The organism is Streptomyces sp. NPDC050548 (assembly GCF_044457385.1).
Classification (GTDB): domain Bacteria; phylum Actinomycetota; class Actinomycetes; order Streptomycetales; family Streptomycetaceae; genus Streptomyces.
Genome location: NZ_JBITGV010000005.1, coordinates 482,613 through 523,203, shown reverse-complemented (window position 1 = coordinate 523,203; position 40,591 = coordinate 482,613). Strand labels below are relative to the sequence as shown.

Annotated in this window: 36 protein-coding genes and 1 pseudogene (1 of these 37 running past the window's edge); 10 read left to right on the top strand and 27 right to left on the bottom strand. The window is 70.6% G+C overall.

Annotated features, from left to right (window positions below; all coding sequences use genetic code 11):
- The 15 genes and pseudogenes from ACIBJH_RS17985 to ACIBJH_RS17915 all read right to left on the bottom strand — a co-directional run.
- Positions 1 to 146: pseudogene (locus ACIBJH_RS17985) on the bottom strand (sulfate adenylyltransferase small subunit); the annotation flags it as partial.
- Positions 143 to 679 carry an adenylyl-sulfate kinase gene (gene cysC, locus ACIBJH_RS17980; protein WP_043685608.1) on the bottom strand — a complete coding sequence of 179 codons (537 nt, stop codon included), beginning with the start codon at positions 677 to 679 and terminating at the stop codon, positions 143 to 145. The pseudogene ACIBJH_RS17985 and the gene cysC, both read right to left, overlap by 4 nt.
- Before the next feature lie 23 nt (positions 680 to 702).
- A complete protein-coding gene (locus ACIBJH_RS17975; protein WP_399117808.1) occupies positions 703 to 1,413 on the bottom strand; it encodes a phosphoadenylyl-sulfate reductase in 711 nt (236 codons plus the stop codon).
- Entirely contained in the window at positions 1,410 to 1,589 is a 180-nt protein-coding gene (locus tag ACIBJH_RS17970; protein ID WP_399117807.1) for a hypothetical protein, read from the bottom strand. Before ACIBJH_RS17970 ends, ACIBJH_RS17975 begins: the two co-directional genes overlap by 4 nt.
- Positions 1,586 to 3,283, bottom strand: a complete 1,698-nt coding sequence (locus ACIBJH_RS17965; protein WP_399117806.1) for a nitrite/sulfite reductase — start codon at positions 3,281 to 3,283, stop codon at positions 1,586 to 1,588. The genes ACIBJH_RS17970 and ACIBJH_RS17965 overlap by 4 nt, the downstream gene beginning before the upstream one ends.
- A gap of 127 nt (positions 3,284 to 3,410) precedes the next feature.
- A complete protein-coding gene (locus ACIBJH_RS17960) occupies positions 3,411 to 3,494 on the bottom strand; it encodes a putative leader peptide (RefSeq protein WP_309500612.1) in 84 nt (27 codons plus the stop codon).
- Positions 3,495 to 3,621: 127 nt separating this feature from the next.
- Positions 3,622 to 4,194 (bottom strand): GNAT family N-acetyltransferase, encoded by a 573-nt coding sequence (locus ACIBJH_RS17955; RefSeq protein ID WP_399117805.1) that lies wholly within the window; start codon positions 4,192 to 4,194, stop codon positions 3,622 to 3,624.
- Between the two features lie 45 nt (positions 4,195 to 4,239).
- Positions 4,240 to 5,499: a hypothetical protein gene (locus ACIBJH_RS17950; protein WP_399117804.1), complete on the bottom strand. Its 1,260-nt coding sequence runs from the start codon at positions 5,497 to 5,499 to the stop codon at positions 4,240 to 4,242.
- Between the two features lie 169 nt (positions 5,500 to 5,668).
- The gene (locus ACIBJH_RS17945; protein ID WP_399117803.1) at positions 5,669 to 6,958 is read right to left on the bottom strand and encodes a GAF domain-containing protein; all 1,290 of its coding nucleotides are present in this window, start codon (positions 6,956 to 6,958) and stop codon (positions 5,669 to 5,671) included.
- Positions 6,959 to 7,154: 196 nt separating this feature from the next.
- Complete coding sequence (locus ACIBJH_RS17940) at positions 7,155 to 8,789, bottom strand: acyl-CoA dehydrogenase family protein (protein ID WP_399117802.1); 1,635 nt, start codon at positions 8,787 to 8,789, stop codon at positions 7,155 to 7,157.
- 69 nt (positions 8,790 to 8,858) lie between these two features.
- A complete protein-coding gene (gene sbnA / locus ACIBJH_RS17935; RefSeq protein WP_399117801.1) occupies positions 8,859 to 9,845 on the bottom strand; it encodes a 2,3-diaminopropionate biosynthesis protein SbnA in 987 nt (328 codons plus the stop codon).
- A gap of 34 nt (positions 9,846 to 9,879) precedes the next feature.
- On the bottom strand, positions 9,880 to 10,923 hold the full coding sequence (gene sbnB / locus ACIBJH_RS17930; RefSeq protein WP_399117800.1) for a 2,3-diaminopropionate biosynthesis protein SbnB: 1,044 nt from the start codon (positions 10,921 to 10,923) through the stop codon (positions 9,880 to 9,882).
- A complete protein-coding gene (locus ACIBJH_RS17925) occupies positions 10,920 to 11,924 on the bottom strand; it encodes a TauD/TfdA family dioxygenase (protein WP_399117799.1) in 1,005 nt (334 codons plus the stop codon). The genes sbnB and ACIBJH_RS17925 overlap by 4 nt, the downstream gene beginning before the upstream one ends.
- A gap of 55 nt (positions 11,925 to 11,979) precedes the next feature.
- Complete coding sequence (locus tag ACIBJH_RS17920) at positions 11,980 to 14,067, bottom strand: amino acid adenylation domain-containing protein (RefSeq protein WP_399117798.1); 2,088 nt, start codon at positions 14,065 to 14,067, stop codon at positions 11,980 to 11,982.
- A 42-nt stretch (positions 14,068 to 14,109) separates the two neighbouring features.
- Positions 14,110 to 16,560 (bottom strand): Pls/PosA family non-ribosomal peptide synthetase, encoded by a 2,451-nt coding sequence (locus ACIBJH_RS17915; RefSeq protein ID WP_399117797.1) that lies wholly within the window; start codon positions 16,558 to 16,560, stop codon positions 14,110 to 14,112.
- A gap of 463 nt (positions 16,561 to 17,023) precedes the next feature.
- Between ACIBJH_RS17915 and ACIBJH_RS17910 the strand changes: the two genes are divergently transcribed.
- Entirely contained in the window at positions 17,024 to 18,196 is a 1,173-nt protein-coding gene (locus ACIBJH_RS17910; protein WP_399117796.1) for a YihY/virulence factor BrkB family protein, read from the top strand.
- A gap of 28 nt (positions 18,197 to 18,224) precedes the next feature.
- On the opposite strand, the gene ACIBJH_RS17905 is transcribed toward ACIBJH_RS17910, so the two are convergent.
- Positions 18,225 to 19,061: an NAD(P)H-binding protein gene (locus tag ACIBJH_RS17905; RefSeq protein WP_399117795.1), complete on the bottom strand. Its 837-nt coding sequence runs from the start codon at positions 19,059 to 19,061 to the stop codon at positions 18,225 to 18,227.
- Between the two features lie 81 nt (positions 19,062 to 19,142).
- Here ACIBJH_RS17905 and ACIBJH_RS17900 point away from each other — a divergent pair, with 81 nt between their 5' ends.
- Together ACIBJH_RS17900 and ACIBJH_RS17895 are read left to right on the top strand one after the other, a co-directional pair.
- Complete coding sequence (locus ACIBJH_RS17900) at positions 19,143 to 20,078, top strand: AraC family transcriptional regulator (RefSeq protein ID WP_399117794.1); 936 nt, start codon at positions 19,143 to 19,145, stop codon at positions 20,076 to 20,078.
- Positions 20,079 to 20,088: 10 nt separating this feature from the next.
- Positions 20,089 to 20,787 (top strand): helix-turn-helix domain-containing protein, encoded by a 699-nt coding sequence (locus ACIBJH_RS17895; protein WP_399117793.1) that lies wholly within the window; start codon positions 20,089 to 20,091, stop codon positions 20,785 to 20,787.
- Here the strand turns inward: ACIBJH_RS17895 and ACIBJH_RS17890 are convergent.
- Together ACIBJH_RS17890 and ACIBJH_RS17885 are read right to left on the bottom strand one after the other, a co-directional pair.
- Entirely contained in the window at positions 20,784 to 21,185 is a 402-nt protein-coding gene (locus ACIBJH_RS17890) for a VOC family protein (RefSeq protein ID WP_399117792.1), read from the bottom strand. The two genes, ACIBJH_RS17895 and ACIBJH_RS17890, sit on opposite strands and share 4 nt — an antisense overlap.
- Positions 21,186 to 21,244: 59 nt before the next feature.
- Positions 21,245 to 21,877, bottom strand: coding sequence for a VOC family protein (locus ACIBJH_RS17885; protein WP_399117791.1), 633 nt, complete (start codon positions 21,875 to 21,877; stop codon positions 21,245 to 21,247).
- Positions 21,878 to 21,915: 38 nt separating this feature from the next.
- On the opposite strand from ACIBJH_RS17885, the gene ACIBJH_RS17880 reads away from it, so the two are divergent.
- Positions 21,916 to 22,524 carry a hypothetical protein gene (locus ACIBJH_RS17880; RefSeq protein WP_399117790.1) on the top strand — a complete coding sequence of 203 codons (609 nt, stop codon included), beginning with the start codon at positions 21,916 to 21,918 and terminating at the stop codon, positions 22,522 to 22,524.
- 28 nt (positions 22,525 to 22,552) lie between these two features.
- Positions 22,553 to 23,209 (top strand): ThuA domain-containing protein, encoded by a 657-nt coding sequence (locus tag ACIBJH_RS17875; protein WP_399117789.1) that lies wholly within the window; start codon positions 22,553 to 22,555, stop codon positions 23,207 to 23,209.
- Between the two features lie 27 nt (positions 23,210 to 23,236).
- On the opposite strand, the gene ACIBJH_RS17870 is transcribed toward ACIBJH_RS17875, so the two are convergent.
- The 7 genes from ACIBJH_RS17870 to ACIBJH_RS17840 all read right to left on the bottom strand — a co-directional run bounded on the left by ACIBJH_RS17870 (position 23,237) and on the right by ACIBJH_RS17840 (position 31,613).
- Positions 23,237 to 24,289 (bottom strand): LacI family DNA-binding transcriptional regulator, encoded by a 1,053-nt coding sequence (locus tag ACIBJH_RS17870; RefSeq protein ID WP_399117788.1) that lies wholly within the window; start codon positions 24,287 to 24,289, stop codon positions 23,237 to 23,239.
- Positions 24,290 to 24,467: 178 nt separating this feature from the next.
- Entirely contained in the window at positions 24,468 to 26,069 is a 1,602-nt protein-coding gene (locus ACIBJH_RS17865) for a family 43 glycosylhydrolase (RefSeq protein ID WP_399117787.1), read from the bottom strand.
- Positions 26,066 to 26,971, bottom strand: coding sequence for a carbohydrate ABC transporter permease (locus ACIBJH_RS17860; protein ID WP_399117786.1), 906 nt, complete (start codon positions 26,969 to 26,971; stop codon positions 26,066 to 26,068). Before ACIBJH_RS17860 ends, ACIBJH_RS17865 begins: the two co-directional genes overlap by 4 nt.
- A complete protein-coding gene (locus tag ACIBJH_RS17855; protein WP_399117785.1) occupies positions 26,971 to 27,855 on the bottom strand; it encodes a carbohydrate ABC transporter permease in 885 nt (294 codons plus the stop codon). Before ACIBJH_RS17855 ends, ACIBJH_RS17860 begins: the two co-directional genes overlap by 1 nt.
- Before the next feature lie 10 nt (positions 27,856 to 27,865).
- Positions 27,866 to 29,197, bottom strand: a complete 1,332-nt coding sequence (locus tag ACIBJH_RS17850; RefSeq protein WP_399117784.1) for an ABC transporter substrate-binding protein — start codon at positions 29,195 to 29,197, stop codon at positions 27,866 to 27,868.
- Between the two features lie 190 nt (positions 29,198 to 29,387).
- Entirely contained in the window at positions 29,388 to 30,479 is a 1,092-nt protein-coding gene (locus tag ACIBJH_RS17845) for a LacI family DNA-binding transcriptional regulator (RefSeq protein ID WP_399117783.1), read from the bottom strand.
- Between the two features lie 120 nt (positions 30,480 to 30,599).
- Complete coding sequence (locus tag ACIBJH_RS17840) at positions 30,600 to 31,613, bottom strand: hydroxyacid dehydrogenase (RefSeq protein WP_399117782.1); 1,014 nt, start codon at positions 31,611 to 31,613, stop codon at positions 30,600 to 30,602.
- Positions 31,614 to 31,821: 208 nt separating this feature from the next.
- Between ACIBJH_RS17840 and ACIBJH_RS17835 the strand changes: the two genes are divergently transcribed.
- Together ACIBJH_RS17835 and ACIBJH_RS17830 are read left to right on the top strand one after the other, a co-directional pair.
- On the top strand, positions 31,822 to 33,399 hold the full coding sequence (locus ACIBJH_RS17835; protein WP_399117781.1) for a carboxylesterase/lipase family protein: 1,578 nt from the start codon (positions 31,822 to 31,824) through the stop codon (positions 33,397 to 33,399).
- 177 nt (positions 33,400 to 33,576) lie between these two features.
- On the top strand, positions 33,577 to 34,626 hold the full coding sequence (locus ACIBJH_RS17830) for a LacI family DNA-binding transcriptional regulator (protein ID WP_399117780.1): 1,050 nt from the start codon (positions 33,577 to 33,579) through the stop codon (positions 34,624 to 34,626).
- Here the strand turns inward: ACIBJH_RS17830 and mmuM are convergent.
- Positions 34,613 to 35,539 (bottom strand): homocysteine S-methyltransferase, encoded by a 927-nt coding sequence (mmuM, locus tag ACIBJH_RS17825; protein WP_399117779.1) that lies wholly within the window; start codon positions 35,537 to 35,539, stop codon positions 34,613 to 34,615. The two genes, ACIBJH_RS17830 and mmuM, sit on opposite strands and share 14 nt — an antisense overlap.
- A gap of 154 nt (positions 35,540 to 35,693) precedes the next feature.
- Between mmuM and ACIBJH_RS17820 the strand changes: the two genes are divergently transcribed.
- Positions 35,694 to 36,101 (top strand): hypothetical protein, encoded by a 408-nt coding sequence (locus ACIBJH_RS17820; protein WP_399117778.1) that lies wholly within the window; start codon positions 35,694 to 35,696, stop codon positions 36,099 to 36,101.
- The gene (locus tag ACIBJH_RS17815) at positions 36,098 to 37,231 is read left to right on the top strand and encodes an aminoglycoside phosphotransferase (protein ID WP_399117777.1); all 1,134 of its coding nucleotides are present in this window, start codon (positions 36,098 to 36,100) and stop codon (positions 37,229 to 37,231) included. Before ACIBJH_RS17820 ends, ACIBJH_RS17815 begins: the two co-directional genes overlap by 4 nt.
- Before the next feature lie 12 nt (positions 37,232 to 37,243).
- Here ACIBJH_RS17815 and ACIBJH_RS17810 read toward each other — a convergent pair whose 3' ends face one another.
- Positions 37,244 to 39,352, bottom strand: coding sequence for an autotransporter (locus tag ACIBJH_RS17810; protein WP_399117824.1), 2,109 nt, complete (start codon positions 39,350 to 39,352; stop codon positions 37,244 to 37,246).
- A gap of 196 nt (positions 39,353 to 39,548) precedes the next feature.
- Between ACIBJH_RS17810 and ACIBJH_RS17805 the strand changes: the two genes are divergently transcribed.
- Positions 39,549 to 40,591: the 5' portion of a family 43 glycosylhydrolase gene (locus ACIBJH_RS17805; RefSeq protein WP_399117776.1), read on the top strand. It continues 28 nt past the right edge of the window; 1,043 of the gene's 1,071 nt are visible here — the first part of the coding sequence; the start codon lies at positions 39,549 to 39,551; its stop codon lies beyond the right edge, outside the window.

The window sequence follows — 40,591 nt, the reverse complement described above, 5'->3', positions numbered from 1 at the left end:
CCGCCGGAGAAGAGGATCACCGGCCGCTCGAACTCACCCGCCACCTCACGGAAGATGTGCACCGCCTCGGACTCCAGAGCGTCCAGATGCGAGAGGGCGTACGGCGTGTCCGTACCCTCGTCGGTCTTGGCGACGGTCGCCGTCATGCCAGTCCCCTCTCGGTGAGCAGCGCGTGGAGTGCCGCTGCCGACTCCTGCACGGTCTGGTGCTGCGACTCGATCCGCAGGTCCGGCGACTCGGGCTCCTCGTACGGGTCGTCGACCCCGGTGAGCCCGGTCAGTTCACCGGCGGCCTGCTTGGCGTAGAGACCCTTCACATCGCGTACGGAGCACACGTCGACCGGGGTCGCCACATGCACCTCGATATAGGCGGCGCCGCTCTCCTGGTGCCGCTTGCGGACGGCCTCGCGGCTGTCCGTGTACGGCGCGATGACCGGGACGAGCGCCTTGACGCCGTTGCGGGCGAGCAGTTCGGCGAGGAAGCCGATGCGCTGCACGTTCGTGTGCCGGTCCTCGCGGCTGAAGCCGAGGCCCGCCGAGATGAACTCGCGGATCTCGTCGCCGTCGAGCACCTCGACGAGGTGGCCCTCCTCGCGCAGTCGGCCGGCCAGCTCGTACGCGATGGTGGTCTTGCCGGCACTCGGCAGACCCGTGAGCCAGACGGTGGCTCCGGTCGTCACGTGCAACTCCTTCTCGGTGATGGTCATTCGTGCAGCCCGCACTCGGTCTTCCCGCGTCCCGCCCAGCGGCCGGCGCGCGCGTCCTCGCCCGCGAGGACCCGGCGGGTGCAGGGCGCGCAGCCGACGGACGCGTAGCCGTCCATCAGCAACGGGTTGGTGAGGACGCCGTGTTCGGCCACATAGGCGTCCACGTCGTCCTGGGTCCAGCGGGCGATGGGCGAGATCTTGACCTTCTGGCGCTTCTCGTCCCAGCCCACGACCGGGGTGTTGGCCCGGGTCGGGGACTCGTCGCGGCGCAGCCCGGTCGCCCAGGCCGCGTACTTGGTCAGGCCCTGCTCCAGCGGCTGGACCTTGCGCAGCTTGCAGCACAGGTCGGGGTCGCGGTCGTGCAACTTCGGGCCGTACTCGGCGTCCTGCTCGGCGACCGTCTGGCGCGGGGTGAGGGTGATGACGTTGACGTCCATCACGGCCTCGACCGCGTCACGGGTGCCGATGGTCTCGGGGAAGTGGTAGCCGGTGTCGAGGAACACCACGTCGACACCGGGCATCGCGCGGGAGGCGAGGTGGGCGACCACCGCGTCCTCCATCGAGGAGGTCACACAGAACTGCTTACCGAAGGTCTTCACCGCCCACTGGAGGATCTCAAGGGCGGAGGCGTCCTCAAGATCCTTCCCCGCCTGCTCGGCGAGGGCTTTCAAGTCGTCGGTGGGGCGCGCTTTCTGAGTCGTCGTCATATCTTTTCTCCCCCTGCGTCGGTCTGCTGGAGACCCCGGGCGAGGAGCCCGAGGAACTTCAGCTGAAAGGCCCGATTGCATGCCGCGCATTCCCATGCGCCATGGCCCTGCTCGCTCGGACGCAGGTCCTCGTCACCGCAGTAGGGGCAGTAGAAGGGGGCGGCGCGCTCGCTCACGACAGTGACTCCTCGCTGGCGCGCGTGGCCCACGTGGCGAAGCGCTCGCCGTCCTCGCGCTCCTGCTGGAACCGGGTGAGGACCCGCTCGACGTAGTCGGGCAGTTCCTCCGAAGTGACCTTCAGGCCACGGACCTTGCGGCCGAAGCCGGCCTCCAGACCGAGGGCGCCGCCGAGGTGCACCTGGAAGCCCTCGACCTGCTCGCCCTGGTCGTTGAGGACCAACTGGCCCTTGAGGCCGATGTCCGCGACCTGGATACGGGCGCAGGCGTTCGGGCAGCCGTTGATGTTGATGGTGATCGGCTCGTCGAACTCCGGGATGCGGCGCTCCAGTTCGTCGATGAGCGTGATGCCGCGCTGCTTGGTCTCGACGATCGCGAGCTTGCAGTACTCGATGCCGGTGCAGGCCATGGTGCCGCGCCGGAAGGGCGAGGGCTTCGCGGTGAGACCCAGCGCCTCCAGGCCCTCCACCAGCGAGTCGATCCGGCTCTCCTCGACGTCGAGCACGATCATCTTCTGCTCGACGGTGGTGCGCAGCCGGCCCGAGCCGTGCGCCTGCGCCAGCTCGGCGATCTTCGTGAGAGTGGTGCCGTCGACACGGCCGACGCGCGGCGCGAAACCGACGTAGAAGAGGCCGTCCTGCTGGCGGTGGACGCCGACGTGGTCGCGCCAGCGCTGGACCGGCTGCGCGGGGGCGGGGCCGTCGACGAGCTTGCGCTTGAGGTACTCGTCCTCCAGGACCTGGCGGAACTTCTCCTGGCCCCAGTCGGCGACGAGGAACTTCAGGCGGGCGCGGGTGCGCAGCCGCCGGTAGCCGTAGTCGCGGAAGATGCCGATCACGCCGGCCCAGACGTCCGGGACCTCGTCCAGCGGGACCCAGGCGCCGAGCCGGACGCCGATCTTCGGGTTGGTGGACAGGCCGCCGCCGACCCACAGGTCGAAACCGGGGCCGTGCTCGGGGTGGTCGACGCCGACGAACGCGATGTCGTTGATCTCGTGCGCGACGTCCAGGAGCGGGGATCCGGAGATCGCCGTTTTGAACTTGCGCGGGAGGTTGGAGAATTCCTTGTTGCCGATGTACAGGCGGTGGATCTCGTCGATGGCCGAGGTGCCGTCGATGATCTCGTCCTCGGCGATGCCCGCGACCGGGGAGCCGAGGATGGTGCGGGGCGTGTCGCCGCAGGCCTCGGTGGTGGAGAGACCGACCGCTTCCAGGCGGTTCCAGATCTCGGGCACGTCCTCGATGCGGATCCAGTGGTACTGCACGTTCTGCCGGTCGGTGAGGTCGGCCGTGCCGCGCGCGAACTCCTGCGAGATCTCGCCGATCACCCGGAGCTGGTCCGTGGTCAGCCGGCCGCCGTCGATGCGGACGCGCAGCATGAAGTACTTGTCGTCCAGCTCCTCCGGCTCCAGGATCGCGGTCTTGCCGCCGTCGATCCCGGGCTTGCGCTGGGTGTACAGCCCCCACCAGCGCATACGGCCGCGCAGGTCGTTCGGGTCGATGGAGTCGAAGCCGCGCTTGGAGTAGATCGTCTCAATGCGTGTCCGCACGTTGAGACCGTCGTCGTCCTTCTTGAACTGCTCGTTGCCGTTGAGCGGAGTGAAGTGTCCGGCGGCCCACTGCCCCTCACCGCGGTGACGGCTCACCTTGCGGCGGGGCGCTGCGGATGCAGGGTTCTCGGGAGTGGCGGCCATGGTTCTACGTCCTCCGGGACAGGCGGGTGATCGGCTCTGACCTGCGCGTACGGGCGCATGCGGGCATACGTGCGCGTCTTTGCGCAGGGTGGGGCAGATACGGGAATTCCGGGGGGTTGCGGCTCGGCTAGCCCGCCGGACAGATGGCGCTGGACATGCGGCCGAGGTCGACGTGCCGCCGACTCACCAAGGCAATCCCAGTTCCAGACATGACGGAAGCGTGTCACGGCGATCTGGACAGAGTCCAGCTTCGTCCGTCATGCGGACACCCTGGTCCCGCTATGTGAGACGAGGGTGTCATCAGTCACATGACGTGCGCGTGGTCTTGTCGGCGCAGGTCAGACCGGGTAGGCCCCCGACCAGGGGCCCGGCGTGGGCACCAGCGCCACCTCTTCGACCTGCGTGTCGAAGAGCTTGAAGCCCCGGCGCTGGTAGTTGTCCATCGCGTGCACCCCGTCCAGGCTGCAGGTATGCACCCAGACCCGGCGGGTCGGGGCCCGTCCCGGCCAGCGGTCCGCGAGGTCCCAGGCACGGGCGGTGCCGTAGGAGAGGAGGTGCCCGCCGAGGCGTCGGCCGCGGAAGGCGGGGATCAGTCCGAAGTAGGCGATCTCGACGACGCCGTCGTCCTGCGCGGCCAGTTCTATGTACCCGGCGGGCGTGCCCCGGTCGTACACGACCCAGGTCTCCGTGCCCGGCCGGTCCAGGTGCTCCTGCCACTGCGCGAACGTCCAGCCGAGCCGGTCGATCCAGAGGATGTCCCCGCCCACGGACGCGTACAGAAAGCGGCTGAACTCGGGGGAGGGCACCTCGGCGCGGACGATCCGCACGTCTCCGTCCGGCGCGATGGCCGGGAGGAGGTCGCGCGGATCGGTCTGCTCCAGGGACCAGGTGGTCACGGGGGTGTTCGTCATGCCCGTCAGGGAATCATCCGGCCGGGCGGTCTGTCGATCAGTGGATCAATCGAGAGCGCGGTCGATCGAGGTCAGCGGCAGCGCGAACAGCATCCGGCCGGACACCGACCAGACCTCGCCCGTTTCCTGCCAGTAGGAGAGCGAGCCGGTCCCCGCGCTCCAGCACTGGTGCGTCTCGTCGGCCCCGCACTCGGTGGCCCGCGCGTCCTTCGCGTCCTGCCGCCACAGCGAGCCGTGTGCGCTCTGGTCCCCGGCCGCGCCGCCCAGATACCAGGCGGGCCCGTACGCGAGCACGCCCCCGACGCCGGTGACCTTCGTCGCGTACGCCTCCTCGGGCACCGCGTGCCTCGCCGAGTCGGTGGCGAGCAGCCCCGGCCGCGCCGGATCCAGGCTGAACGGATAGCGCCACAGCCGCTTCCCGGCACTGGCTACCAGACTGTCCGGCACCGTGCTGCGGTCCAGCGAGAGACCGACGGGGCCGGTGGCGGAGCTGTCACCGGTCAGCCGGTACGCCCCGACGGCGGGCAGCACATACCGGTACCCGGCGGCCGACCAGCCCTCGCGCACCCGGCCGACCGCGGAGGCCGTCACCGTGGCGCGCTGGATGCGGTTCATGTCGTACACGTACAGGGCGTCGCGGGTCCCGCTGCTGGTGGTGACCAGCAGCTTGTCCTGGTACCAGACCATGCCGGAGACCTTGGAGACGAGCCCGCGGTAGTCGCGCCCGCCGTCGGTCGGTACGGCGAGGAGGGCCCAGGTGTAGGTGAGCCGGCCGGGGTCGTCGGCGTTCACGAAGGCGACCTTGGCCAGGCCGCCGCTGTTCGCGCTCCAGCCGGAGAGGATCACCCGGTTCGAGCCCCACCAGCCGTCCTCGTCGGCGTCGCCCGAGGTCGTCACCGAGCGCGGGGTCCACGCCGGGTCGGCCGCGTCGCCGCTGTCCCAGCAGTACGCGCGGGTGGCCGCCGGTTCGACGGGCAGCGCCGCCTTCTCGTCGCTCGTGCAGTCGGCGGCGTCGCGGAGTGTGTGGTCGGCGCTCTTCAGCACGGTGTCGACGCCCACCGGACGCCCCATCTCCGAGGCCAGCCGGTCCAGCGACCGCTGCGGCTCCAGCGTCTCCCGCAGCTCCAACTTCCCCAGTTCGGAAGCCGAGGTGAGCGGCTTCAGCGCCCCGGGATCGGAACTCACCGTCGCCTGCGAGGCACTGATCATCGTCGCGGCGGCGGTCAGGCCGAGTGCGGCCCCGGCCAGCGCCGCCCGCAGCGCCCTGCCCCGCTTGCGCCGGCGATGTCGCCCACGTGCACCCATAAGTGTCCTCCCGGAGCGAGCCAACTGCGCCTGGTGATCCGTGCGTTGACCAGGGAGCAGGTGGGGTGGCCCGTAGAGGGATGCTACGGCAGTCGGAGCCGCCCCATGGGCAAGACCCTGCAATTATGCGGAAGATGCCGCCCGACGTGTCTTTTGCGCCACCTGTCCGCTACGAGGTCGGGACCGGCCTCCGCCCCTTCGCGACCGCCGGTGCCGTCGAGTACGGCAGCAACTCCCGCGGGTCGTCCGGCAGCACCACCTCGACCTCCGCGTCCTCGCAGAAGCGGTACGGCCGGTGTTCAAGGAACGCCCCGAGATAGCGCCGTACCCGGGACATCTCGGCGCGCACGGTCACCGTGCGGCCCGGGTCGCCGAACATGTCCTCGGCCAGGCCCGCCGCGCTGCGGCCGGTGCGGTGCAGGGCCAGGAGATAGAGCAACTCGGCGTGCCGGGGGCTGAGTTCATGGGTCCAGGAGCCGGCGCAGCCGGACACCGTCACCGACCAGCGGCGCGGCAGCGCGAGATCGAGGACGATCCGGGTGGCGGCACGCGGCCCCGGTTCGTCGGCGGCCCGGACCAACCAGCCCCCGGCCAGCGGCTCCAGCGAGCACAGCCCGAGCGAGGGCAGCCAACGACGGCCCGCCGAGGGCGACTTGGGCAACGCGATCCGCTTCACATACGGCATTCCGGTGACCGCGGCGGTCCAGCCGTCCCGGTCCACCACCAGGGCCTGGCCGCCGAGCCGGGGCAGGATCGGGGCCGCCACCGCGCGCAGCCGCTCCAGCGAGGTCATGTGCAGTTCGCGCAGCCGGGCCTCGGCGAGTTTCGCCACCGAGTCGACCCAGGCGAGGGTGGCCGGATGCATGGTCTCCAGCGGACCGCTGACATCGACGACACCGATCAGCCGGCCGTCCCTGGGGTCGGTGATCGGGGCGCCCGCACAGGTGAACGCGGTCAGCGCGCGCGAGAGATGCTCGGCGGCGAAGACCTGCACAGGCCGCCGGACGACCGCCGGGGTGCCCACGCCGTTCGGGCCGATGACGTCCTCACGCCAGTCCGTGCCGACCTCGATGCCGACCTCGTCGGCCTTGCGCAGCACGGCCGCGCTGCCCTCGCGCCACAGCGCCCGGCCCTCGTCGTCCGCGATCACCACGATGTGGTGGGCGGCGTCCGCGACCGACACCAGGCCCTCCCGCAGCACCGGCAGGACGTGCCGCAACGGGCTTGTGCCGCGCCGCCGTTCGACCTCCTCGCGGGAGAGCAGTCCGGTGCGCAGATCGTGGTCGGGGTGGGTCCCGCCGCGTAACGCGCGCTCCCAGGACTCCTCGATCACCGGGCGCGGAGGGGTGCGGGCGCGCTGCCCGTTGAGCGTGGTGTGCCGGGCGTCGCCGAGCATCCGTGCCGTCCGGGCCGCGTCGACGGTGGCGTGCTGCGTCGGGGCGGCCGGCGGATTCACCATGGGTCCTTCTCTCCGGTCCCGTATCGACTGTTGTTCTCATAGTGCCGCCCCGCGGTGACGGAGGGAGACACTCCGGACACAGTGGCCACCAAGTTGCAACCCTCTGCAACCCTGGTGAACGGCCGTACGGTGTCTGAAACTTGTCCCACGCTGCGAGGGTGGTGCCGTGTCGGCGCAGCACCACCCTCGCGTTGCGTCAGGCCGTCGGCCGTGCGCGTTCCACGATCGACGCCAGGTCCAGGCTCGGCGGCAGGGTGCCGAAGCTGGCGCCCCAGTCGCCGCCCAGCCGGGAGGCGCAGAACGCGTCGGCGACCTCCGGCGGCGCGTGCTGCACGAGCAGCGCCCCCTGGAGTACGAGGGCCATCCGCTCGACCAGGCGCCGGGCGCGGCCCTCGACGCCCTCCAGGTCGGCGAGTTCGACGAGCAGGTTCTTCATCGCGCCGTCCAGCCGGTGGTCGGCGCCGCGCACCCGGCCGACCTCGACCAGGAACGCGTTCAGCGCCTGCGGTTCACGCCGCAACGCCCGCAGTACGTCCAGGGCCTGGATGTTCCCGGCGCCCTCCCAGACCGAGTTGAGCGGTGACTCCCGTACCAGACGCGGCAGTCCGGACTCCTCCACGTATCCGTTGCCGCCCAGGCACTCGGCCGCCTCGACCGCGACCGTCGAACAGCGCTTGGTCACCCAGTACTTGGCGGCCGGCACCGCCAACCGCAGGAACGCCAGCTCCTGTTCACCGCCGTCGTCGTAGGCGGCGGCGAGTCGGAGCCCGAGCGTGGTGGCGGCCTCCGACTCCAGGGCGAGGTCGGCCAGCACGTTGCGCATCAGCGGCTTGTCGAGCAGCCTGCCGCCGAACGCCTCGCGGTGGGCGGTGTGGTGGACGGCCTGGGCGACGGCCTGCCGCATCAGACCGGCCGAGCCGAGCACACAGTCGAGCCGGGTCGCCGCGACCATCCCGATGATGGTCCGCACCCCGTCCCCCTCGTCCCCGACCCGGCGCGCCCAGGTCCCGTCGAACTCGACCTCGGCGGAGGCGTTCGACCGGTTGCCCAGCTTGTCCTTGAGGCGCTGGAGCAGGAACACGTTGCGGGTGCCGTCCGCCAGCACCCGGGGCACCAGGAAGCAGGTGAGTCCGCCGGGCGCCTGCGCCAGCACCAGGAAACCGTCGGACATGGGCGCCGAGCAGAACCACTTGTGGCCGGTCAGCTCGTACGTCCCGTCCTCCGCGAGCGGTCGCGCCGCCGTGGTGTTGGCACGGACGTCGCTGCCGCCCTGCTTCTCCGTCATGCCCATCCCGAAGACCGCCCCGGCCTTGAGGTGGGCCGGCCGCAGCTCACGGTCGTAGACCATGGACGTCAGCCGGGGCTCCCACTCGGCGGCGAGCGCGGGGTCGGCGCGCAGGGCGGGCACCGCCGCGTGGGTCATCGACAGCGGGCAGCCGTTGCCGGCCTCGACCTGCGTCCAGACCAGGAAGCCGGCGGCCCGCCGCACATGTCCGGCGGGGCGGTTCCAGGCGGCGGTCAGTCCCGCCGCCACGCCCTTGCCGAGCAGCCGGTGCCAGGCCGGATGGAACTCGACCTCGTCGATCCGGTTGCCGAAACGGTCGTGGGTGCGCAGGCCCGGGGGGTTGGCGTTGGCCTGCGCACCCCACTCCTGCACCTGGGCCGAGCCGGCGGCGCGGCCCAGGGCGGAGAGGTCGTCCCGTACCTCGGTGAGGAGTTCGGGCGGCGTGTGCCGCTCGACCGCCGAGGTCAGGACGCGGTCGGCGCCGAAGACGTCGTACCCGACCAGTGGGGGAGGCTGGTTCGTCACGGTGTGGGTGCTGCGTGCCATGGCTGGAACCTACCCGTGCGGACGGCGGTGGTCCGGATCTCCGCGGTGAAACGGCCACCGCCGCCGCCGTCAGGCCGACTGGGACATGGCCGCCAGTATCTCCGTCCCGGCCGCCTCCTCCTCCAGCCAGCCCGTGCGGTACACGGTGTCCAGATAGCGTTCGCCCAGGTCAGGGGCGATCGCCACCGCTGTCGGGCCGTGCCGTCGGTCCGGCCAGCCGTTCCGGGCGAGCCACTGTCCCGCCCCGCTGACGACCGTGCCGGTGGACCCGCCGAACAGGAAGCCGCGCGCGGCCAGTCGGCGGCAGGTCTGCACGGTGTCCGTCTCCTCGACGTGGATGACGTCGTCGACGTACGACTCGTCGAGGAAGGGCGAGCCCACGCTGGTGCCGAGCCCCGGGATCATCCGGGGTCGCGACTCCCCGCCGAAGGTGACCGAGCCGACCGCGTCCACGGCGACGATCCGCACCCGGCGCCGCCACTGCCAGAACCAGCGCGCGCAGCCCATCAGGGTCCCGGTGGTGCCGGCCCCCACGAACAACACGTCCAGCTGCGGGAACCGGCGGGCGATGGCGGGTGCCGTGGTGCGGTAGTGCGCCCGCCAATTCCCTTGGTTGGTGTACTGGTTGAGCCACACATACCGCTCGTCCGAGGCGCACAGCGCGCGCACGTACGCGATCCGGGCGCCCAGGAAACCGCCGTGCCCGTCCGGCTGGTCGATGATGTGCACCCGGCTGCCCAGCGTCTCCATCAGCCGTACCGTCGGCAGGTTGCACCGTCTGTCGGTCACACACAGGAACCCGTAGCCGCGGCTCGCCGCGATCACGCTCAGGGCCACCCCCAGGTTCCCGGACGACGACTCGACCAGCACCGAGCCGGGCCGCAGGACGCCGTCCCGCTCGGCGGCGTCCACCATCTCGGTGGCGGCCTTCAGTTTGATCGAGCCGGCGAAGTTGAACCCCTCGCATTTCAGGTAGAGCGGCAGCCCCAGTGAGGCCCGCAGATCGACGTAGAGCTCGTCCTCGTTGAACTCCGCGGGATCGGAGATCACAGCCATGTATTTCCCCCCTTGTGGTGCGCCACGATCGCCGTCAGCCGTACCGGCGCAGCTCGTGGAAGAACCCGTCGACGACGCGCAGTTCGCCCCGTCGAGCCACTTCGTCATGGACGAACCTGCCGACCGCGAGGTCCAGCACCCCCAGGCCGAAGGGCGAGAACACCACCGTGCGGTCCGCCGGTACGCTCACCCGCCCGGTCAGCACGTCGTCCAGCGTGCCGTCGATGAACTCCCGCCCGCCGGTGGCCTGTTCGGCCAGATGCGGTGAGGTGTCGGCCTTCAGACAGTGCTCGACGTCGTCCACGAAGTTCGCGGACGCGAGCAGGATCGCCGGGTCGAGATCCCGCAACGACACGTGCAGGACCAGCGGATGGTGGTCGAACCAGGCCGGATCGTGGATGTGCGGCGCGCCGGCGATCGTCGCGAAGACCAGCAGGTCGCTGGAGCGGACCAGCCCTTCGGCCTTGTCGTGCACGGTGATCCGCCCCTGCGCGCCCGACCGCTCCAGATACCCCCGGAACCCCTCCGCGCTGTCCGCGGACAGGTCGTAGACGCCCGTCTCCTCGAACTCCCAGCCGGTGGCCCGGAGATGGGTGTGGATGTAGCGGGCGATGAGGCCGGTCCCGACGAACCCGACCCGCAGCGGACGCGTCCGCCCCTGGCTGAGCTTCTCGGCCGCGAGCGCCGCCGAACTCGCCGTACGCGTCGCGCTGATCACCGAACTCTCCAGGCAGGCGTACGGATAGCCGGTGTCGGGGTCGTTGAGGATCAGCACCGCCGACGCCCTGGGCAGCCCCGAGCCGGTGTTCCCCGGGAAGCTGGAGATCCACTTCAGACCGTCCACCCGCAGCGGCCCGCCCAGCGACGCGGGCAGCGCGATGATGCGGGACGAGGGGCGGTCCGGGAAGCGCAGGAAGTACGACGGCGGGTTCACGGAGTCGCCCGCGCCGTGCAGCCGGTAGGTGGCCTCGACGAGTTCGCCGATCTCCGACTCCCGCCCGGCGAGGGCCTGTTGGACCTGTTCGCCGCTGACGACCGCGAACGTGGGTGTGTCGAAGTCCGTGTTGAGGTCGCTCATGCCGCCCGCACCCCTCCCGTCGGCGCGCAGTCCGTGAGCCGTACCGGGTCGCCGAGTCCGGCGAGCACCTCGCGCGGGCCCTCGAAGGGGTCCCGGCCGTGCGCGGTACGGATGTTGTCCACCAGCAGCAGATCCCCGGAGCGCCACGGCGTGCGCCGGACGTGTGCGTCGTAGGCCCCGTTGATGGCCGACACGATGTCCGCGTCGACCGGATCGCCGTTCCCGAAGCGGGTGTTGAAGGGCAGCGCGTCGTCGCCGTAGACGTCGATCAGGTACTCGCGGACCTCGGGCTCCATCGTCCACTCGTTCAGGAACGCGATCTGGTTGAACCAGCAGCGGCGGCCGGTGACCGGGTGGCGGAGCACGGCGGCGCGGTGCTGGCGGGTGTGCAGCGAACCGTCGGACTGCCAGGCGAAGTCGATGCCCTGAGCCCGGCAGTAGCGCTCCACGACGGTACGGTCCTCGGTGCCGAAGGCCTCGGCGACCGACGCCCCGATCTCCTCGTGGTAGGTCCGGGTCAGCAGCCAGCCCTCCCGCTCGAAGCGGTCCACCAGTGCGGTGGGCAGCGAGGTCAGGACGGCCTCGGCGTCGGCGACCGGGGTCGCGCCGCCCTCGGTCGGCGCGTCGAGGCAGGCGAAGAGCAGCAGTCCGGGGAAGTCCAGCGCGTAGCTCGACTCGTGGTGCAGGCACATGGGCTGGTCGGTCGGCCACTTGGTGGCGGAGTACACGCCCTCCGCGTAGGTGCGGCGGGGCGCGAACGGCTCCCGGTCGGCCATCAGGGAGTCGGTGAGCCGCCGGAAGACGGTCTCGGTCGCGGCCGGGTCGGCGAGGCCCAGGCCACGGACCAGGACGCAGCCGTGCTCGGCGACGACGGCCCGCAGCGCCGTACGGTGCCGGTCGGCCCAGCCGACCGGGTCCGCGCCGGCCTCGGCGTGCAGCAGCGGCGGACCGTCCGGGCTCAGGTTGACGGCGTGGAGAAGGGTCGCGGATGAGAGCGACATCTCGGTGTTCCTTTCGGTGGTGCTGTCGATCGTTCGGCCGGGGGTGCGGCGGGTCTCAGGAGGAGACCGGCGGTTCCAGCAGTCCGGCCAGGTCCGCGAGGACCGGGTGTCGGGTGACGTCCTTGAGGCTGATCGCCCGGTCCAGGGCGACCGCGAGCTTCACCGCGGCCAGCGAGGTGCCGCCGCGGTCGAAGAAGTGGTCCTGGCGGCCGATCCGGTCGGCCGGGATGCCCAGCACCACCGCCCAGGCGTCGGCCAGCCGGCGCTCGGCCGGCGTGCCGGGCCCCTCGCCGACCGCGTCCAGGTCACCGGCGAGCGCGGTGAGCGTCCGGCGGTCGGTCTTGCCGTTGGCGGTCAGCGGCAGCGACGCCCGCCAGTGGACGACCGACGGCACCATGTACGCGGGCAGCGACTCGGCCAGCCTGGCCCGCACGGCGTCGGCCTCCACGGGCCGCGCACCCGTGCAGAACGCCACCAGCTGCGTCCCGCGTACGACGACCACCGCGCCGTCCCTGACCCCGTCCACCCGCAGCAGCGCGTTCTCGATCTCACCGATCTCGATGCGGAAGCCGCGGATCTTCACCTGGCTGTCCCGGCGCCCCAGGAACTCCAGCTTCCCGTCGGGACGCCAGCGCCCGTGATCGCCGCTGCGGTACAGCCGCTCACCGGGCCGGTACGGGTCCTCGGTGAAGGCCGCCGCCGTCCGCTCGGGATCGTTGACGTACCCCCGGCCCACGCACACACCGGAGAACACGATCTCGCCGGGCGCCCCCAGCGGCACCGGCACCAGGTCCTCGTCGACGACGTACACCCGCACATTGCCCACCGGCCGGCCGAGCGGCACCCGGGGCCCGTCCGGTGCCCGGTCCATCACCTCGTGGTTGGTGTCGTCCGAAGTCTCGGTCAGGCCATAGGCGTTGACCAGCCGCACCCCGGGCCGCGCAGCGAACCAGCGCTCCACCAGTTCCTTCTTCACGGCCTCCCCGGTGACCGACACACAGCGCAGGTCCGGGAGTTGGCGCGGCTGCCGCTCCAACTCGGCCAGTACGGCCTCCAGATACGACGGCACGACCTGGAGCACGTTGACCCGCCCCGCCTCGATCGTGTCGACGAACCGCGGCACGTCCAGGATCACGTCCTGCTCGACCAGCAGCGTCCGCCCGCCCACGAGCGGCGCGCAGACCAGCTGCCACAGCGAGATGTCGAAGCACTGGGGAGCGGTCTGCGCGACCACCTGCCCGGCCCCGATCCCCAGATCGTCGAGCTTGGCGAAGACGTGGTTGACGAAACCCGCGTGCTCGCACATCGCGCCCTTGGGCTCACCCGTGGAGCCCGATGTGAAGTAGATGTAGGCGAGTTGACCCGGCGAGACCTCGATCCCGAGGTCGCCGTCCGAGTGGCCCTCGGCGTAGGCCTCGTCGACGTAGAGCGTGCGGTCGGACGTCGCCTCCAACGCTCCGTCGCTGCCGTGCTCGGTCAGCACCAGCTCGCACCCGGCCCGGTCGAGCACCCGCGCCACGCGGTCGGCCGGGAAGTGCGGCTCGACGGGGAGATAGACCCCGCCCGCCTTGAACACGGCCAGTACGGCCGCCATCCAGTCGAGGTTGCGCTCCAGCACCACGGCGACGACACCCTCACGGGTCAGGCCGCGGGCCAGCAGCGCCCGACTCAGCTGGTTCGCCCGGGAGTTGAGCTCCCGGTAGGTCCAGCTCCGGTCGCCCTGCTCGGCGGCGACCGCGTCCGGGCACACCTCCACCATGTCCTCGAACAGCTCGTGCACCCGCCGGTCCGGCAGTTCACGCCGAGGGCCCGCCAACTCCTCCAGCTGGAAACGGACTTCGGCCTCGGACAGCAGGCTCGTCCGCTTCGGATCGGCCAGGACCGTGACGTGGTAGCCCGCGATCCGGGCGGCGGCCTCGGCGTCCAGGACATCGGTGCGGTACCGCAGTCGCAGCGTGCGGCCCGTGACGCTCACCTGCAGCGCCGGGTCCTCCTCGACACTCTCCCCGGAGAGCGCGGCGAGCACGGTCGCATGGGCGGCCTTCAAAGCCGCGGGCTCGATCAACAGCCCTTCGGGCAGGGACACTTCGTACTCCGCCACACCTGGCACCGGAGCGAGCGTCCACCGCGGAATGATCTCCATCTTTCTCTTCCCCCCTGTTTCCTTCCCCCTGCGGCCAGGCCGTCAGGGAGTCATGTGCACGACGGCGCCGCGCTGGGCCACCGCCGGATTCCCGCCCCACCGCGACAGCGCGGGCATCTCCTCGCCCTTCATCAGGAACGAGTCGGCGGCGAGTACGGCCCCGTCGCCCATCGACACCCCGTAGTGCACGAGCGCACCCACCCCGAGGGTGCAGCCGTCGCCGATGGTGATGAGTTCGGACTTGAACGTGCCGTCCTCCTGCGAGTGGGACTGCACCTTGGTGTGCGCCGACAGCGTGCAGTCGTCGCCGATCGCGGTGAGTGTGCGCTCGGTGATGTAGGCGCCGTCGTCGAAGACCCGCCGGCCCATGCGTACGCCCAGCAGCCGCCAGATGAGGTTCTTGAACGGCGTCCCGTTGAACACCTGGATGTAGTTGTCCGGCACCTTCCACAGCCGCTCGTGCCACCAGAAGTACGGGTCGTAGATCGAGCACAACTTGGCTTCCAGCGGCCTGAATCCGCCGACCAGGCGCTCCACCAGCACGTAGTACCCGGCGGTGAAGCCGAGCCCGAGCATCAGGGACGCGCCGATCAGCAGCCCCCCGCCGATGCCCTCGCCCCCGTGCAGGTCGACGGCGGCGAAGCCGATGACGGTGAGCACGAACCAGTGCAGCCAGCGCACGAACAGATACAGGCCCATCGAGCGCAGGTTGGCGCGGTTCTTCAGGGTCAGCCGGCGCTTCAGCTCGTCGCCCTCGCGCAGATGGTCGAAGCGGCTGTCCCGCTCCACCGAGCGCGGGATCTCGAAGCACGGTGAGCCCAACAGGCCCACACCTTCCCGGACTTCGCCGTCGAGCGGCACCATCACCTTCGTGGCGAGCAGACAGTTGTCGCCGGTGCGGCCCCCGGAGGGGTAGGCGATGTTGTTGCCCAGGAAGTTGCGCGGCCCGATCGAGGCCTGGGTCAGCCGGAACGACGTACTGGAGAAGTCCGCGTTGACGATCGAGAGACCGTCGGCGACCATCGTGCCGCTTCCCACACTGGCCAGATACGGCGTCTCGTGCTGCACCTCCGTGCCGAAGTTGGAGCCGGTCTGCTCCACCTCGCCGAGGTCGTAGCCGATGGCCTTCAGATAGCCGACGATGTACGAGCTGTCGCCGAACAGCCACTTGAAGAACTTCAGGTTGGTCAGGCGGGCCACCGCGCGCTGCACCGAGTAGTGGAAGCCGTACAGCGGATACACCCGGTCCGGGCGCAGCAGCGGACGGAGCAGCCTCGGCAGCAGGGACACGGAGGCGAAGCCGAGCGCCACGAAGGCGACGAACGCCACCAGCGACAGACCCAGTGCCTCGCCGTAGAAGCGGGCCGAGTTGAGGTCCTTCTTGTTCGGGTCGAGCAGGTGGTCGAGGGCCGGCACGACCGTCAGCACCATGTAGGTGCCGCCGAGCGCGAGCGGGACGTAGACCAGCACCATCTGCAGGAGCGCGGCCAGACCGTAGCCGAAGCGGCGTGCCGTGGAGCAGTCCGCCGCCGGGACGCGGACGTAGTCGACGTCCGTGGCGACGGCCGGCGAGCCGTGTACACGTCCGCCCGCCGGGACCCGCGCGTCGTCGTACAGGGCGGAGGAGTGGCCGAGTTGGGCTCCGTCGCCCATGGTGGTGCCGATGTCGAGGACTGTCTTCTCGCCGACGTACACCCCGCTGCCGAGCGTGACCCGGCCGGTGCGGATACGGCCGGCGTGCGCCTGGTAGCAGAGGAAGAAGGAGTCCTTGCGAATGACCGTTCCGTCTCCGACGGTCAGCAGGTCGGTGCAGACCGGGACGGAGTGGGACAGGATCGTGACGCCCTTGCCGATCCGGGCGCCGAGGACGCGCAGGTAGAGGACGTACAGCGGGTTGCCGGCGAACAGGATCATCGGGTTGGCGTGCAGCAGTGCCTTGACCGTCCAGAACCGGACATAGGCGAGGCTCCAGACCGGGAACTCGGTCTCCTTCCAGCGGCCGACGAGTACCCACTTGGCCACCACCGGCACCGTGCACACACCGATGAACACCGCGCCGCCGAATATCGCGGAACGCAGATAAACCTGCGCCACTCCGGAACCGCCGGAAACCCATTCGTAACCGCGGCCCGTGACAAGTCCGGCGAGTGCGCAGTACACCGCGAATACGAGGAACTGAAGCAACCCGCACAACAGATAGCGGGCCGTGCTGCCGGGCGGCGGAGGCTCTGCGACGGCCGGCGCGGAAGGTTCCGAAGTGTCGGCGAGCGCCGCCGCGAGACTACGGATCGTCGGATGGCCGTAGACGTCCCGCATCGAGACCGACGGGAGATCGTCGCGTTTCCTGACTCGGGCGCAGAAGTGCGCCATCACCAGCGAGTTGGCGCCCAGGTCGTCGAAGAAGTGACTGTCGAGCGGTATTGCTTCCTTGCGTACGACACCGGCCAGGACCTCTGCGAGAACGGTCTCGGTGCCGGTGCCGGGTTTTCCCACCACGTGGCTCCTTGGTGCTGATCATTGTCTTTGAATTGCCAAAATCGCCAAAGACGAAAACGGCACACGCGAAACGGGTGGGGTGAAAGTGAATTTCTGGGACGGGATCCTGGTCATGGACCCAATGTGATTCCCCCGAGTCGTGTGCGCTGACGTCGTCCCAACGCGCGCAACGAATGCAGTCCGGATTATTTCTGGACATTCTGGAACGGGTCAAGGCCGTTTTGGGCAATGGCGCTTTTTCGACTTCGCGGGGTACGGGCAAGGTCAATCAGGATTGACGCACGAAGTCCTCACCGGGAAGCTCTCCAAAACAACCATTAAAATCTCGAATGCCAATTCGAATTCCGGACCGAAAAGTTTCGGCCAGCGCGGGCATGACACGGCTGTCCAGCAGGCAACCCGTCCCGGCCGACGCCCCCGGGGGATGAGTGCATCCCGGCGCGGCGGATACCTTTAGGGCGTGCAGTCAGCAAGTGAAACCCCCGAGCGGCCCACCGGCCGGTTCCACCGGGCGCGTGCCCTCTACCGGAACGTCTCCAAGCGCAGGACCGCCTGGCTGCTGGTCAAGGACACCGTCAACTCCTGCATGGAGTACCGCATCCTGGGCCTCGCGGCCGAGGCCGCGTTCTTCACGCTGCTGTCCGTCCCGCCGCTCCTGCTGAGCCTCATCGGCCTGCTCGGTTATGTCGACAGCTGGACCGGCGCGCACAGCATCGCCGGCCTGGAGAACAACATCCTGGAGGCGTCCCGCACCGTCCTCACCGACAAGGGCGTCCACGAGATCGCCCAGCCGATCCTGCACGACGTGATGAAGGGCGGCCGTCCCGACGTCATCTCCATCGGCTTCCTGTTCGCCCTCTGGTCGGGCTCCCGCGCGGTCAACGTCTTCATCGACACCATCACCGTGATGTACGGCCTCGACGGCGTACGCGGCATCGTCAAGACCCGGATCGTGTCCTTCGCGCTGTTCATCGCGGCCCTGCTGATCGGCTCGGTCGCGCTGCCCCTCATGGTCGCGGGACCGGACGCCGTGGTGAAGGTGGTGCCCTGGTCGGAGACGGTCGTACAGGTCCTGTACTGGCCCGTCGTCCTCGTCCTGTCCGTCGTCTTCCTCACGACGCTGTACCACGTCTCCGTCCCCGTCCGCTCCCCGTGGATCGAGGACGTGCCCGGCTCCCTGGTCGCCCTCGCCATGTGGGTCCTCGGCAGCTACCTCCTGCGCATCTACCTCACCGGCACGGTCGAGGGCCCCACCATCTACGGCTCCCTCGCCGCGCCCGTCGCCGTACTGCTGTGGATCGGCGTGTCCGCGTTCGCCGTGCTCGTCGGGGCCGCCGTCAACGCGGCCATCGACCGGGTCTGGCCGGCCGCCGCGACGGCCGCCGCCCGCGCCGCCAACGAACGCCGGCACGAGGAGCAGGCCGCCGAGTACGTCGCCCGCATGGCCGCCGCCCGCACCCACGGCGGCGAGGACGACGAGGACTTCGAAGACCCCGAGGACGGCGACATGCCCTCCGAGTTCCCGGAACGCTGGTCCCGCTTCCTGCCCCCCGAGGACGTCACGTCCAGGCTGCGCACGCACGCCAAGAGCACCCACAAGAACGGCGGGGACACACCGGGACCGGTGAAGTAACGCTCCGCTACCGCTCTCGGCCGCCCGCTCACACCTTCCAGACGCCCGCCGCGGCGGCCTCCCGCGCGAACTCGGAGAAGTCGCGCGGCTCGCGCCCCAGCACCTCCTGGACCCCGTCCGAGAGATACGAGTTGCGCCCGTCCAGCAGCGACTCGAACAGCTCCACCAGGAACTCGACCTCCCCGTCCGGCACCCCGAACCCGGCCAGATCGTCGCCGTACTGACGGGCCGACACCGCCCGGTACGTCAACTCCCGCCCCGCAGCCGCCGAGATCTCCGCGATCGCCTCCCCGAAGGTCAGCAGCCGCGGCCCGGACACCGTGAGCGCCTGCCCGGCATACCGGTCCCCGGCCGTCACCGCGGCCACCACCACATCCGCGATGTCCCGCACGTCGACGAACGGCTCCCGCACCTCACCGGCCGGGAACACCAGCTCCCCGCTCTCCCGCAGCCCCTCCACCAGCGGCCCCTCGCTGAAGTTCTGCGCGAACCACGCCGCCCGTACGACCGTCCAGTCCGCCCCCGACCCGCGCAGCGCCTCTTCCGTGGGCCGCGCCCGCTCCTCGCCCCGCGAGGACAGCAGCACCAGTCGCCGTACGCCCAGCGAGACCGCCTCGCGCGCGAACATCCCCACCGCGCCGGGCGCGTCCGGCGCCCCGACGTCCGAGGGATACACCAGATACGCGGCATCGGCGCCCCGCAGGGTGTCCGCCCACGTGGACCGGTCCGCCCAGTCGAAGCCCTGCGCCCGCGAGGCCTCCCGTACGGTCAGCCCCGCCGCCCGCGCGGCCTCCGCCACCCGGCGCCCCGTACGACCCGAAGCGCCCGTCACCACCATCGTCATGTCCCGTGCGTTCTCTGTCATGCCATCCAGTCAACGCCCGCGCCCGGGCACGGACCATCGCTGAACGGCTCATTCCCATAAGCGCGCGTCTACGCTGGCCGCATGGACGCCCTGTCAGGCCTTCTGGAGGGTCCACGCGCGCGTGGCGCCTTCATGATCCGCGCGTGCTTCGACCCGCCGTGGGCCCTGCGCATCGAGGACCGCGCCCCGCTGACGGTCATGCTCATGGTCCGCGGCGACGCCCGCATCACCCCTGAGACGGGCGAGCGGATACGCCTTCGGGCCGGCGACCTCGCCATCGCGCGCGGCCCCGACCCGTACACCTGCGGCGACGCCCCGGACACACCCCCGCAGGCGCTGATCCTGCCCGGCGGCGAGTGCAGCTACCCCGACGGCACCTCCCTGAAGGGCTCGATGGACCTGGGCGTCCGCACCTGGGGCGACCGCCTCGACGGCTCCACGGTGATGCTCATCGGCACCTACCTCATGCGCGGCGAGATCAACGGCCGCCTCCTGGACGCGCTGCCACCCCTGCTCTCCCTCCCCTCCGAGGTCTGGGAGTGCCCGCTCACGCCTCTCCTCATGGAGGAGATCGTCCGCGACGAACCCGCCCAGGAAGTCGTCCTGGACCGCCTCCTGGACCTCCTGGTCATCGCCGCCCTGCGGGCCTGGTTCTCCCGCCCGGAGGCGGAGGCCCCGGCCTGGTACCGCGCCCAGGCGGACCCGGTGGTCGGCAGGGTCCTGCGCCTCCTCCAGGACGATCCCGCCCACCCCTGGACGGTCGCCTCCCTCGCCGCCAAGGCGGCAGTCTCCCGCGCGGCCCTGGCCCGCCGCTTCACCGACCTGGTCGGCGAACCCCCGATGTCCTACCTCACCGCCTGGCGCCTCGCCCTCGCCGCGGACCGCCTCCGCGACACGGACGACACGATCGCCGCGATAGCGAGGGACGTGGGCTACGGCAGCGCGTTCGCGCTCTCCAGCGCCTTCAAACGGGTCTACGGCGTCAGCCCGCAGGAGCACCGGACGCGGTCGGCGTAGCCTGGCCGGCATGTACGCGGAGAGGGCATCGCGACTGCCGGGCGCGGTGGTGTGGACCCGCACCATGGAGAACCCCGTCACTACCCCGGTCCACCCCGTCCTGCCCGACGGCTGCATGGACCTCCTCTGGAACGAGGGCCGCCTGCTGGTCGCCGGCCCCGACACCCGCGCGTACGTCCCCGGGACCGAGCCCGCTCACTGGGCCGGCCTCCGTTTCGCCCCCGGCACCGCCCCCACCTACCTGGGCGTCCCCGCACACGAACTCCGCGACCTCCGCGTCGACCTCACCGACCTCTGGCCCGCCACGACGGTACGGCGCCTGCACGCCCGCCTCGCCACGGCCCCCGACCCGGCGACGGCACTGGAGGACCTGGCACTGGAACGCGCCGCTCAGACACCCGCACCCGATCCACTCCTACGACACCTCGTGGCGGCCCTCGACACCGGCCGCCCCGTCGCCGCCACCGCCGACGAACTCGGCCTGGGCGCCCGCCAGTTGCACCGCCGCTCGCTGGCCGCCTTCGGCTACGGCCCCAAGACGCTCGCCCGTGTGCTGCGCCTCCGACGCGCCCTCGCGCTGGCCCGCGCCGGAGTCCCCTTCGCGGAGACGGCGGCCCGGTCCGGCTATGCGGACCAGGCCCATCTCGCCCGGGACGTGAGGGAGTTCGCGGGGATGCCGCTGGGGCAGCTGCTCGGCCGGACCGGCTAGGCAGGGTTCAGTGGGGCGAAGAGATCCACTCCGTTGCCGTCGGGATCGTGCACGACGGCGTACCGCTGCCCCCAGAACGCGTCCCACGGCTTGAGTTCCCCGTGGTGCCCGGCGCCGACCAACTCCTCGTAGACCCGGTCGACTTCGGCGGGGTCGTCGCAGAGCAGGGCGAGCGCGGCCCGGCCGCTGCCCCCGGTGGGCGGCTGCCAACCCGCGTGGAACGAGCGGACGGTGTCCTCCGTGTCCAGCAACAGCCGCAGCCTGCCGGGGAGTTGGGCCTCGGCATGCGGCTGGTCCTCGGCGCCCTCGGGGAGAGCGAACCCGAGCCGACGGTAGAAGGCGACAGAGGCGGCCATGTCGGAGACGACCAGGCCGATCGCGTCGAATCGTGGAGTCATGGGACCACGGTAGGCAGGCGCCGGGCGCCCGGTCTTGAACGAATCGGACACCTCCGCGCTCAGCCGAAGGTCACCGCCCCGCGAGGCGTGTTCACCGTGAAGGAGAGGCCCACCGGGCCCTCGGTCAGCGCCAGTTCCACGCCCACGGCGGACAGCAGCGGGCGGATCTCGTCCGGCGCCGGGGCGGTCGCCGCCAGCTCCAGCAGGGGCGCGACGGGCAGACCCGAGGCGGTCGGATGGGGCGACGCACTCCAGTCGATCAGGAACGGCACCAGACCGGAGGGGTGGGCCGTGTCCCCGTCCGTGAGCCGCCACTCCAGCAGTGTGCCGTCGGGCCGGCGGCGGCTCATCGCCCGCACGGGCCCGGGGTCGTACCCCTGGGCGCGGGCCGCAGCGACCGCCGCGTCCAGATCGGGCGGACTGATCGCCCAGGTCACGGTCCGGGCGCCGGACAGCGCGTCGACACCGAACGGGCGTGGCCCGGACGGCTCGGACTGCTCCGGGTCGGGGCCGAGGATCTCCAGGTAGCGCGAACCACCGAGAGACACCAGGTAGTTGCGGGTACCGAGCCCGACATGGGCGCCGCCGGCCACCGGCGCGATGCCCGTGCGCAGGGTGAAGTCGGCGACGGTCGCCGCCAGTTCGGGGGTCGCGAGGACGAGATGGTCCAGTCGCGCGGGAATGGCATCCATCCCCACCTAGGCTACGCGGTGTACGGCAGGATGGCCCCATGATCCGTGCCGTGCGCGCCCTGCCGTTGTTGCTTCTGCTGCCCGCGCTGATGGTCGGCTGCGGTACCGAGAAGTCGGGCGCCGGTGCCGGAACCCCGAAGGCTTCGACGTCCCCTTCCTCTTCCCCTTCCTCGTCCCCGACTCCGGCGACGTCTGCCGAAATCGCCGCGCGGGCAAAGACGTTGGGCTTCGACCCCGACCTCGTCTACCTCATCGACCCGCCCGGATTCACCCTCGCCGAGCAGTCGGTGGGCGTCTCGGACGTCGGTCTCTCCGTGGCGTACATATCGCCGAAGAACGGTGCCGTGATCAACCTGCGCGTGGAGCCCGGCACGATGACCGACGCGAACTGCACGACGCAGGCGGTGACCACCGAGCACATGACCTGCGTACGCGACGGGAACGCCTGGTACCGCACCGGCGGGGGAGACGCCGAGTACGTGATGGCGGCGAAGGGCCACCTCGTGCACGTCGCCGCCGAGCAGGGGAAGGTGAGCCGCGAGGTCCTGCGCGAGTCGGCCCGGTCGCTGCGCCGCCCGTACAAGAGCGAACTCGCCGTGGTCCTCCCGCCCAGGGAGTTCGGCGACAGCGCGGGGGCGGGTGGTTGAGCCCACGGAGTGAAATAGGCTGCCCCGTATGGCTGTTGCCGCACCCCGCCTCCTCGCCTGCACCCGCACCACCGCCTACCGCCACGACTCCATCCCGGCCGCGGTGACCGCCCTGCGCACCCTCGGCCCCTTCGAGGTCACCGCCACGGAGGACCCGGCCGCCTTCGAACGCCCCCTGGACGACTACGCGGCCGTGGTCTTCCTCTCCACCAGCGGCGAGGTGCTCACCCCGGCGGGCCGCGAACACCTCGCGTCCTACGTCGAGTCGGGCGGCGGCTTCGTCGGCGTCCACGCGGCGGCCTGCACGGAGTACGACTGGCCGTACTACGGCGACCTCCTCGGCGCCCGCTTCGACCGGCACCCCGCCCATCAGCCCGGCAAGGCCGTGATCGAGGACCGCACCCACCCGGCCACCCGACACCTGCCCGCCGTATGGCAGTTCACCGACGAGTGGTACGACTTCCGCACCAACCCGAGGAGTTCGACGCACGTCCTCCTCAACGCCGACGAATCCTCCTACGAGGACGGCGGGATGGGCACCGACCACCCCCTGGCGTGGTGCCACGAGAAGGGCGCGGGCCGGGTCTTCTACACGGCCCTCGGTCACGCGGCGGAGGCGTACGAGGACCCGGACTTCCGGGCACACCTGCTGGGCGGGATCACCTGGGCGGCGCGGCTCGACTAGCGGTCCCGTGCACCACCGCGTCCGCGGTCACGCTCCACGGCTGGTCGGCACCCCCGTACTCGCCCGCTCCACCAACCGAGTCGACAACTCCGTCCGCGTGCTCTCCGGGCGGTCGCCGTCCATCATGCGGACCAGGAGGCGGAGCGCCGTGGCCGCCATCTCCGACAGTGGCTGCCGGACCGTGGTCAGCGCCGGAGTCACCCAGCGGGCCTCGGGCAGGTCGTCGAAGCCGACCACGCTGATGTCGTCCGGGACGCTCAACTCCCGTTCCGTCAGGGCCTCGTAGACGCCGAGTGCCATGCGGTCCGAGCAGACGAAGACCGCTGTCGGCGGCTCGGGCAGGTCGAGGAGTTCGCGCATGCGGGTGCGGGCCATGGCTTGGTCGAAGCCGCCGTGGCGGATGTAGTCCGGGCGCACGGGCACCCCGGCGGAGGCCAGCGCGGAGCGGTAGCCGGCGACGCGGGCGCTGCTGCACATCTTGTGCCGGTGACCGGCGATCACGGCGATCCGCTCGTGGCCCAGCGCCAGCAGATGCTCGGTCGCCGTCACCCCGCCGTGCCAGTTGGCCGCGCCCACGGACACCACACCCGGCGGCGGTTCCTGCACCGGGTCGATCATCACGAACGGGATGCGGTGCTGGTCGAGCCACGCGTACTGCGACGGCGTCAACTCGGCCAGATTGAACAGGACTCCGGAGGATCCCCTGCCGACGAGCTTGTCCAGCCAGCCCCGTTCGGGCCGGTCGGCCCGCGTCCGGGTCAGCCCGGCCGAGACCACCACCTCAAGCCCGGCCTCGTACGCCGCCTCCTCCACCCCGTGCAGCACCGCCCCCGACCAGGAACTCTCCAACGAGTGCACGACCAGGTCGACAAGTCCCGGCGCCTTGTTCGCGTCGAACCGCGGCCTGCGCACATAACCGAGCCGTTCCAACGCCTCCGTCACCCGCCGCCGGGTCTCCGGCGCCACGTCCTCCCGGCCGTTGACCACCTTCGAGGCCGTCGGCACGGACACCCCCGCCTCACGGGCCACGACCGCCAGCGTCGGCCCTGCCGTCATGCTCGCGCTCCCCGCACGGACCATCGGGAACCACCTCTCCAGCCCGCCCGAGGGCCATCGAAAGTTTCGACCAGCGCTGTTCCACGGCCCGACCACCAACCGATCAGAAAGCGCTTCCTACGATAGGTGCGCGTCAACACGGCGGGAAGACCAGGGAATTCACGTGATGACGGCGACCCGATCTTTCGAAACCCCGAACAGGTCAGCGGGGCGGGGTGCACTCCAGGCGAAAGCCGCCGAAGTCGGCGGTGAACTCCGCCCCGACGAGATCCACGGCATGGATCCCGGCCATCGTCCCGGTGAAGCGCAGCCGCGAGCCGTGGTCGTCCGAGAGCCGGCTGAAGTCCAACACCGGTCCCACCGGCACGCGTTCGCCGTCACGGACGTACCAGAACCACGCGTCGGCACCGTCGACCGTCGCCCCCAGCGTCACCGGCGCCCCGAACTCGACCTCGACGGCGGCCGCTTCACGCGTGACGTCCTCGTCCCGCTCCACCAGCCGCAGCACCGTGCGCCCGCTGCCGTCCCGCCACTGCTGCCCCCGCTGCCCCTCACCCTCGGGCTCCGCCCACGTCAGGTCCAGACTCAGATACGCGTCGGCGCCGTACCAGAGCACCAGCCCCGCCGCCTGCGTGAACGTCAACGGCCTTGCCTCTACGGTGACTTCGGCCTCCGCCCGATGCTCGGTGATCCGCTGGGCGAGCAGACTGTGCGCCCACCGCGACTCCGGCCCGTGCCGCCCGCGCAGCCGGATCCAGCCGGGGCGGGTGGTGGCATCGGCCCAGGACGGGTCGGGGTATCCGCGTGGACCGTTCCAAGGCCACCCCAACGGCCCTTCGGAGTACGCGACTTGATCGGGTGCTGCGGCGGGGCGTGTCGACACCGTGACCTCCTCCGCCGGGTGCCAGCCCCCGTCCCGCAACCTCGGCCAGCCCTCCGCGTCCCACGTCACCGCCTGGACCGCCGTCTCCCGGCCCAGGGTGCACCGAGGTCCGGCGGGTGTCTGGACCGGCCGTGCCGCCAAGTGGCTCAACACCCACTCGCCGCCCGGCAGTTCGACCAGCTCGCCGTGCCCCGCCTTCTGCAGGGCCACCGACGGATCGTCCCGGGACGTCAGCAGGGGACGGTCGTCGACCTCGTACGGACCGGTGACCGTACGGCCGCGCGCCACCAGTACGCCGTGCTCGAACCCGGTGCCGCCCTCCGCGAGGAGCAGGTAGTACCAGTCGCCCCGCCGCACCAACTTCGGCCCCTCGACGAGCCGTTCGTGCTGGAGCAGCAGACGGGTCGGGCCCGCCGGAGCGAGCGTGGACCGGTCCAACTCGGTCGCGACGATCCCCGCGAAGCGCCGGCCGCCGGGGCGGTGGTCGTTCTGCAGGTTGAGCAGCCACAGCCGGCCCTCGTCGTGGAACAGCGCCGGGTCGAAACCGTGGCTCACGACCCGTTGTGGAACGGTCCACTTCCCGCCGATGTCCGAGGCCGTGGTGACGTAGGTGTCGGCGTCGAAGTACGGCGTGCCGACCGAGCGGACGATCGAGTACGTCATCCAGAAACGCTCGCCGTCCCAGCTCAGCGAGGGCGCCCAGATACCGCCCGAGTCGGGGACACCGGCGAGGGAGTCGCCGGGGACCGCGCCCCGGACATGGCCCGCGTACTCCCAGTGCGCGAGATCCCGCGAGCGGTGGATCGGGATCGTCGGGAACCACTCGAAGGAACTGGTCGCCACGTAGTACCAGTCGCCGACCCTGACCATGGAGGGGTCGGGGGCGAAACCACGGACAACGGGGTTGTGCAGCAAGGTCACTTGAGGGCTCCCAGGGTGACGCCCGTGCGCCAGTACCGCCGCATCGCCACCATCATCACGGCCATCGGCACGATCGACAGGAGTGCGCCGGTCAGGACCAGGCCGGTGAGGTCGACGCCCGACTCCAGGCGTTTGCCGGACCAGTTGTAGAGGCCGATGTTGAGGGTCCAGTTGTTCTCGCCGCGCAGCACGGTGAGCGGCAGGAAGAAGGCGTTCCAGGTGTTCACGAACGCGAGCAGGAACACCGTGGCGCCGCCCGTCGTCATCATCCGCAGCACGATGCTGAAGAAGATGCGGAGTTCGCCCGCGCCGTCCAGGCGGGCCGCCTCCAGGAGTTCGAAGGGGATCGTGGCCTCGGTGTACACCTTGGCGAGGTAGACGCTGAACGGGTTGATCAGGCAGGGGATCAGCATCGCCCAGGGCGTGTCGACCAGGCCGATCTTCGAGAACATCAGGTACAGCGGCAGCGTGAGCAGCGCGATCGGGATCAGGAACGAGCCCACCACACACGCGAACACCGCACTGCGGCCCGGGAATTCGAAGCGCGCGAGGCCGTAGCCCGTGGCGAGGGCGATGAGTGTGCCGCCGAGGGAGCCGACGCCCGCGTACAGGAACGAGTTGGCGGTCCAGCGCAGGAAGATGCCGTTCTCGTAGGTGAAGACCTGGCGCAGGTTCTCCCACAGGTGCATGCCGGAGAACCAGAGGCCGTTGCTCTGATACAGCCCCGTGCGGTTCTTTGTGGCGGCGACGATCAGCCACCACACCGGGAACAGGCTGTAGGCGCTCGCCAGGACCAGACCGACGAGCAGGAAACGCTGGCCGCCACGTGAACGGGCCGCTGGATCGGGCTTGTTGAGGCGACGGATCTGCTGTGCCTTCCGGCGCTCCTCGGTGAGGGTCATCAGTCGGCCTCCTTCGCGGTGAGCCGGTAGAAGAGGAAGGAGGCGAGGCCGAGGATGAGGGCGAGGAGGACCGAAAGGGCCGCCGCGTAGTGGTAGTTGCCCGCGTTGAACGCCTGGTTGTAGATGATCATGATCGGCGTGAAGCTGTCGTTCACCGTCTGCGGAGTGACGTTCCGGAACAGCGCCGGCTCGTTGAAGATCTGCAGCATCTGGATGATCGAGAGCATCCCGGTCAGCACCAACGCCCCTCGTACGTAAGGGATTTTGATGCTCGTCGCGACCCGGAACTCGGAGGCGCCGTCCAGCCTGGCCGCCTCGAAGAGGTCGCGGGGCACGCCCTGGAGTGCCGAGTAGATGATGACCATGTTGTAGCCGATGCCGTGCCAGGTCAGCAGGTTGCCGATGGACGGCCACACCATCGAGGGCGCGAAGAAGTTCCAGGACAGGCCGAAGACCTTGCCCAGCGGGGTCAGCGGGCCGACGTCCGGGCTGTACAGGTTGATCCACACGATCGCCGCGACCACCCCGGGGATCATGTACGGCACGAGGAGCAGGATGCGGAAGCGGCCCGCGACCTTCGAGGACAGCGCGTCCAGGAAGAGTGCGAGGAGCAGGCTGACGAGCAGCATCACCGGGATCTGCACGCACGCGAAGAGCACCACGCGCAGTACCGAGTTCATGAACGCCGAGTCGGTCAGGCCCTGTTGGTAGTTGTGAAGGCCGGAGAACTTCTCCGTGGAGCCGCCGAGGCCGAGCCCGGACTGGTGTTCCACGAACAGCGACTCGTAGACGGCGTACCCGATCGGTATCAGGTAGAGGAACACGAAACCGAGCTGGAAGGGCACCGTGAACGCGGCACCCTTCCAGCGCTGGGAGCGAATCATCTGTGCTGCCTCAGCCCTTGACGCTGATACCGCGGGACTTCAGGTCCTTGACCGTCCACTCCTGCATGTGGGCCAGCAGATCGGTGACCTTCTCCTCCTTGTTCATCACCTTCGCCCAGCCCGTCTGGAGTTCGGTGAACATGGCGGTCCAGTCCGGGCCGAACACCCAGTCCGAGGTGACCGTGCCGAGGCTGTCGGTGACGACCTTCTTCGCGGGCTCGTAGTTCGTGCCGAGCAGCTTGTCGGAGATCGCCTCCGCGACATACGCGTTGCTGTCCGCGAGTGCCGGCATCACACCGTTGCCGGTGGTCGGGCTCGCCATCGTCTTCACCGCGCCGGTGTCGGTCGACATCCACAACGCGGCCTCGGCGGCCTGCTGTTGGTGCGCGCACTGCTTGGTCACCAGGGTGACGCCACCGCTCTGGTTGGTGCCGGCGGGCGTCTTGGCGGCCTCGCCCGCGAACGTCGGCCAGGGTGACAGCGCCCACTTGCCGTCGGACTTGGTGAAGTTCTGCACCATGCCCGCCATCTGCCAGGTGGAGATCTGCCGGGTCGCGGTGCCGCCGTTGTCGTAGTTGCGCTGTACGGCCGCGTAGTCGGCGAACGACAGCTTGGAGGCGAGGTCGTTGTCGACGATGTCCTGGATCACCTTGGCCGCCTTGAGGCTGCCCGCGTCCTGGAAGTCCACCTTCCAGGAGTTGCCGTCGATGGCGTACCAGTGCGCCCCGGCCTGCATGGAGAGCACCTCCAGGGTGCTCGGGTCCTCACCGGCGTAGTTGGTGATCTTGATGCCGTGCTTCTTCAGCACCTTGCCCGCGGCGATGAACTCGTCCCAGGTCGTGGGTGCCTTCAGGCCGTACTTCTGGAAGATGTCGGTGCGGTAGATCGTGAAGGCGGGGGCCGAACTCGTCGGCACGCCATAGGACTTGCCCTGCACCTGCGCGCTGGCCCATGAGCCCGCGTTGAACTTGTCCTTGTCGGCGGAGACGTACTTCGAGATGTCGGCGAGCGCGCCCTGCGAGACCCAGGTGGTCACGTACTCCGCCGTGTTCTGCACCAGGCAGGGCGCGTTGCCGGCCTTGACCGCGTTGGTGAGCTGCTTCTGCATCGTCAACTGGTCGGTGACCTTGGTGTACTTGAGCTGGATGTCCTTGTGCGAGGCGTTGAACGCCTTCACTACGGCGTCCTGGCCGTTGGCCCAGCCCCAGAAGGGGAGGGTGACCGGACCGGAGGACGTCTTGTCTCCCGAGCCGGATCCGCCGCAGGCGGAGAGCAGACCTGTGAGTGCGAGGCCCGCGACGGCTGCCCGAGCGAACCTTCTCCGGGGACTGGTGAAGTTCATCAGACCGTGTTCCTTCGGAAGAGAAGAGGTAGAAACCGGTTGCTTGGAAGGTAGACATCGTGGGCTGTTCGGAGCAAGAGGTGTGCAGCGACTTGTTTCGACAGCCCAGGACAGACCCCGTCCGGCCTGGGACTTTGAAGAGAAACCGGTTACGTAACGCCCTGGTTCCGTGTGCTTTCCGTGTGCTGAACTAGTCCCGTCGAGCGGGCGGTCGGACCGAGTTGCGTACGACGACGTGCGTGCCGAGGACCAGATGGTCGCCGTCGCTTCCCCTGCGCCGGCCCGTGCCGCCGCCCTCGCGCCGGTCCGCCACCGCGCGCAGCGCGACCCGGCCCATCTCCTCGTACGGGACGTGCACGGTGGTCAGCTGAGGGGTGAGCTGGGAGGCCAGCGGGATGTCGTCGTAGCCGACGATCGACACGTCCTCGGGCACGCGCAGTCCTCCCGCGCGCAGCGCCTGCATGGCACCCGCCGCGACCACGTCGGTGCCCGCGAGCACCGCGGTGAAGTCCACCCCCGCCTTCAGACTCTCCTCGACCGCCTCGAATCCGTGCTCGTAGTCGTAGGGACCGTGCCGCACCATGCCCGGGTCGAACGGCACGCCGTACGCCTCGAAGGCCCGTTGCGCCCCCCTCAACCGGCCCTGTGCCGTGGTGAGTTCGGCGTGCCCGGGCAGCAGCAGGACCCGGCGGTGGCCGGCCGAGAGGAGGTGGCTGGCCATGGCGTAGGCGCCGCCCTCGTTGTCGTAGTCGACCGTCGTGGCCGGGACGTCGCCCTCCAGTGGCGGGCGGCCGACGAGCACGAGGTGCGAGCCGGCCGCGTCGAGGGAGCGGGCGAAGCGGGCCATGCGCAGCTGGTACTCGTCGACGTCGTAGGCGCCGCCGAGCAACACCACGGCGGCGACGCCCTGTTGGCGCATGAGGTTGACCAGCGCGAGTTCGCGCTCGGGGTCGTCGCCGGTGGTGCCGACCAGGGAGAGCCAGCCGCGCAGCGTGGCCGCGCCCTCAACTCCCTTGGCCACATGGGCGAATGCCGCGCCCGTGATGTTGTTGATGAGGATCGCCACGGTCGGTGTGCCGCCGCCGGCCAGGGAACGGGCATGCGCGTTGGTGACGTAGTCGAGGTCGCCGACCACCTTCATCACCCGGCGGCGCAGCTCCTCCGACACCGGATAGTTCCCGGACAGCACGCGCGAGACGCTCGCCACCGAGACCCCGGCGCGCTCCGCCACGTCCCGGATCGTGGCCCGGCCGACGTCGCCCGATGTCTTGCGCTGACTCACCGTGGCGACTCCTTCGCGGTATCGGCTTCCCCACCGGGCGCGCGAGGCTCTGCTCCCGCGCCCGTCCGGAAACCGTATCCCATCGTTGTTCCAGGCAGGCGGGCCTGTGGACGGCGCGGATCAGGCGACACGGGCCAGGTCCGCGTGCCGTACCTCGTGGGCGAGCGGCAGGTCCGCGGCCAGCCGCTCCACCTCGTCGACGACGATGGCGCCGAGCCGTGCCAGCTCGTTGCCGAGCGAGCCCGCGATGTGGGGGGTGAGGAAGACGTTCGGCAGCTGGTAGAGCGGGGACGCGGCGGGCAGTGGCTCGGGTTCGGTGACGTCCAGGATCGCGGTCAGCCGGCCGGACAGCAGCTCGTCGGTGAGGGCGTCGTGGTCGATCAGGGCGCCCCGGGAGGTGTTGATCAGCACCCCGCCGTCCCGGATGAGGGCGAGCCGCCCGCGGTCGAGCATGCGCTGGGTCTCGGGGATGTCGGGGGCGTGCAGGCTGACGATGTCGCTGTTGCTCAACAGGTGGTCCAGCGGCAGGAGTTCGGCACCGAGCACGGCGGCCTCGGTGGCGCTGACGTAGGGGTCGTGCAGGAGGACCTCGAAGTCGTAGGGCCGCAGCAGTTCGAGCAGGCGGCGGCCCACCCGGGAGGCGCCGATGACGCCGATCCGGCGGCCGAGGTTGCCGATCGCGGCGGTCTCGGCGGGCGTCGGGTACGCGTGCGCGTGCCGGAAGCGCTCCCGCTGCGCGAAGGTGTCCTTCCCGGCGAGCAGGATCATCGCGAGGGTGTACTCGGCGACCGGCAGCGCGTTGCCGGTGACCGCGCTGGACACGGTCACCCCGCGTTCCCACAGGGCCTCGCCGACCAGTGAGCGGACCGAGCCCGCCGCGTGCAGCACGGCCCGCACCCGGGGTGCCGCCGCCAGGGCGCCCGCGTCGAGGTGCGGGCAGCCCCAGCCGGTGATCAGGACCTCGGCCCCGGCCAGGGCCCCGGCGGCCTCGGGGGCGGCGAAGTCCCGTACGACGAGCCCGGGGTCGATCTCGGCGGTCTGCCGGAGCCGTGCCATCAGGGGTGGGGGGAAGAGCAGGGGCAGGTGCACCGGATCCATGGCGAACACGGCCCTCGGCGGCTGGGCGCTGGGCATGACCCTCCAGTACGAGGCAGGAAACGTTTTCTGAAAGCGTCTTCTACCGTAGATCTGCCGGGGAGCGGGGGTCAATCGGTGAGAGAGGGCGCAGCGGACGGAAACTTTGCGTGACCCGGCCGGCGGAGTCCGTCCGCCGGAATAGCGGGCCGCGATGTGATGCTCTGATGAGCGTGGTTCACGAGCGCGGTGAGGAGCTGGTGGGCAGATGACGGCAGAGCGGACGAACCCCGTGGTCGGGACCCCCTACGGGGCGGTGCGCGGCCGGTACGAGAACGGGATCGCGGTCTTCAGAGGCATCCCCTACGCGGCGCCCCCCTTCGGCCCGCGCAGATTCCGCCCGCCCGTCCCGCCCGAGCCCTGGACCGGAGTGCGCGACGCGCTCGCCTTCGGCCCCACCCCGCCGAAACCGCCGTACTCCGACGCCTTCGCCAAACTGCTCTCCGACCCCGTCGTCCCCGGCGACGACTGCCTCAACCTCAACGTGTGGACCCCCGAGCCCGGCCTCGGCGCCCGGCTGCCGGTCATGGTGTGGCTGCACGGCGGCGCGCTCACCCGGGGCTCCTCGGCCGTCCCCGTCTACGACGGACACGCCTTCGCCCGCGACGGAGTCGTGTTCGTCTCGGTCAACTACCGCCTGGGCGTGGAGGGTTACGGCCTCTTCCCGGACGCGCCCGCCAACCCCGGCCTGCGCGACCAGCTCGCCGCGCTGCGCTGGGTGCACGAGTCGGTCGCGGCGTTCGGCGGCGACCCCGACCGGATCACCCTCGCCGGTCAGTCCGCCGGCGCGATCAGCGCCGGCGCCCTGCTCGCCGCCCCGCAGGCCCAGGGACTCGTACGACGGGCCGTCCTGCAGAGCGGCCCTCCGGAGGCCTTCGACCGCGACAAGGTACGGCGGATGGTGCGCCGGATGGCGACCCGGCTGAAGGTCCCCGCCACCGCCGAGGCCTTCGCCGCCGTCGACCGCGAACTGCTGCTGCGCACCCAGGCGGAGGTCGGCAGGCTCAGCAGCCCGGTGCTCGGCGGGCCCACGTTCGGGATCGTCATCGACGGTGAACTGGTGCCCCGCGACCCGCTGGAGGCGCTCATCGACGGTCAAGTCGCCCGGGACGTCGACCTGTTGATGGGCTGGACCCGCGACGAGTACCGGCTGTGGCTGGTCCCCGGCGGCCTGCACGAGCGCGTCGACCGGCTCGGCGCGGTCGCCCTGGCCGGTGCGATGGCCCGCTGCCACTGCGGAGTCGAGGTTCCGCGCGGCTACCGCGCCCTGCACCCCGGAGCCGGCACCGCCGAGACCGTCGGCCAGCTCGTCACCGACCACCTGCTGCGCTACCCGCTGCACCGCCTCGCCGACGCCCGCCCCGGAAACGCCCGCCTCTACGAGTTCGCCTGGCCCTCCAACCTCCCCGACCTCGGCTCCTGCCACGCCCTCGAACTCGGCTTCGTCTTCGACACCGGCGACATCCCCGAGGCCGCCAGACTCGCGGGCGAGGGCGCGCCCCAGGACCTCGCCGACACCATGCACGCGGCCTGGGTGCGGTTCGCCCTGGACGGTGACCCGGGCTGGCGGGCCTGGGACGACTCGCACCCGGTCCAGATCTTCGGCGAGGGCGCGCCCTACGTCGCCGACGGCCCCCGCGACCCCGAGTTCGCCCTGTGGGCGGCCGACGCGACGGCACGCGAGCCGGCGGTCCCGGTCGTGGGCACGCCCGCACGGGGTGCCGTAGAACTGCGGTCGGTCGTACGGCGGTTGCGGCGCACCGGGGATGTGCCGAAGTCGTCGTGAGCGGGCGGATACGGGACGGAAACCGGTTTCTCAACGCCAGTTGTCGACGACCGCCGTGCTGACACAGGCGCATTGGCCGACGCACGCCCCTCCTCCCGACCCTCGCTCGCTGCTACCCTCCGCGCAGGGAACCGGTTGCCGGACGTGTTCCCGCAGGCAGGGGAGGGGCGGCGGCGCATGACGAGGAAGAGCCAGGACGCGAGCGGGAGCACCATCCGGGACGTGGCGGCCCGCGCCGGGGTGTCCGCCTCCACGGTGTCGCGGGTGCTCGGCGGCGAGTACCCGGTGAGCACGGCGACCCGCACCCGCGTGCTGCGGGCCGTACGCGAACTGGACTACGTCGCCGACGCCCGCGCCAAGGCCATCGCGGGCGTCGGGACACCGACCCTCGCCTTCGTCCTGGAGGACATCACGGGACCGTCGTTCGCGCTGATGGCGCACGGTGTGGAGCGCGAGGCGACCCGGCGCGGGCATCTGTGCCTGGTGTGCAGCACGGAGGGCGACGTCCAGCGCGAACTGGACTTCATCGAGACCATGCGCGCCCAGCGCACCGCCGCCGTCATCCTCGTCGGCGGCACCGCCGACACCCCCGAGTACCGCACCCGAACCCGCCGTATCGCCGACTCGCTCGCGGCGGCCGGCTCGCGGCTCGTGCTGTGCGGACGCCCGCCGCTGGGCCCGGGCGCACCGGTCACGGTCATCGAGTACGACAACGAGGGCGGCGCCTACGCCCTGGTCGCGCACGTCCTGGCCCAGGGCCACCAGCGCGTCCTGTTCCTCGGCGGCAAGCCCGACCACGCGACCGCGCAGGGCCGCGAGCGGGGATACCTCGCCGCCCATCGCGCCCGCGGCCTCGAATCCGACCCGGAACTCCTGCTCCACGGCGACTTCACCCGCGACTCGGGCCACCGCCTGATGCGCCAGGCGCTGAGCCGGAAACTGGAGTTCACCGCGGTGGTCGCCGCCACCGACATGGTCGCGGCGGGCGCGCTCACCGCCCTGCACGAGGCGGGCCTGAGCGTCCCCGGCGACGTCTCACTGGCCGGCTACGACGACATCCCCTTCGCCCGTGACCTGTACCCCGCCCTGACGACGGTCCACGTCCCCTACGAGGAGCTGGGCCGCCTCGCGGTACGCACCGCGCTGGGCCGCACACCGGAGTCCCCGGACGAGCACCTGCTGCTGGGTACGCACGTGGTCGTACGGAACTCGATCACGACGCTGTGAGCGTCCGGCGGATGTCCGCGATCGCCTCGGGCCCCACCCGGCAGCACCCGCCGATCAGCCGCGCGCCGGCCTCCCGCCAGCCCTCGACCTGCTCGGCGGTGAAGGTGGAACGCCCCGTCCACGCACGGGAGTTGGCGTCCCACGTCTCACCGCTGTTCGGGTAGACGACGACCGGCTTCCCGGTGACGCGGGCCGCGATCCCGACCGCGCCGTCGACGTCCTCGGGGGCGCTGCAGTTCACTCCGACCGCGATGATCTCGTCCGCGTCGGCGGCCAGGGCGAACGCCTCCTCCAGCGGCTGCCCGGCGCGGGTGCGGTCCCCGGCGATCGAGTACGACAGCCAGGCGGGTGTCCGCAGCCCGCGCACCGCCCGCAGCAGCGCCTCGGCCTCGTCGGTGTCCGGAATGGTCTCGAAGGCCAGCACGTCAGGACCGACGAGGTCCAGCACCTCCAGGCGCGGCCGGTGGAAGGCCTCCAGCTCGGCCACGCTCAGCCCGTACCGGCCCCGGTACTCGGAGCCGTCCGCGAGCATCGCGCCGTACGGTCCGACCGAGGCCGCCACGTACAGGGGCCGCCTGCTGCCCCGCCGTCCGGCCCCCACCGCCGCGTCGATACCCAACTCCACGCTCTCGGCCATGAGTTGGGCCGCCCGGTCATGCTTGATGCCGCGTCTCGCGAAGCCCTCGAAGGTGGCCTGGTAGCTGGCGGTGATCGCCACGTCGGCGCCCGCCTCGAAGTACGCGAGATGCGCCTCGGCGATCGCCTCGGGCCGGTCCGCGAGCAGCCGCGCCGACCACAGCTCGTCGCTCAGATCGTGCCCGGCCGCCCCGAGCTGGTTGGACAGCCCGCCGTCGAGAACGAGCGTTCCGGCGGCGAGGGCGTCGGCGAGGAGAGGAGCGGTGTCGCTGGTCATGTCTCGACGCTAGTCGATACGGCCGCCGACGCGGACTGCGTCCAGCTGGTGAACGGATTGCCCGGCATGCGATACGTCTGTTCCGGTGTACGACGATCTGGTGGTCGTGTCCCCGACCTGCGAAGCTTGCGTGTACACGTCTTGAGGAGGCTCTGTGGTCTACGCGGAAGGGATGGCCCGGTTCACGTTGGCGCCCGCCGCCCGTGAGCTGTTGCGCCTGTCGGCCGACGGTGAGGAACACTCCATGACGATCCCCTACGGAGGCGACGACTTCACTCTGTACGCCCACCTCAGGGCCCGCCGGACGGCACCCGGCCAGGGCGAGGTGGGTGTGGCGTGCTGGATCGTCAGCATCGACCTGGCCCGCTTCTTCAGCAGCACCCCTCCGGCCGAGAACGAGACCCGACTGCCCCCGGAGGGGACGGCCACACCGGACGGCGCCTTCACCATCGAAGCGGCCCGCCACCTGGCCGCCTCCCTGAACGCCCTCGACGGTCCCCGCTCCCCGACCAACGGCGACGGCCATCGCACGATGACCGTTCCCGTCGACGTCCCGGATTGACGGGAAACCGCCAGGCCGCGGGCGACACGGATGTCGTGCACGCCGAAGCCCGCGAGATCCTCGGCCCGTTCACCGGACCGGTCTCCGCGACATCGCTCACCCACAATCCCAAGAACGGTGTCACCGCGGGCGTCTGGTCCGTCTCCGCCGGCGACCGTACGGCCGTCCTCAAGGTGCTCACCCGCACGAAGAACGCCACCGGTCGCTGGGCGGCCTCCGACGACCCCCGGCACTGGAACTACTGGCACCGCGAGGCCGACGTCTACGACTCCGGGCTCGCGCAGACCTGGCAGCCGCACGGCATCCGCGCGCCCCGGCTGCTCGGCAGGGTCCAACGGGCCGACGGGGACGTGGCGTTGTGGCTGGAGCAGGTGCGCGGCGAGCCGGGCACCGCCTGGCCGCTCGCCCGGCACGTCGAACACGCCCGCCGCCTCGGTGCCGCGCAGGGAGCCGCACCCGCACGCGACGAACCCTGGCTCTCGCAGCGCTTCCTGCGCCAGTACATCGGCAGCAACACCCGCGGCGAGGAACTCCTGGACGACGACGAGGCCTGGCAACAGCCCCTGGTCCGCGACCACTTCCCGCCCGGACTGCGCCAGGCCATGGTCCGGCTGCACCACGACCGCGAGTGGTTTCTGCAGATCATGGAGGGGCTGCCGCGGGTCTTCAGCCATCTCGACCAGTGGCCGGCCAACGTCCGTTCCGACGGTCCGGACAGCGTCCTGTTCGACTGGGCCTTCGCCGGCGACGGCGCCCTCGGCGAGGACCTCGGCAACTACCTCCCCGACTCCGTCTTCGACCTGTTCGTCCCGGCCGCCGACCTGCCCGGACACGCGATGCGGGCCTATGAGGCGTATCTGCACGGCCTGCGCGAGTCGGGCAGCCGGGTCGACGAACGGCTCGTGCGCCTCGGGGTGTGCGCCTCGGCCGTGAAGTACGACTGGCTCACCGCCCTCATGCTCGCCCGCGCGAGCGAGCAGCAACTCGACTACGGCGGTGAGCGCGGTGTCTCCGCCGAACTCCGGTACCGGGAGCGGGGGTTGACCCTCGCCTTCCTCGCCGGATGGGCCGCCGAGGCGCGTGCGCTGGCCCCGGAGCTGGGCTTCCCCAAGGCCCCGAGCGGTCGATAGTTCTACGACGTTCTACGCCGCGTGCCGCCCGCCCCCGCGACTGCCCCCACCCCGGGTGCGTTTGGTCGCCGGGACCAACAGGGCGCCCAGGAGGCCGAGTCCGAGGGCGTAGGGCCACCAGCCGAAGCCGGCGCCTCGGGCGGTGTTCTCGGTACGGGCCTCGGTGATCGTCGTCCCGGACGACGACTTGGGGCGGGCGGTGGGGGAGGAGGAGCTGCTCGCGGTGACGGCGGTCAGGACGACGTCGTTGCCGTCGCCGCCCCGGTAGCTGATCCGGTACGTCGTGTCGGCGAACTTGAGCTTGCTGCCCTCGCGAAGTCCCCTGAAGGAACCGGTCGTTGGGGCGTCGCCCGTGTGATTGACGATCGTCACGGTCCGTGCGGGATGCGTACCGGCGGCCGAGAGGTCGAGGTCGCCGGCCAGGACGATCTTGCCCGCGACCTTCAATGGTTTGTCGCGCAGAATCAGTTCGCCCTTCGTGCTCTGCGTGTAGTTCCCGGTCACGGTCAACCCGGTCGTCACCACGCTGTCGTTCCTCACCGAACCCTTCACTGCGCCCACACCGGTCAGTTCAGTCGCCACACGCAGGCCAGCCGTCCCCACGTCCAGCCGCGCGCCCGCCGAGGTGAGGCGGATCGCCCTGCTGTGGACGAGAGTTGCCCCCGAGCGGAGCGCCAGCGTGCCCTTCGAGACCGTCGTCGTCCCCGTGTACGTGACCGCCGTGCCCGTCAGTGTCGTCGTCGCGGCGCCGGACTGGACCAGGGACCCCTTGCCGGAGAGGTAGGACAGTTTCACGGGGAGTGACACGTTCCGTGCGACAAGGGTCCCGTCGTCGACGATCCGCCGTCCCTCCGCGCCGGTCAGCAGCCCGCCGTCGCCGCCCCGCTTCCCGGACCCCAGCCGCAGCACCGCCCCCTTCTCCACGGTCGTCGACCCGTCGTAGTACTGCGGCGCCGCGAAGGTCACGTCGTTGCCGCGCGTCCCCGCCACGACGATGTCCCCGGCGCCGGGCGCGGCCAGCGTGTCGTGGTACTTGCCGCCGCCGATCGGAGCACCCAGGGTGACCGGACCGTCGTAGTCGAAGGTCAGTCTGGACCGGACCCCGCTCGCCGTGTGGAGGTTGATGTAGACGGTGTCCTTGGTGCCCGGCATGAAGATCTGGTGGGTGGTGCCGTCGCCCCACTGGACGTTCGCGCCCTCGATGTTGGTGCCGCGCTTGTTCAACTGGTGGGCGATCGCACGCCAGTTGAGGCCAGGGTCACTGATTGACGGATTGGTGTCGCCGCCCTGGTCGCTGTAGCTGTACTGGCCGGTGAGGACGACCTTGCTGCCCGGCCGGGAGTGGACGTTGACGTCGCTGCCGTACTCGCGCTGATAGAAGTTCTGGCGCAGGGTGATCGTCTGGTACAGCGGGGTGTCGATGATCCAGGAGCCCTGGTTGAGGATCGCGCGGGCGTCGGGCAACGCCACCGGGTACTCGGGGCGGCCGACCGCCATGCCGGTGCCGTTGTCGATGACCCCTGAAAAGGGGTGAGTTCCGGCGAGGTCGAGGGTGCCCCACATGTTGCGGGGCTGGGTGACCAGGCCCGAGCCGCTGATGGTGCCGATGTTGAAGGTGCGGGTCAGGGAGAGACGGAGGGTGCCGTCGACCCGGACGTTCAACTCGTTGAGCTGGTAGCCGGGCGTGCTGTACGGGAAGTGGCCGATCAGGCCGGTGCCACCACCCGTGCCGTACTGGAGAGTTGTGCCCCGCTCGACCGTGATCGCGGGCGGGTCCGGGTTGCTGACCGTTGTGTACGGGTGGTTGCCGCCCTGGGTGGTCACCTTCTGCCGCTGCCGGGCCGCCGGGAGCGTGAAGTCGCTGTCCCTGGTGAGGACGAGCGTCCCGCCGCCGCGCACGGTCAGCGTGCCCTGGCCGCGGAACACCCCGTCGTACGTCGTCGTCCCGGACGGCACGGTGACCACCGTGTCGCCGGTGAGCGTGACATCGCGGTCCGCGAGGACATCGGCGGTCGCGTCACGGGTGCCGGCGGCGGATGCCGGGGGAGCGGAGACGAGGAGGGCGGCGACCGCGGCGAGGGCGCCGGCGGCGGCTGCTGTCGTGTGGATATGGCTGCGCACGGGAGTGGAGACGGGTCGGGGCACCCCGGGATAACAGAAATTTCGGCCGGAGACGAAAGGATGGGGAAAGCGCTCTCTCTTTGTCTCGTCGGACCCGTTGACCTCGTGGTGACACACCCTTACCTTTTCGGCGTTCGAAGTCGTTCGTAATGACAGATGGTGTTCGCCACCTCGAACGTTTCCGAGAGGCAGTTGTATGAGCCGCAACGACGAACTGCCCCATGCCCCCGGCCGAAGGCTGCTGCTGAAGGGAGCCGCTCTGGCCGCGGGCGCCCTGGCCGTCGCCGCGGCCCCGGCGACCGCGTCCCCGAAAGCAGCCCCGTTCGTGAACCCGCTCGTCCGCCAGCGCGCCGACCCGTACATCCACCGGCACACCGACGGCCACTACTACTTCACCGCCACCGTCCCCGAGTACGACCGCATCGTTCTGCGCCGCTCCCGCACGCTCAACGGCCTCGCCACCGCGGCCGAGTCGGTGATCTGGACCAAGCACGCGACCGGCGTGATGGGCGCCCACATCTGGGCTCCGGAGCTCCATCGCATCGGCGGCAAGTGGTACGTCTACTTCGCCTCCGCGCCCGCCGAGAGTATCTGGGACATCCGCATCTGGGTCCTGGAGAACGCCAACCCCGATCCCTTCCAGGGCACTTGGGAGGAGAAGGGTCAGCTCAGGACGGCCTGGGAGACCTTCTCCCTGGACGCCACCACCTTCACCCACCGAGGCACCCGCTATCTCGCCTGGGCCCAGCACGAGCCCGGCATGGACAACAACACCGCCCTGTGGCTGTCGAGAATGGCGAACCCGTGGACCCTGACGGGCCCTCAAATACGCCTGTCCACACCCGAGTACGACTGGGAGACCGTCGGCTACAAGGTCAACGAGGGCCCGGCCGTCATCGCCCGCAACGGCCGCCTGTTCCTTTCCTACTCGGCCAGCGCCACCGACTGGCACTACTGCATGGGCCTGCTGACCGTCGACGCGAACGCCGACCTCATGGACCCGGCGAACTGGTCCAAGTCACCGACCCCCGTCTTCACCAGCAACGACGCCACCGGGCAGTACGGCCCCGGCCACAACTGCTTCACGGTCGCCGAGGACGGCCGCAGCGACGTCCTCGTCTATCACGCGCGCCAGTACAAGGAGATCACGGGCGATCCCCTGAACGACCCCAACCGCCACACCCGGGTCCAGCTCCTCGGCTGGCACCCCGACGGCACCCCCGACTTCGGCGTCCCCGT

Bases quoted from the DNA above. Each gene is read 5' to 3' on its own strand.
- ACIBJH_RS17975 (WP_399117808.1), bottom strand. From the start codon at position 1,413: ATGACGACGACTCAGAAAGCGCGCCCCACCGACGACTTGAAAGCCCTC.
- ACIBJH_RS17965 (WP_399117806.1), bottom strand. From the start codon at position 3,283: ATGGCCGCCACTCCCGAGAACCCTGCATCCGCAGCGCCCCGCCGCAAG.
- ACIBJH_RS17960 (WP_309500612.1), bottom strand. From the start codon at position 3,494: ATGTCTGGAACTGGGATTGCCTTGGTGAGTCGGCGGCACGTCGACCTC.
- ACIBJH_RS17955 (WP_399117805.1), bottom strand. From the start codon at position 4,194: ATGACGAACACCCCCGTGACCACCTGGTCCCTGGAGCAGACCGATCCG.
- ACIBJH_RS17950 (WP_399117804.1), bottom strand. From the start codon at position 5,499: ATGGGTGCACGTGGGCGACATCGCCGGCGCAAGCGGGGCAGGGCGCTG.
- ACIBJH_RS17945 (WP_399117803.1), bottom strand. From the start codon at position 6,958: ATGGTGAATCCGCCGGCCGCCCCGACGCAGCACGCCACCGTCGACGCG.
- ACIBJH_RS17940 (WP_399117802.1), bottom strand. From the start codon at position 8,789: ATGGCACGCAGCACCCACACCGTGACGAACCAGCCTCCCCCACTGGTC.
- sbnA (WP_399117801.1), bottom strand. From the start codon at position 9,845: ATGGCTGTGATCTCCGATCCCGCGGAGTTCAACGAGGACGAGCTCTAC.
- sbnB (WP_399117800.1), bottom strand. From the start codon at position 10,923: ATGAGCGACCTCAACACGGACTTCGACACACCCACGTTCGCGGTCGTC.
- ACIBJH_RS17925 (WP_399117799.1), bottom strand. From the start codon at position 11,924: ATGTCGCTCTCATCCGCGACCCTTCTCCACGCCGTCAACCTGAGCCCG.
- ACIBJH_RS17920 (WP_399117798.1), bottom strand. From the start codon at position 14,067: ATGGAGATCATTCCGCGGTGGACGCTCGCTCCGGTGCCAGGTGTGGCG.
- ACIBJH_RS17905 (WP_399117795.1), bottom strand. From the start codon at position 19,061: ATGACAGAGAACGCACGGGACATGACGATGGTGGTGACGGGCGCTTCG.
- ACIBJH_RS17900 (WP_399117794.1), top strand. From the start codon at position 19,143: ATGGACGCCCTGTCAGGCCTTCTGGAGGGTCCACGCGCGCGTGGCGCC.
- ACIBJH_RS17895 (WP_399117793.1), top strand. From the start codon at position 20,089: ATGTACGCGGAGAGGGCATCGCGACTGCCGGGCGCGGTGGTGTGGACC.
- ACIBJH_RS17890 (WP_399117792.1), bottom strand. From the start codon at position 21,185: ATGACTCCACGATTCGACGCGATCGGCCTGGTCGTCTCCGACATGGCC.
- ACIBJH_RS17885 (WP_399117791.1), bottom strand. From the start codon at position 21,877: ATGGATGCCATTCCCGCGCGACTGGACCATCTCGTCCTCGCGACCCCC.
- ACIBJH_RS17880 (WP_399117790.1), top strand. From the start codon at position 21,916: ATGATCCGTGCCGTGCGCGCCCTGCCGTTGTTGCTTCTGCTGCCCGCG.
- ACIBJH_RS17875 (WP_399117789.1), top strand. From the start codon at position 22,553: ATGGCTGTTGCCGCACCCCGCCTCCTCGCCTGCACCCGCACCACCGCC.
- ACIBJH_RS17870 (WP_399117788.1), bottom strand. From the start codon at position 24,289: ATGGTCCGTGCGGGGAGCGCGAGCATGACGGCAGGGCCGACGCTGGCG.
- ACIBJH_RS17860 (WP_399117786.1), bottom strand. From the start codon at position 26,971: ATGACCCTCACCGAGGAGCGCCGGAAGGCACAGCAGATCCGTCGCCTC.
- ACIBJH_RS17855 (WP_399117785.1), bottom strand. From the start codon at position 27,855: ATGATTCGCTCCCAGCGCTGGAAGGGTGCCGCGTTCACGGTGCCCTTC.
- ACIBJH_RS17850 (WP_399117784.1), bottom strand. From the start codon at position 29,197: ATGAACTTCACCAGTCCCCGGAGAAGGTTCGCTCGGGCAGCCGTCGCG.
- ACIBJH_RS17840 (WP_399117782.1), bottom strand. From the start codon at position 31,613: ATGCCCAGCGCCCAGCCGCCGAGGGCCGTGTTCGCCATGGATCCGGTG.
- ACIBJH_RS17835 (WP_399117781.1), top strand. From the start codon at position 31,822: ATGACGGCAGAGCGGACGAACCCCGTGGTCGGGACCCCCTACGGGGCG.
- ACIBJH_RS17830 (WP_399117780.1), top strand. From the start codon at position 33,577: ATGACGAGGAAGAGCCAGGACGCGAGCGGGAGCACCATCCGGGACGTG.
- mmuM (WP_399117779.1), bottom strand. From the start codon at position 35,539: ATGACCAGCGACACCGCTCCTCTCCTCGCCGACGCCCTCGCCGCCGGA.